This window comes from Bacillus sp. T-10(2022) (assembly GCF_056502895.1).
The window spans coordinates 32,501-90,171 of record NZ_CP113518.1; the positions used below are offsets into that span (position 1 = coordinate 32,501).

The 57,671-nt window shown below is 41.6% G+C and carries 58 protein-coding genes, 2 tRNA genes and 2 rRNA genes (2 of these 62 running past the window's edge); 59 read left to right on the plus strand and 3 right to left on the minus strand.

The window, feature by feature from the left end; all coding sequences use genetic code 11:
* The 13 genes from OSJ91_RS00160 to rsmI form a co-directional block, all read left to right on the plus strand.
* Nucleotides 1-1,496 (plus strand): 23S ribosomal RNA (locus OSJ91_RS00160); it begins 1,437 nt to the left of the window's first position.
* A 64-nt stretch (nt 1,497-1,560) separates the two neighbouring features.
* A 5S ribosomal RNA gene (gene rrf / locus OSJ91_RS00165) occupies nt 1,561-1,676 on the plus strand.
* Between the two features lie 209 nt (nt 1,677-1,885).
* Nucleotides 1,886-2,104, plus strand: coding sequence for a sigma factor G inhibitor Gin (locus tag OSJ91_RS00170; protein ID WP_101225890.1), 219 nt, complete (start codon nt 1,886-1,888; stop codon nt 2,102-2,104).
* Nucleotides 2,105-2,329: 225 nt separating this feature from the next.
* Entirely contained in the window at nt 2,330-3,784 is a 1,455-nt protein-coding gene (locus tag OSJ91_RS00175) for an aminotransferase class I/II-fold pyridoxal phosphate-dependent enzyme (protein WP_485890812.1), read from the plus strand.
* 39 nt (nt 3,785-3,823) lie between these two features.
* Nucleotides 3,824-4,465, plus strand: a complete 642-nt coding sequence (gene tmk / locus OSJ91_RS00180; RefSeq protein WP_350300831.1) for a dTMP kinase — start codon at nt 3,824-3,826, stop codon at nt 4,463-4,465.
* A gap of 101 nt (nt 4,466-4,566) precedes the next feature.
* Nucleotides 4,567-4,896, plus strand: coding sequence for a cyclic-di-AMP receptor (locus tag OSJ91_RS00185; RefSeq protein ID WP_034316369.1), 330 nt, complete (start codon nt 4,567-4,569; stop codon nt 4,894-4,896).
* A gap of 24 nt (nt 4,897-4,920) precedes the next feature.
* Nucleotides 4,921-5,361: a YaaR family protein gene (locus tag OSJ91_RS00190; protein ID WP_485890813.1), complete on the plus strand. Its 441-nt coding sequence runs from the start codon at nt 4,921-4,923 to the stop codon at nt 5,359-5,361.
* A gap of 14 nt (nt 5,362-5,375) precedes the next feature.
* Nucleotides 5,376-6,374, plus strand: coding sequence for a DNA polymerase III subunit delta' (holB, locus tag OSJ91_RS00195; protein ID WP_350300833.1), 999 nt, complete (start codon nt 5,376-5,378; stop codon nt 6,372-6,374).
* Between the two features lies 1 nt (nt 6,375).
* On the plus strand, nt 6,376-7,206 hold the full coding sequence (locus tag OSJ91_RS00200) for a PSP1 domain-containing protein (protein WP_241594416.1): 831 nt from the start codon (nt 6,376-6,378) through the stop codon (nt 7,204-7,206).
* A gap of 50 nt (nt 7,207-7,256) precedes the next feature.
* Nucleotides 7,257-7,595 (plus strand): DNA replication initiation control protein YabA, encoded by a 339-nt coding sequence (gene yabA / locus OSJ91_RS00205; RefSeq protein ID WP_269467095.1) that lies wholly within the window; start codon nt 7,257-7,259, stop codon nt 7,593-7,595.
* A 179-nt stretch (nt 7,596-7,774) separates the two neighbouring features.
* Nucleotides 7,775-8,518: a tRNA1(Val) (adenine(37)-N6)-methyltransferase gene (locus OSJ91_RS00210; protein WP_350300834.1), complete on the plus strand. Its 744-nt coding sequence runs from the start codon at nt 7,775-7,777 to the stop codon at nt 8,516-8,518.
* Nucleotides 8,505-8,765, plus strand: a complete 261-nt coding sequence (locus tag OSJ91_RS00215; RefSeq protein WP_101225897.1) for a GIY-YIG nuclease family protein — start codon at nt 8,505-8,507, stop codon at nt 8,763-8,765. Before OSJ91_RS00210 ends, OSJ91_RS00215 begins: the two co-directional genes overlap by 14 nt.
* Nucleotide 8,766: 1 nt before the next feature.
* Nucleotides 8,767-9,651, plus strand: a complete 885-nt coding sequence (gene rsmI / locus OSJ91_RS00220; RefSeq protein ID WP_350300835.1) for a 16S rRNA (cytidine(1402)-2'-O)-methyltransferase — start codon at nt 8,767-8,769, stop codon at nt 9,649-9,651.
* A gap of 45 nt (nt 9,652-9,696) precedes the next feature.
* On the opposite strand, the gene abrB is transcribed toward rsmI, so the two are convergent.
* Nucleotides 9,697-9,987 (minus strand): transition state genes transcriptional regulator AbrB, encoded by a 291-nt coding sequence (gene abrB, locus OSJ91_RS00225; RefSeq protein WP_170971504.1) that lies wholly within the window; start codon nt 9,985-9,987, stop codon nt 9,697-9,699.
* 601 nt (nt 9,988-10,588) lie between these two features.
* Between abrB and metG the strand changes: the two genes are divergently transcribed.
* From metG to OSJ91_RS00375, 30 genes are all read left to right on the plus strand, one after another.
* Complete coding sequence (metG, locus tag OSJ91_RS00230; RefSeq protein WP_485890814.1) at nt 10,589-12,550, plus strand: methionine--tRNA ligase; 1,962 nt, start codon at nt 10,589-10,591, stop codon at nt 12,548-12,550.
* 209 nt (nt 12,551-12,759) lie between these two features.
* On the plus strand, nt 12,760-13,527 hold the full coding sequence (locus OSJ91_RS00235) for a TatD family hydrolase (protein ID WP_350300837.1): 768 nt from the start codon (nt 12,760-12,762) through the stop codon (nt 13,525-13,527).
* A 279-nt stretch (nt 13,528-13,806) separates the two neighbouring features.
* Nucleotides 13,807-14,961 carry a ubiquitin-like domain-containing protein gene (locus OSJ91_RS00240; protein WP_485890815.1) on the plus strand — a complete coding sequence of 385 codons (1,155 nt, stop codon included), beginning with the start codon at nt 13,807-13,809 and terminating at the stop codon, nt 14,959-14,961.
* Nucleotides 14,962-15,213: 252 nt separating this feature from the next.
* Nucleotides 15,214-15,777: a ribonuclease M5 gene (gene rnmV / locus OSJ91_RS00245; protein WP_137019647.1), complete on the plus strand. Its 564-nt coding sequence runs from the start codon at nt 15,214-15,216 to the stop codon at nt 15,775-15,777.
* On the plus strand, nt 15,770-16,648 hold the full coding sequence (rsmA, locus tag OSJ91_RS00250) for a 16S rRNA (adenine(1518)-N(6)/adenine(1519)-N(6))-dimethyltransferase RsmA (RefSeq protein WP_485890816.1): 879 nt from the start codon (nt 15,770-15,772) through the stop codon (nt 16,646-16,648). The genes rnmV and rsmA overlap by 8 nt, the downstream gene beginning before the upstream one ends.
* A gap of 200 nt (nt 16,649-16,848) precedes the next feature.
* Nucleotides 16,849-17,727, plus strand: coding sequence for a sporulation peptidase YabG (gene yabG, locus OSJ91_RS00255; protein WP_350300840.1), 879 nt, complete (start codon nt 16,849-16,851; stop codon nt 17,725-17,727).
* A 313-nt stretch (nt 17,728-18,040) separates the two neighbouring features.
* Nucleotides 18,041-18,292, plus strand: coding sequence for a biofilm formation stimulator Veg (gene veg / locus OSJ91_RS00260; protein WP_061440325.1), 252 nt, complete (start codon nt 18,041-18,043; stop codon nt 18,290-18,292).
* A gap of 151 nt (nt 18,293-18,443) precedes the next feature.
* Nucleotides 18,444-18,620, plus strand: a complete 177-nt coding sequence (locus tag OSJ91_RS00265; RefSeq protein WP_485890817.1) for a small, acid-soluble spore protein, alpha/beta type — start codon at nt 18,444-18,446, stop codon at nt 18,618-18,620.
* Between the two features lie 321 nt (nt 18,621-18,941).
* Nucleotides 18,942-19,811, plus strand: a complete 870-nt coding sequence (gene ispE / locus OSJ91_RS00270; protein WP_350300841.1) for a 4-(cytidine 5'-diphospho)-2-C-methyl-D-erythritol kinase — start codon at nt 18,942-18,944, stop codon at nt 19,809-19,811.
* A gap of 61 nt (nt 19,812-19,872) precedes the next feature.
* Nucleotides 19,873-20,697, plus strand: coding sequence for a pur operon repressor (purR, locus tag OSJ91_RS00275; RefSeq protein WP_350300842.1), 825 nt, complete (start codon nt 19,873-19,875; stop codon nt 20,695-20,697).
* Between the two features lie 13 nt (nt 20,698-20,710).
* Entirely contained in the window at nt 20,711-21,085 is a 375-nt protein-coding gene (locus OSJ91_RS00280; protein WP_350300843.1) for a RidA family protein, read from the plus strand.
* A 193-nt stretch (nt 21,086-21,278) separates the two neighbouring features.
* Nucleotides 21,279-21,575, plus strand: coding sequence for a septation regulator SpoVG (spoVG, locus tag OSJ91_RS00285; protein ID WP_034316332.1), 297 nt, complete (start codon nt 21,279-21,281; stop codon nt 21,573-21,575).
* 636 nt (nt 21,576-22,211) lie between these two features.
* On the plus strand, nt 22,212-23,585 hold the full coding sequence (glmU, locus tag OSJ91_RS00290) for a bifunctional UDP-N-acetylglucosamine diphosphorylase/glucosamine-1-phosphate N-acetyltransferase GlmU (protein WP_413020122.1): 1,374 nt from the start codon (nt 22,212-22,214) through the stop codon (nt 23,583-23,585).
* A 15-nt stretch (nt 23,586-23,600) separates the two neighbouring features.
* Nucleotides 23,601-24,554: a ribose-phosphate diphosphokinase gene (locus OSJ91_RS00295; protein ID WP_061440331.1), complete on the plus strand. Its 954-nt coding sequence runs from the start codon at nt 23,601-23,603 to the stop codon at nt 24,552-24,554.
* A 307-nt stretch (nt 24,555-24,861) separates the two neighbouring features.
* Nucleotides 24,862-25,842, plus strand: a complete 981-nt coding sequence (locus OSJ91_RS00300; protein WP_485890818.1) for a sulfonate ABC transporter substrate-binding protein — start codon at nt 24,862-24,864, stop codon at nt 25,840-25,842.
* A 12-nt stretch (nt 25,843-25,854) separates the two neighbouring features.
* Nucleotides 25,855-27,021 carry an FMNH2-dependent alkanesulfonate monooxygenase gene (gene ssuD / locus OSJ91_RS00305; protein ID WP_350300846.1) on the plus strand — a complete coding sequence of 389 codons (1,167 nt, stop codon included), beginning with the start codon at nt 25,855-25,857 and terminating at the stop codon, nt 27,019-27,021.
* The gene (gene ssuC, locus OSJ91_RS00310) at nt 26,996-27,769 is read left to right on the plus strand and encodes an aliphatic sulfonate ABC transporter permease SsuC (protein ID WP_350300847.1); all 774 of its coding nucleotides are present in this window, start codon (nt 26,996-26,998) and stop codon (nt 27,767-27,769) included. Before ssuD ends, ssuC begins: the two co-directional genes overlap by 26 nt.
* Nucleotides 27,770-27,782: 13 nt before the next feature.
* Nucleotides 27,783-28,535, plus strand: a complete 753-nt coding sequence (locus OSJ91_RS00315; protein WP_485890819.1) for an ATP-binding cassette domain-containing protein — start codon at nt 27,783-27,785, stop codon at nt 28,533-28,535.
* Nucleotides 28,536-28,705: 170 nt separating this feature from the next.
* Nucleotides 28,706-29,344, plus strand: coding sequence for a 50S ribosomal protein L25/general stress protein Ctc (locus OSJ91_RS00320; RefSeq protein WP_350300849.1), 639 nt, complete (start codon nt 28,706-28,708; stop codon nt 29,342-29,344).
* 252 nt (nt 29,345-29,596) lie between these two features.
* Nucleotides 29,597-30,157, plus strand: coding sequence for an aminoacyl-tRNA hydrolase (pth, locus tag OSJ91_RS00325; protein WP_350300850.1), 561 nt, complete (start codon nt 29,597-29,599; stop codon nt 30,155-30,157).
* A 105-nt stretch (nt 30,158-30,262) separates the two neighbouring features.
* Nucleotides 30,263-30,493, plus strand: coding sequence for an anti-sigma-F factor Fin (fin, locus tag OSJ91_RS00330; protein WP_034316319.1), 231 nt, complete (start codon nt 30,263-30,265; stop codon nt 30,491-30,493).
* Between the two features lie 160 nt (nt 30,494-30,653).
* On the plus strand, nt 30,654-34,190 hold the full coding sequence (mfd, locus tag OSJ91_RS00335) for a transcription-repair coupling factor (RefSeq protein ID WP_350300851.1): 3,537 nt from the start codon (nt 30,654-30,656) through the stop codon (nt 34,188-34,190).
* A gap of 188 nt (nt 34,191-34,378) precedes the next feature.
* The gene (gene spoVT, locus OSJ91_RS00340; RefSeq protein ID WP_063574550.1) at nt 34,379-34,915 is read left to right on the plus strand and encodes a stage V sporulation protein T; all 537 of its coding nucleotides are present in this window, start codon (nt 34,379-34,381) and stop codon (nt 34,913-34,915) included.
* 179 nt (nt 34,916-35,094) lie between these two features.
* Nucleotides 35,095-36,717: a putative polysaccharide biosynthesis protein gene (locus OSJ91_RS00345; RefSeq protein WP_485890820.1), complete on the plus strand. Its 1,623-nt coding sequence runs from the start codon at nt 35,095-35,097 to the stop codon at nt 36,715-36,717.
* Nucleotides 36,710-38,182, plus strand: coding sequence for a bifunctional methyltransferase/pyrophosphohydrolase YabN (yabN, locus tag OSJ91_RS00350; protein WP_350300853.1), 1,473 nt, complete (start codon nt 36,710-36,712; stop codon nt 38,180-38,182). Before OSJ91_RS00345 ends, yabN begins: the two co-directional genes overlap by 8 nt.
* A gap of 23 nt (nt 38,183-38,205) precedes the next feature.
* Nucleotides 38,206-38,469: an RNA-binding S4 domain-containing protein gene (locus OSJ91_RS00355; RefSeq protein ID WP_034316386.1), complete on the plus strand. Its 264-nt coding sequence runs from the start codon at nt 38,206-38,208 to the stop codon at nt 38,467-38,469.
* 76 nt (nt 38,470-38,545) lie between these two features.
* Nucleotides 38,546-38,854, plus strand: coding sequence for a sporulation protein YabP (gene yabP, locus OSJ91_RS00360; protein ID WP_101225917.1), 309 nt, complete (start codon nt 38,546-38,548; stop codon nt 38,852-38,854).
* Nucleotides 38,851-39,483 carry a spore cortex biosynthesis protein YabQ gene (gene yabQ / locus OSJ91_RS00365; protein ID WP_350300854.1) on the plus strand — a complete coding sequence of 211 codons (633 nt, stop codon included), beginning with the start codon at nt 38,851-38,853 and terminating at the stop codon, nt 39,481-39,483. The genes yabP and yabQ overlap by 4 nt, the downstream gene beginning before the upstream one ends.
* 13 nt (nt 39,484-39,496) lie before the next feature.
* Nucleotides 39,497-39,883 carry an FtsB family cell division protein gene (locus tag OSJ91_RS00370; RefSeq protein WP_101225919.1) on the plus strand — a complete coding sequence of 129 codons (387 nt, stop codon included), beginning with the start codon at nt 39,497-39,499 and terminating at the stop codon, nt 39,881-39,883.
* Between the two features lie 80 nt (nt 39,884-39,963).
* The gene (locus OSJ91_RS00375) at nt 39,964-40,419 is read left to right on the plus strand and encodes a S1 domain-containing RNA-binding protein (protein ID WP_101225920.1); all 456 of its coding nucleotides are present in this window, start codon (nt 39,964-39,966) and stop codon (nt 40,417-40,419) included.
* Nucleotides 40,420-40,583: 164 nt separating this feature from the next.
* Here the strand turns inward: OSJ91_RS00375 and OSJ91_RS00380 are convergent.
* Together OSJ91_RS00380 and OSJ91_RS00385 are read right to left on the minus strand one after the other, a co-directional pair.
* A tRNA-Glu gene (locus OSJ91_RS00380) sits at nt 40,584-40,655 on the minus strand.
* A 20-nt stretch (nt 40,656-40,675) separates the two neighbouring features.
* Nucleotides 40,676-40,749 (minus strand) — tRNA-Met (locus OSJ91_RS00385).
* A gap of 328 nt (nt 40,750-41,077) precedes the next feature.
* Between OSJ91_RS00385 and spoIIE the strand changes: the two genes are divergently transcribed.
* The 16 genes from spoIIE to lysS all read left to right on the plus strand — a co-directional run.
* Nucleotides 41,078-43,552: a stage II sporulation protein E gene (spoIIE, locus tag OSJ91_RS00390; protein ID WP_485890821.1), complete on the plus strand. Its 2,475-nt coding sequence runs from the start codon at nt 41,078-41,080 to the stop codon at nt 43,550-43,552.
* A gap of 183 nt (nt 43,553-43,735) precedes the next feature.
* The gene (locus OSJ91_RS00395; RefSeq protein WP_485890822.1) at nt 43,736-44,473 is read left to right on the plus strand and encodes a VWA domain-containing protein; all 738 of its coding nucleotides are present in this window, start codon (nt 43,736-43,738) and stop codon (nt 44,471-44,473) included.
* Complete coding sequence (locus OSJ91_RS00400) at nt 44,439-45,437, plus strand: protein kinase domain-containing protein (RefSeq protein WP_350300856.1); 999 nt, start codon at nt 44,439-44,441, stop codon at nt 45,435-45,437. The genes OSJ91_RS00395 and OSJ91_RS00400 overlap by 35 nt, the downstream gene beginning before the upstream one ends.
* A gap of 93 nt (nt 45,438-45,530) precedes the next feature.
* Nucleotides 45,531-46,925 carry a tRNA lysidine(34) synthetase TilS gene (gene tilS / locus OSJ91_RS00405; protein ID WP_350300857.1) on the plus strand — a complete coding sequence of 465 codons (1,395 nt, stop codon included), beginning with the start codon at nt 45,531-45,533 and terminating at the stop codon, nt 46,923-46,925.
* Nucleotides 46,926-46,957: 32 nt separating this feature from the next.
* Entirely contained in the window at nt 46,958-47,497 is a 540-nt protein-coding gene (gene hpt, locus OSJ91_RS00410; protein WP_137018539.1) for a hypoxanthine phosphoribosyltransferase, read from the plus strand.
* Nucleotides 47,498-47,614: 117 nt separating this feature from the next.
* Nucleotides 47,615-49,675 (plus strand): ATP-dependent zinc metalloprotease FtsH, encoded by a 2,061-nt coding sequence (ftsH, locus tag OSJ91_RS00415; protein ID WP_350300858.1) that lies wholly within the window; start codon nt 47,615-47,617, stop codon nt 49,673-49,675.
* 157 nt (nt 49,676-49,832) lie between these two features.
* On the plus strand, nt 49,833-50,612 hold the full coding sequence (locus OSJ91_RS00420; protein ID WP_063235928.1) for a type III pantothenate kinase: 780 nt from the start codon (nt 49,833-49,835) through the stop codon (nt 50,610-50,612).
* Between the two features lie 26 nt (nt 50,613-50,638).
* Nucleotides 50,639-51,520: an Hsp33 family molecular chaperone HslO gene (gene hslO, locus OSJ91_RS00425; protein ID WP_214774341.1), complete on the plus strand. Its 882-nt coding sequence runs from the start codon at nt 50,639-50,641 to the stop codon at nt 51,518-51,520.
* A gap of 18 nt (nt 51,521-51,538) precedes the next feature.
* A complete protein-coding gene (locus tag OSJ91_RS00430; RefSeq protein WP_350300860.1) occupies nt 51,539-52,435 on the plus strand; it encodes a peptidyl-prolyl cis-trans isomerase in 897 nt (298 codons plus the stop codon).
* Nucleotides 52,436-52,565: 130 nt separating this feature from the next.
* Nucleotides 52,566-53,492 (plus strand): cysteine synthase A, encoded by a 927-nt coding sequence (cysK, locus tag OSJ91_RS00435; protein ID WP_133353006.1) that lies wholly within the window; start codon nt 52,566-52,568, stop codon nt 53,490-53,492.
* A gap of 162 nt (nt 53,493-53,654) precedes the next feature.
* Complete coding sequence (folP, locus tag OSJ91_RS00440) at nt 53,655-54,491, plus strand: dihydropteroate synthase (RefSeq protein WP_350300861.1); 837 nt, start codon at nt 53,655-53,657, stop codon at nt 54,489-54,491.
* 1 nt (nt 54,492) lies between these two features.
* Entirely contained in the window at nt 54,493-54,852 is a 360-nt protein-coding gene (gene folB, locus OSJ91_RS00445; RefSeq protein ID WP_133353008.1) for a dihydroneopterin aldolase, read from the plus strand.
* A 2-nt stretch (nt 54,853-54,854) separates the two neighbouring features.
* Nucleotides 54,855-55,382 carry a 2-amino-4-hydroxy-6-hydroxymethyldihydropteridine diphosphokinase gene (folK, locus tag OSJ91_RS00450; RefSeq protein WP_485890823.1) on the plus strand — a complete coding sequence of 176 codons (528 nt, stop codon included), beginning with the start codon at nt 54,855-54,857 and terminating at the stop codon, nt 55,380-55,382.
* Nucleotides 55,334-55,546 carry a helix-turn-helix domain-containing protein gene (locus OSJ91_RS00455; protein ID WP_101225931.1) on the plus strand — a complete coding sequence of 71 codons (213 nt, stop codon included), beginning with the start codon at nt 55,334-55,336 and terminating at the stop codon, nt 55,544-55,546. Before folK ends, OSJ91_RS00455 begins: the two co-directional genes overlap by 49 nt.
* 22 nt (nt 55,547-55,568) lie before the next feature.
* Nucleotides 55,569-56,567, plus strand: a complete 999-nt coding sequence (dusB, locus tag OSJ91_RS00460; RefSeq protein WP_350300863.1) for a tRNA dihydrouridine synthase DusB — start codon at nt 55,569-55,571, stop codon at nt 56,565-56,567.
* Nucleotides 56,568-56,754: 187 nt separating this feature from the next.
* Nucleotides 56,755-57,671: the 5' portion of a lysine--tRNA ligase gene (gene lysS / locus OSJ91_RS00465; RefSeq protein WP_485891827.1), read on the plus strand. The gene runs 583 nt beyond the window's last position; the window shows 917 of its 1,500 coding nt (coding positions 1-917); its start codon is at nt 56,755-56,757; its stop codon lies off the right edge, out of view.

Sequence of the window (57,671 nt, forward strand, 5' to 3'; positions counted from 1 at the left end):
ATTCCTGTACCACCTATACATCGTTTGAACGATGGGGGGACGCAGAAGGATAGGGTAAGCGCGCTGTTGGATATGCGCGTCCAAGCAGTTAGGCCGGAAACGAGGCAAATCCCGTTTCCATTAAGGCGGAGCTGTGATGGCGAGGGAAATATAGTACCGAAGTTCCTGATTCCACGCTGCCAAGAAAAGCCTCTAGTGAGATGTAAGGTGCCCGTACCGCAAACCGACACAGGTAGGCGAGGAGAGAATCCTAAGGTGTGCGAGAGAACTCTCGTTAAGGAACTCGGCAAAATGACCCCGTAACTTCGGGAGAAGGGGTGCTTTTTAGGGTGAATAGCCCAGAAAAGCCGCAGTGAATAGGCCCAGGCGACTGTTTAGCAAAAACACAGGTCTCTGCGAAGCCGCAAGGCGAAGTATAGGGGCTGACACCTGCCCGGTGCTGGAAGGTTAAGGGGAGAGGTTAGCGCAAGCGAAGCTTTGAACCGAAGCCCCAGTAAACGGCGGCCGTAACTATAACGGTCCTAAGGTAGCGAAATTCCTTGTCGGGTAAGTTCCGACCCGCACGAAAGGTGTAACGATCTGGGCACTGTCTCAACGAGAGACTCGGTGAAATTATAGTACCTGTGAAGATGCAGGTTACCCGCGACAGGACGGAAAGACCCCGTGGAGCTTTACTGCAGCCTGATATTGAATTTTGGTACAGCTTGTACAGGATAGGTAGGAGCCTGAGAAGCCGGAGCGCCAGCTTCGGTGGAGGCGTTGGTGGGATACTACCCTGGCTGTATTGAAATTCTAACCCGCGCCCCTTATCGGGGTGGGAGACAGTGTCAGGTGGGCAGTTTGACTGGGGCGGTCGCCTCCTAAAGAGTAACGGAGGCGCCCAAAGGTTCCCTCAGAATGGTTGGAAATCATTCGTAGAGTGTAAAGGCACAAGGGAGCTTGACTGCGAGACCTACAAGTCGAGCAGGGACGAAAGTCGGGCTTAGTGATCCGGTGGTTCCGCATGGAAGGGCCATCGCTCAACGGATAAAAGCTACCCCGGGGATAACAGGCTTATCTCCCCCAAGAGTCCACATCGACGGGGAGGTTTGGCACCTCGATGTCGGCTCATCGCATCCTGGGGCTGTAGTCGGTCCCAAGGGTTGGGCTGTTCGCCCATTAAAGCGGTACGCGAGCTGGGTTCAGAACGTCGTGAGACAGTTCGGTCCCTATCCGTCGCGGGCGCAGGAAATTTGAGAGGAGCTGTCCTTAGTACGAGAGGACCGGGATGGACGCACCGCTGGTGTACCAGTTGTCTTGCCAAAGGCATAGCTGGGTAGCTACGTGCGGACGGGATAAGTGCTGAAAGCATCTAAGCATGAAGCCCCCCTCAAGATGAGATTTCCCATGGCGCAAGCTAGTAAGATCCCTGAAAGATGATCAGGTTGATAGGTCAGAGGTGGAAGCGTGGCGACATGTGGAGCTGACTGATACTAATAGATCGAGGACTTAACCAACGCTTTTTAAAAAATGAAATACCTTCTTATTATCTAGTTTTGAAGGAACAATGTTCCTCATATGTTTGGTGGCGATAGCGAAGAGGTCACACCCGTTCCCATTCCGAACACGGCAGTTAAGCTCTTCAGCGCCGATGGTAGTTGGGGGTTTCCCCCTGTGAGAGTAGGACGCCGCCAAGCCATTTATTAAGATCAGCCATCCGGCTGGTCTTTTTTTGCATAATGCTAAGAAAAATTATTGGATATGAAGGGATTATCGATTATGGAAACTTTTATAAAGACATACACGTAATGAAATTCTTCATCATACATTGTTAAAAGCATCCCCGGTTCTCTTAAACTATTTAAATTAATGTATGCGAACAATGGTTTTTGGGGAGAATGCAGGTATGGAGGTGGAGATGTTGGGGACAACAACAACCAAAACAACGGCAGGGGAAACATGCGCGGTTTGTGAAGAAATAAAAGGGATGGGTATACATCTATATACGACTTTTATTTGCGAGGAATGCGAAAGGGATATGATCGGGACGGATACGAACGACCCCAAATACCAATATTACTTAAAGAAATTAAGAAAAATCACTAATCCTGAAATATTATCATGAAAAAATAGTTTGTGGAAAGTTAAAGAATCAGAGAAAAAAGAAATGGTGTGTTTCTTTAGTCTCTGATTCTTTTTTTGGTACTTTAGAAGAATGCTTGCCAACACGCTTCAAGCTGCAACCAGACTGTTTGGGGATACATAATCGCCTTCCTATTGTCGCAATATGAGATAAAATTGAACTTATTTGATAAAATGAAAAAATACTAAGACGTGAGGGAAGAGAAAAATGAATCAATCTCAGACACCGTTGTTCGATGCAATGAGTGCATTTCATAAAAAAAGCCCAATATCCCTGCATGTCCCAGGACATAAAAATGGATGGGTGTTTAGTAAAAAGGGCCAAGCTTTATATAACCCCCTGCTTGGTATTGATGCCACGGAGTTAAGCGGTTTAGATGACCTGCATGCTCCAGAGGGCGCCATTTTAAAGTCCGAGCAACTACTCGCTGATCTATATGGGGTAAAGCGGAGTTATTTTCTCGTTAATGGGTCAACCGTAGGCAACATTGCCATGATTCTTGCTACCTGCCAGGAAGGCGATAAGGTCCTTGTCCAAAGAAACTGCCATAAATCAATTTTACATGGATTGATGTTAGCGAATGTACAACCGATTTTTTTACATCCGGTTTATTATGAGAAATGGGGCATTGCTGGCGGTGTCAGTTCAAAATTAATTGAAGAAGCCTTGAGTGTACATCCAGATGTAAAAGCCATCATTGTTACCTATCCTAATTATTATGGTCTTGGTGAAGACTTGACGGAAATGGTAAGACTCGCACATCAAAAGGGGATTCCGGTGCTGGTGGACGAGGCACATGGCGCTCATTTTCAGTTAGGAAGTCCGTTTCCAAAGCCGGCCATTTTGGCAGGGGCAGATGCCGTTGTCCATTCCGCGCATAAAACACTGCCGGCCATGACGATGGGGTCATTTCTTCATGTGAATTCATCCTTAGTTGATGTCGATCAAGTATCATTCTATTTACAAATGCTTCAGTCGAGCAGTCCATCTTACCCGATTATGGGATCGCTCGACTTGGCCAGGGCCTACTTAGCCGCTTTTACATCAGAAGATAAAAGTTCCCTTATTGAAAAGATATTAGATTTCAGAGGCGAATTAGGTGCCCTGGAAACAGTAAGGGTGCTGGAGGCGCCACTAGGCATCGCGGCAGACCCGTTGAAAGTAGTCATTCAATCAACAAATGGTTTAAGCGGGTTTGAGTTACAGCAGCTATGTGAAGCCGAAGGCATTTTTACGGAATTGGCTGATCGTCATAATTTATTACTGATTTTACCCTTATTAGGAATGGGTGCCGAATTTCCTTTTCATGAAATCGTTCAAACTATAAAAAGTGCCACTGAAGGCAGAATTGGATTAAAGGAAGCGAATCTCGGGGAAAGCTTGCCTGAACGAAGGTCAATGACAGGACTTGAAATGCCATACTCCGTCATGAAGCATAGTAAATCAAAACCTGTCGCATTACACAAAGCAGTGGGTGAGGTATCTGCCGAGATGGTCATTCCTTATCCACCGGGCATCCCTTTGATTATGTCCGGGGAAATGATTACTCCTGAACATATATCCATTTTGAGAAGCCTGCTAGAACTGGGATCAAGGTTTCATGGCGGTTCCTCCCTTTCAAACGGAGAATTGATCGTTTATGAAAGCGGGCAGACTGGTTAAAATGTTATACTACAAACAAAGAACCTTGGAGGTACATCGATGAAACGTGGTATTTTTATAACAATGGAAGGGCCTGAGGGTGCCGGGAAAACAACAATTGCCCAAATGCTTGGCAAGGCTCTGCAACAAGAAGGCTACCAAGTACTATTAACGCGTGAGCCAGGTGGAGTTCCCATTTCGGAGCAAATTAGGGAAGTGATCCTTAATAAAGATAATACAGCCATGGACCCGAGAACAGAGGCTTTATTATACGCAGCAGCAAGGCGTCAGCATTTAGTGGAAGTGGTCATGCCGGAGTTGGAACGAGGGGGAATTGTCCTCTGTGACCGGTTTATAGACAGCTCGTTAGCCTATCAGGGCCATGCAAGGGGTTTGGATATAGAAGAAGTTTACAATATCAATAAATTCGCAATAGGAGATATGATGCCAGATGCCACGCTCTTTTTTGATATCGATCCAGAAGAGGGATTAAGACGTATCCAGTCCAATGGGGAAAGGGAAGTGAACCGGCTGGATCTTGAAGCCCTCGACTTCCATAAAAAAGTTTGTGAGGGGTATCAGTTCATTATAAATAGATGGAAAGACCGTTTCATCATCGTGGATGCAGGCCGGACAATAGATGAAGTACTTGAAGAAACGAAAGCCAGCTTGTTGGATTTTTTAGCGAAAGCGGGAAACTGAATATATAGGTTTCCATATTATTCAACCAATACTATTCCAGGCAAGGACTAGTTGATATAATGGAGTTAGTAAAAATTCAGAGTAATCGGAGGATGATGAAAATGAAAATGATCATTGCTGTCGTACAAGACAAGGATAGTCATCGCCTGCTGAATCAATTAGTGGAAAATAATTTCGGAACGACCAAGCTAGCCAGCACTGGCGGGTTTTTAAAATCAGGTAATACGACTTTCATGATTGGCACAGAGGATGAACGTGTTGACCAAGCCATTCAAATAATCAAACAGAATTGTCAGTCACGATCCCAATTAGTATCACCGGTTTCACCGATGGGCGGGAATGCCGAGTCCTATGTACCTTACCCAGTGGAGATTCAAGTAGGCGGAGCGACCATTTTTGTTCTGCCGGTTGAAAACTTTTTACAATTTTAACGGTTAGTTTCAGGGAGGTTCATTATGAAAATCAACCATGATATCCCTATTAAGCTGGATAAATCGCGTCAGGATGCCAAACAGTTTCAAACTGGAAATGGAAGATTTCAACAAATGGTCCAGACACAGGATCAAAAGATGCAAATCCAAACATTAAACCGTTTGATAGGCGATATTGAAGGGGCGGGTCAGCGTTTAGTAAGGTCACGTACTTTTAGGGAAATGGCAAAATATAAAGCATTGGTGAAACGGTTTGTTAAAGAAGCGGTTGAATATGGACTGGAACTGAAACAATCTACGAGCTGGAACGAATATGGACAAAGCCGGCCGTTGAAAACCGTGGAAACGATAGATGCAAGATTAGTTGAGTTAAGCGAGGAAATTCTTAATAAAGAGAAAAGTTCGCTTGAAATATTGGAAATGATAGGCGAGATTAAAGGTCTGCTGATTAATTTATATACTTAAGTGAGTTGATGGTTTTGGATAAAACATGGCAGGACATGAGTGAAATTCAGCCGCAGGTAATGACGATGCTGCAAAATAGCATAACGAAGAACAGGGTGGCACATGCGTATTTATTTGAAGGGGAAAAAGGGACAGGTAAGCAAGAGATAAGCAATGCCTTTGCCAAAAGCTTACTATGTGAAGCCCCGACAGCAGGTTATGAGCCATGCGAACTTTGTCGGAATTGCAAACGGATTTCAAGTGGGAATCATCCTGATGTCCATTTGATAGAAAGAGACGGTCTCTCAATAAAGAAAGAACAAATCAAGGGGCTGCAGGAAGAATTTTCGAAAAAAAGTGTAGAGGCAGATCGAAAGGTTTATATGATTGCCGATGCGGACAAAATGTCGGTGGGGGCAGCCAACAGTCTATTGAAATTTTTAGAAGAACCTTCGGCTGATACTGTAGCAATATTGATGACCGAACAGCTTCAGAGGATTCTACCGACTATATTATCTAGGTGCCAAGTAATTTCATTCAAACCATTATCTCCGGAGAATGTGAGACGGAAGCTGATAGAACAGGAGTTAGAACCACAGCTGGCTTCGGTCATCGCACACATAACACAGAATGTGGAAGCTGGAATCGAGCTTAGCCATGATGAATGGTTTGTACAAGCTCAAAAAATAGTGGTAAAATTATATGAAGTGTTAAAACTCAATTCCTTGAAGGCATTGCTGTACCTTCAGACGGATTGGTCCACACACTTTAAAGAAAGAGAACAGGTTGACAGAGGTCTTGATTTGTTACTTCTTATATATAAGGATTTATTATACATTCAGTTGGACAAAAAGGACTTCGTTGTATTCCAAAATAAACTGAAGGAATTTGAAACTCACGCTCTTCATCTTTCCCCAAGACGCCTTGCTGAACATATGGGTTGCATTTTGGAAGCAAAAAGGAAGCTGATGTCCAACACGAATCCACAGCTGTTGATGGAACAGCTTGTGCTGAATTTGCAGGAGGGATCATGATTTGTATGATGTTGTAGGTGTCCGTTTTAAAAAGGCGGGCAAAATATACTACTTCGATCCGGGTGAATTCACTATTCCTAAGGACGATTTTGTAATAGTGGAGACTGTCCGCGGTGTTGAATTCGGTAAAGTCGTTACAGCCCGTAAACAAGTAGATGAAAACGATGTTGTCCTGCCATTGAAAAAAGTACTTCGGGTCGCTGATGCAAAAGATAAGCTGATTGTAGACGAGAACAAGGCGGCTGCAGAAGAGGCTTACTCTATATGTTGTCAAAAGGTTGTGGAGCATAAGCTGGATATGAAGCTGGTTGATGTGTCATATACTTTCGACAGAAATAAAGTCGTGTTTTATTTTACAGCGGATGGTCGCGTGGATTTCCGTGATTTAGTCAAAGATTTAGCTGCCATATTCAGAACTCGCATAGAACTGCGCCAAATTGGGGTTAGGGATGAGGCAAAGATGCTTGGTGGCATCGGACCTTGTGGCAGAATGCTTTGTTGCTCCACATTTCTTGGGGATTTTGAACCGGTTTCCATCAAAATGGCGAAGGATCAGAATTTATCATTAAACCCTACAAAAATCTCAGGTTTATGCGGTCGATTGATGTGCTGTCTGAAATATGAAAATGATGAGTATGAAAGTGCGAAGGAAATGCTTCCTGATTTAGGTGAAATGATTAATACGCCTGGTGGCAAAGGCAAGGTAGTGGGGCTTAATATTCTAGAACGCGTACTTCAGATTGAACTAATCGAGCAAGAAAGAGTATTAGAGTATACTCTAGATGAGATTCTAAAAGAGGGAGCCGTTTCTATTCAAGCCACAGATTATTAAGGTGGTGGGAGAGCGTGGATAAGAAAGATATTTTTGAGTCGGTGACCAATATGGAAACCCAGATAGGCCAATTATATAAGCAGCTTGGAGAATTGAAGCAGAACTTAGCTGAAATCCTTGAGGAAAATCAGTCCCTCAAGCTGGAGAACGAGCATTTGCGCCATCGGTTGGGCCTTGTGGAAGTCGAAACTGCTCCTGCTGCAGTAAAGGTCAAACAAAAAGTGAAAAACCGTACTGCAAGTGCGGACAAGGTTATGGATATCGGGGAAGGCTATGATAATTTAGCCCGTATCTATCAAGAAGGCTTTCACATTTGCAATCTGCATTTTGGCAGTTTAAGAAAAGAAGGAGATTGCCTGTTCTGTTTATCTTTTTTAAACAAGAAGTGATAATGGAATAATATAAAAGATGTTCCATCTCTTTTACGTGATAGATAGACCGTTTACAATATATAGTGATTCGGGGTCTGACGCATACTATGAGTCAGGCCCCTTTTTGTACGATAGTAATGTCGAAGCATGGACCCTGAACATGCTTTTTTCCATACATGATTAGGAGGGTAACAGCAATGGTAGAACTTAAAGGAGATGAGCGCCTGGATTATCTATTGGCTGAGAAATTAAGGATCATCCAGAGCCCGTCGGTGTTCTCTTTTTCATTAGATGCCGTTTTATTATCAAGGTTCGTAAATGTCCCGATCCAAAAAGGAAAAATCGTAGATCTTTGCTCAGGGAATGGGGTCATACCTTTGCTGCTGAGTACAAGAACGAAAGGGAAAATTACCGGTGTTGAAATTCAAGAGCGTTTATATGATATGGCCCAGAGGAGCATGGACTATAATGGCGTATCCTCCCAGATCGAGATGATTCATGGGGATATAAAGGAAATTCCTAAACAGATAGGGTATAGCAAATATGATGTCGTTACTTGCAATCCACCCTATTTCCCAACGCCATCCATCGAGGAAATTAACAAAAATGAACATTTTGCAATTGCCCGACATGAACTAATGTGTAATCTTGAGGACGTCATGCGTGTCTCAAGTCAGTTGCTGCGTCAAGGTGGGAAAGCGGCATTCGTTCATAGACCGGGCCGCCTGATGGATATCCTCCATTTCATGAGGATGTACAGAATAGAACCGAAGCGACTGCAATTCGTTTATCCAAAGAGTTCAAAAGAAGCGAATACGATTCTTATTGAAGGGATAAAGGACGGCAACCCTGATTTGAAGATTCTTCCTCCGCTTGTTGTCTATAATGATCAGAATGAGTATAATCCGGAAATCAGAAGGATTTTATATGGAGAGGAATAAGCATTATTTTTATGTTTTAAAATGCAGGGACGGAAGCTATTATGCCGGGTATACAAATAATTTGGACCGTAGGATTGATGCTCATAATCAAGGCAGGGGTGCAAAGTATACACGAGGCCGGACCCCGGTTGAACTGATTTATCATGAAATATTCGAAACACAGACATTGGCCATGCAGGCTGAATATAAATTCAAGCAATTAACAAGAAAACAAAAGCAAAAGTGGATGGCAAAGGAGGATACATGATATGTGGCAGCAAAAGAGTTTTGAAAAAGAAGGATTGGAGCCAGCTCTGTATCTGGTTCCTACACCGATAGGAAATCTTGAGGATATGAGTTTCCGGGCTTTAAGAATCTTGAAGGAAGCGGATGTCATTGCTGCTGAGGACACGCGAAATACGAAGAAATTATGCAACTACTTTGAAATTTCGACACCTATCGTCAGTTACCATGAACATAATAAGGAATATAGCGGGAAGCAGATGCTTGAGAGGCTTCGATCTGGAGAGGTCATTGCATTGGTAAGTGATGCGGGCTTGCCGACGATATCCGATCCGGGGTATGAACTGGTCAAAGAAGCCATTGCCGAACAGTTTAAAGTCATCCCGTTGCCTGGGGCAAATGCTGCATTAACTGCATTGATCGCATCTGGACTGACTCCGCAGCCTTTTTACTTTTATGGCTTTTTACAACGGGGAGCAAAAGAAAAAAAGAAGGAGCTGGAAAAATTAAAAAAAATGGAGTCGACTTGGATCGTTTATGAGTCGCCACATCGCTTGAAAGAAACATTGAAACATATGCATGAAATTTTAGGTGACCGTCGTATAGTATTATGCCGCGAATTGACCAAGAAGTTTGAAGAGTTCATCCGAGGGACTGTGAGTGAAGCATTGACGTGGGCGATGGAATCCGAAATTCGCGGAGAGTTCTGTTTAATAATAGAAGGAGGGCAATGGTCGGAGGAGGAACCTGAAGAAGCTTGGTGGATGGCCCTTGACATCGTCGGTCATGTTAATCATTATATGGAAACCAAGCAGTTCACTTCAAAGGACGCAATCAAGCAGGTCGCAAAAGATCGCAATATGCAAAAACGGGATGTATATCAAGCATATCATATTGATATACAAGAATAATAAACATAAAAAAACTTCCGAAGACCGGAAGTTTTTTTATATCATTTATTTAGAAGCAGTGAAGTTTTGTTGAATTTCTTGAATAAGTAATTCTGCACCTTCACGACTAAGGATCAATTTACCATTAGCAAGTGTAAGGTTGTTATCGGAAACTTCACCTGTAACTTGGCAAGTCATGTTTGGTTTGTATTTTTTCAAGATGATGCGCTCATCATCAACATAGATTTCAAGAGCGTCTTTCTCAGCGATACCCAATGTACGACGAAGTTCGATTGGAATAACCACCCGGCCTAACTCATCAACTTTACGAACAATACCTGTAGATTTCATTTTTATAATTTCTCCTCTCAGTTACAATCTAGTACCCTATTTCTATTTTTTTCGCCATTATTCGACAAATTTTTTTATAAATTTATAATACCAGCCATTCCCAAATTCGTCAATGATTTATTTTCATTTTTTTGTAAGAAATAGCATGGCCCATTTGTGTAACAAAAAGGCTTTTAAAGAGAAAAAATCGGTTATGCCTTTAAAAGTAAAGAAATAGCAAGGCTACAAAGAACCCCTCACTTCACCAGATTTCGACAAAGTGTGCATATAAAACATACTTCATTATTATATGATTAAATATAATTTAGTTTCAAAACAAAAGTTCTGAATTAAGGATAATTTTCTGAAAAAGTATGAATATGTGAGTTGTTGCACAAAAAAAGAAATTTAGGTATATTTTGTTGAGGTAAGAGGTAATGCTGTCATAAGGGAAGTTCACGTCCAGATCACTTATTTTTAAATATAATTTTTTTAATTCTATTAACACATGATTAGATTAGTGATTATTGTCGCATATAGCGTTAAAATAGAGATAATAACTTAAATATATACTTATGGCTTGGGTCAATCCTTTAGCCGGTTTTTCAAAAGATGAGGAGGGAACGTAGTGCAAGATAAATTAAAAACATTCTATATCACGACACCCATATATTATCCGAGTGGTAATTTACATATAGGGCACGCGTATACGACAGTTGCAGGGGATGCCATGGCTCGTTATAAAAGGATGCGTGGTTTCGATGTCATGTACTTAACAGGCACTGATGAACATGGTCAAAAAATCCAGCGTAAAGCGGCTGAGGAAGGAATCACTCCACAGCAATATGTAGATAATATCGTATCAGGGATTAAAGAGCTCTGGGAAAAGCTTGATATTTCATATGATGATTTCATAAGGACCACGGAAGATCGCCATAAAGAGGTTGTTGCCAAGATATTCAAAAGGCTATTGGACCAGGGTGATATATACTTGGACCAATATGAAGGGCTATATTGTACACCTTGCGAATCTTTCTTCACGGAACGTCAGGTGGAAGAAAGCAATGGAAACTGTCCTGATTGCGGCAGGCCTGTTGAGAAGGTGAAAGAGGAATCTTATTTCTTTAAGATGAGTAAATATGCGGATCGGTTACTGAAGTTTTATGAGGAAAACCCGGATTTCATTCAACCGGAATCCCGCAAAAATGAAATGATCAATAACTTCATCAAGCCTGGATTGGAAGATCTGGCCGTTTCACGTACTACTTTCGATTGGGGCATCAAGGTGCCGGGAGATCCAAAGCATGTTATTTATGTCTGGATAGATGCTTTGACCAATTATATAACGGCATTAGGGTACGGAACGGATAATGATTCTAAATACTTGAATTATTGGCCGGCCGATGTACATCTGGTCGGAAAGGAAATCGTGCGTTTCCATACGATCTATTGGCCGATCATGTTAATGGCTCTTGATGTGCCGCTTCCAAAGAAAGTCTTTGCCCACGGATGGCTTCTCATGAAAGATGGTAAAATGTCCAAATCAAAAGGGAATGTAGTGGATCCCGTTACATTGATTGATCGTTATGGTTTGGATTCTTTACGCTATTATTTATTGCGTGAAGTTCCATTTGGTTCTGATGGAGTATTTACACCGGAAGGGTTTGTTGAACGGATTAATTTTGACCTGGCAAATGATTTAGGGAATTTATTAAATCGAACAGTAGCAATGGTCAATAAGTATTTTGATGGTGTAATTCCAAATTATGATGGATCCAATGGTGAATTCGAAAAGGCTTTGCTTGAAATGAATCAAGATACGGTAGGCAAGTATGAGGAAGCAATGGAAAACATGGAATTTTCAGTTGCACTAACATCCATTTGGCAACTCGTGAGCAGAACTAACAAATTCATTGATGAAACCCAGCCATGGACTCTTGCTAAAGATGAATCAAGGAAAGCAGACCTTGCTAGTGTCATGGTTCATTTGGCGGAATCATTACGCAGGACAGCAATCCTTTTGAAACCGTTCTTGACGCAAACACCAGAAAAAATCTTTGCTCAGCTTAGCATCAAAGATGATGTGTTGAAATCCTGGGACAGTTTAGCGGAGTTCGGTCAAATTCCTCCTGAAACAAAAGTTTTGAAGGGAGACCCGATCTTCCCTCGTTTGGATATGGAAGAGGAAGTTTTATATATTAAAGAACAAATGCAGGGTGATGCACCTAAGGCCGAGGAAAAAGTGGAAGTGGCGATTCCCGAGGTTGATGAGATCACTATTGATGACTTTACAAAAGTGGAGCTACGTGTTGCTCAGGTCATGGAAGTTGAACCAGTAAAGAAGGCGGATAAGCTTCTTAAACTTCAGCTTGATTTGGGCTATGAGAAACGGCAAGTCGTTTCAGGCATTGCACAGCATTATAAACCCGAAGATTTAGTGGGCAAAAAAGTGATATGCGTAACGAATTTGAAACCTGTTAAACTTCGTGGCGAGCTCTCGCAAGGAATGATTTTGGCGGGAAGCCAAGATGGTGTACTCTCAGTCGCTACAATAGATTCATCGATCCCAAATGGTTCAAAGGTGAAATAAACCGATGAAAACATAAAGGTGTTTCATATGAAACATTTTTATGTTTTTTTCTTTATGCTTTTGGAAAAAGTACTTTTATACAGGTTTTGTTTTTGATATTGAATTTATTTGTTGAGCATATAAGGTCCTTTGTAATCTGTTTGTTACCTAAATGTGAAACATAAAACTTTCATTTTTTTATAAAATAGTGCTAGAAAGGAAGAAAAATAATGTTATTTGATACACATGTACATGTTAATGCGGAACAATTCAACGAGGATCTCGAAGACGTAATAGAAAGAGCTAAGGAAGCAGGAGTCAATAATATGGTAGTCGTTGGTTTTGACCGGCCTACTATTATAAGGGCAATGGAATTGATAGAAGCTTATGATTTCATGTATGCCGCAGTCGGCTGGCATCCTGTCGATGCTATAGATATGACAGAAGAGGACTTACAATGGATCGAGGAATTATCCAACCATCCAAAGGTTGTGGCCATTGGTGAGATGGGCCTGGATTATCATTGGGATAAATCACCGAAAGATGTTCAAATGGAGGTGTTCAGGAAGCAAATCCGATTGGCAAAAAAGGTGGGGCTGCCCATTATCATCCATAATCGGGAAGCGACCGCGGATATCGTGAACATACTCAAGGAAGAAGAGGCATCAATGGTTGGAGGCATCATGCATTGCTTTAGCGGAAGTGCGGAAACGGCTTTGGAATGCATCAATATGAATTTTTATATTTCATTGGGTGGCCCTGTGACCTTCAAGAATGCAAAAAAACCAAAGGAAGTGGCAGCGGTCGTACCTTTAGACCGTTTACTGATAGAGACTGATTGTCCATATTTGGCTCCCCATCCTTATAGAGGGAAGCGTAATGAACCTTCGTATGTGAAGCTTGTTGCTGAACAAATTGCAGAAATCAAACAACTTACAATAGAGGAAGTTTCCCAGGCGACAACAGAAAATGCCAAGAAATTATTCGGCATTAACTGACATTTTATTTTACAATATCTCCCGGGGTTCGCTAGCTAAAATCGCATTTTTTTAAAGTTTCTACAAATCTCGCTCCAACTATAGGCTTATTATGTCGAGAAGTCACCCTTTCCTTTTCAATATGGAATATGCATAATAGGTAGTAATTTCCTGAATGAGAAGTGAATGGGTTGACAGCTTGATAACTAAGTCTATATAATCACCGGGAGGAAGGAGGAGTTTTTCATTCTATTAAAAACTATGAAAAACCTTATTCCCAAACCTTTTGGGAAGAAGAGAATGGCAATTGCCATTTGCAGTGCTATTCTTGTTTCTACAGCATTGGGAATACTAATATATCAAGGTACAAAGGATACAGTAACAATCATGTTAGACGGAAAAAAAGAGGTAGTGCGTACACACGCGGCTACTGTAAATGATATGTTGGAAGATTTAGAGATTACCGTTCAAGCCGCAGACTATGTCCATCCATCAAGAGCCACGAAGGTTGATAATGATTTGGAGGTGGTTTGGAAGCCTGCACAAAAAATCGTCATGGTACAGGATGGTAAGACGGAGGAAGTCTGGTCCACTGCCGAAACGGTAGATGAACTTTTAAAAGATCAAGATCTTAGTGTGAAGGAACAGGATAAGATCACCCCTTCAAAAAATACGAAGCTGAAAGCGAATATGGAAGTTGCCATAGACAAAGCCTTTTCACTGAAATTAGTGGTAGGTGGAGACGAAAAGCAGGTATGGTCAACTTCGACTACTGTCGCTGACTTTTTAAAGCAACAAGGAGTAAAACTCAATGATTTGGATAGAGTTGAGCCAGAATTAACCGAAAAAGTTGAAGCTGAGAATACGGTAAACGTAGTTCGAATTGAAAAAGTCACCGATGTAGTGGAAGAACCAGTTGACTTTGCTGTCATAACAAAAAAAGATGACTCTTTATCAAAAGGGAAAGAGAAAATTGTCAAAGAAGGAAAAGACGGACTCATTTCCAAGAAATATGAAGTTGTTAAGGAAAATGGCAAAGAGGTCAAAAGAGAATTACTTTCAGAAAAAGTAGTTAATAAAAAGCAGGATAAAGTTGTAACGGTCGGAACTCGAACGACAGTTGCCCAGGCATCACGCGGAGTAACTAACGTTAGTTCTTCAAGTGGAAAAGAAATATACGTTTCATCAACAGCTTATACTGCCAGTTGTAAGGGCTGTTCCGGTGTCACTTCTACAGGTGTAGATCTTAAGAGTAATCCGGGTGCGAAGATCATTGCTGTCGATCCAAGCGTAATTCCTTTGGGGTCTAAAGTATATGTAGAGGGATACGGCTATGCTGTAGCTGCTGACAAAGGCGGAGCAATAAAGGGAAATAAGATTGATGTCTTCTTTTCCTCAAAAAATGATGCCTATCGTTGGGGTGTAAAGAGAGTGAAGGTTCGCGTATTGGACTAATAAGGTTTCTCTCGCAGGAGATGAATTCGTCTCCTGTTTTTTGCGTTTTATTTTCCACTTGTTGAAAAACCCTATGTAAAACTGTTTTAATAAGATAGACGTCTCACTATTCCATAAGATTTCAATTTATGTGTGTAAACTTTCATAAATGATCTTGACTGGATTCTCTATCCAGAAAAATTTTACGGGGGACCGGTTACGTTTATCCAAGAGCTAATCAAAGCGTTTGCGCTTTTCTGTATGGAGGAAACCATGAAGAAGATTAAAGAGATTATTGTTGTAGAAGGAAAAGATGATACGGTAGCGATAAAAAGGGCTGTTAATGCTGATACAATAGAAACCAACGGTTCTGCGGTGAATGAGTCCTGTATCGAGCAGGTGAGGCTTGCACAAAAGACGCGTGGAGCCATCATTTTCACAGACCCTGATTTTCCTGGTCAAAAAATCAGGAACATCATTTCAGAACAAGTAAAAGGCTGTAAACACGCCTTTTTAACGAAGGAGGAAGCCCTTCCTAAGTCAGGTAGAGGAATTGGTGTGGAACATGCTTCTCCTGAGGCGATTCGTAATGCTTTAAAGGATGCCCAGTTAATGGATGAAGAGGCTTCAGAAGAGATTTCACAGCAGGATTTAATAGATGCAGGTTTAATCGGGGGATCCGGTGCCAAGGAACGAAGGGAAAAACTTGGATCTATTTTAAAAATCGGGTTTACCAATGGTAAACAGTTATATAAGAGACTAAAAATGTTCCAAATATCAACTGATGCTTTTGAGAAAGCGATGGTACAGATAATTCAGGAGGAAAATAATGAATAAGGATATTGCAACCCCTGTCAGAACGAAAGAAATATTAAAGAAATACGGATTCTCCTTTAAAAAGAGCTTAGGACAAAACTTTTTAATCGATACGAATATCTTGAAACGTATTGTCGAACATGCCAATTTGACAGAGGAAAGCGGCGCCATCGAAATTGGGCCGGGAATCGGGGCATTGACGGAACAACTAGCGAAAAGCAGCAAAAAGGTTGCGGCCTTTGAGATTGATCAGCGTCTACTGCCCATCTTATCGGATACACTGTCTCCCTATAACAATGTAAACATCATTCACGGGGATGTTCTCAAGGCTGATGTCAAGAAGGTAATCGAGGAGGAATTCGCTAGCTTCTCGGACCTGATGGTTGTTGCAAATCTGCCATACTATGTCACGACGCCGATCATTTTAAAGCTATTGTCCGAGGACCTGCCCATTAGAGGCATCGTGTGCATGCTGCAAAAGGAAGTGGCTGATCGAATTGCCGCAAAACCTGGGACAAAGGAATATGGTTCTTTATCCATTGCGATTCAATACTATACCGAAGCCGAAACAGTGATGATCGTACCCAAAACGGTATTCATGCCTCAGCCTAATGTTGATTCAGCTGTAATTCGCCTTACCTTGCGCGATAAGCCAATCGTTGAGGTCCTGGATGAGGATTTCTTATTCACTGTGACCCGGGCGAGCTTTGCACAGCGCCGGAAAACGATTTTAAATAACTTAACCAGTCAGCTGCCGGATGGCAAGTCGAAAAAAGAACTCATACTTGCCGCTCTCGAAGCCGCAGAAGTTGATCCTTCCAGACGGGGAGAAACACTGAGCATCAAAGAATTTGGCCGCTTAAGTGATGCCTTATTGCCGAATTTCAAATAAAGATAATGTGAAAGATTAAAGTCGGAATGGGGTCACTCCCAGCTTCCGGCTTTTTTTATTTTGATATCGGCATACCATGATGGGCGTACCCAAAAATGTAATCAATCCCAACCTTTCACCATTCAAGAATGGTTCGCATAACTTAAGAATGAAAATAAACTAGGGCGGGCTGAAAATAAGTCTTCTCATGGGGTGGGGCCATGAATATTCAAATAAACGATATTGTCGGTCGGGTTTCTTATAAATGCGACGTGTTGTTCCGGGTAATCGATATCCGTGATATTGACGGAAGGCGTGAAGCTATTCTTTATGGGGAAGATATCCGACTGATTGCAGATGCACCTTTTCAAGATTTAATGATCATTAATGATAATGAAAGAAATGATCGACAAAGAACGAATGAGATACTTCAAGAACAATCTTACCGCTTATTAACACAAGATCTAGAGTTGCAACAACAAAAAAATGGCTATCAATCGAGTAATGGCTATCGGTATAGCGGTGAATATTTTCAGATACCAGGGAGGGTCCTCCATGTTGATGGGGATGCATCTTACTTAAGGAAATGCATGGAGCTATATCAGAAATTCGGTATTCCGGTCAATGGCATCTATTGCAATGAAAAGGAAATGCCCCAAAGAATAGGGGGTTTGTTGGACCATTATCGGCCGGACATTCTTGTTGTCACCGGTCATGATGCCTATTCAAAATCAAAAGGACCGATGTCCGATATCAATGCCTACCGTCACTCAAAGGATTTTGTACAGACAGTTAGAGAAGCACGAAGGAAGGTTTCCCATTTAGACCAACTGATTATATTTGCCGGGGCTTGTCAATCGCATTTTGAATCATTAATCCAAGCGGGTGCAAATTTTGCAAGTTCACCCTCCCGTGTTAATATACATGCTCTTGATCCGGTATATATCGTCGGAAAGATAAGCTTTACACCTTTTTCCGATCATATTCATGTATGGGATGTCCTTCGGAATACATTAACGGGAGAGAAGGGTTTGGGGGGAATTGAGACTAAAGGGGTGTTACGGACCGGGTTGCCGTTCAAGCCATTTCAAGAAGAATGAACGAGCTGCATTTTGAAAGAATGCAGCTTGCTTTTGGTGGGGAAGAATTCGGATATCCTCACAAAAAAACGGGTTTTTTGTTTGGTAATGTCACTAAGTAATGATTTAACTACGAAAATTCGGTTTCATAATTAATGAAATAGTTCGTTTACATAATTTTTCATTTCCCAGGATATAATAAAATTGTTCGCGATTTTGCCGAATTTCAGATAAAAATATATTGACTACATTTTTAAGTGCTGATATAATTTATTATTTTGTTTGCGTATATTTGTAAATTGTGATATACTTAACTTAGTGAGGTGGACCGAAAATGCCAAAAACTCTAGCTGATATTAAAACTGCACTTGATTCAAACCTAGGTAAAAGATTGCTCTTAAAAGCAAACGGTGGAAGAAGAAAGACTGTAGAACGATTTGGAACTTTGGCGGAAACTTATCCGGCTGTTTTTGTAATTGAGCTCGACCAAGATGAAAATGCGTTTGAAAGAGTATCTTACAGCTATGCGGATGTTTTAACGGAAACCGTAGAACTAACATTTTTAAACAAACAACAAGAGATTTAACTTAGACGAGGCAGCGAACAACTATGTTTGCTGCTTTTTGTTTTGTATAAAATATCCTGTGAGTCCCAATAAAGGCTTATAAAGGATGTAATGAAATAGCGTATGATGCAAACACTAGGCATGTGACGGCATGTGAAAGGGGTTGCTTCGCTTGAGCAGGAAAAAAGGGATTATGTCAAATGGTCTTAAAGAGGAATTTGCTAAAGAACTTGGATTTTACGATGTTGTCCAGAAAGAAGGCTGGGGAGGAATCCGGGCGAGGGACGCAGGGAACATGGTAAAACTTGCTATCGAAAAAGCACAACGTCAATTGGTGAACAAGGAGTAAGATAAACACTTAATTGTATCATGCCGTCATGTTGAAAGTAGCCGGACTCTTTATGCAATGTATAGCTCTATTCATTTTTGCTTACATTGTAGTTAAGGAGTCTGGTTTTTTTATGTATCGGTAATTGCTATTTGGATATGTAGCAAGTCTTTTGGGATTCAGGAAGTGGCTGCTCTCCATGTGCCTACATGTGTCTATTCCCCTCTAAAGGCCAATCTTAGCTTCATTACATTGAAATTACGATGAAAAAACCTTTAGAATATAAACAAATATGATAGAATAGGACAAGAACTTTTAAGAACGTTAAAGTAGGTGGACATATTGAAGCTTATGGAAAAAGCCCCGGCTAAAATTAATTTGGCTTTGGATGTGCTTTTCAAACGGCCTGATGGGTATCATGAGGTGGAAATGATCATGACGACAGTCGACCTTGCCGATAGAATTGAACTAAAGGAAATAACGGGAAATCATATCCAAATTCTATCCCATAATCGATTTGTTCCGGATGATCATCGGAATTTAGCTTATCAAGCCGCATTTATTCTAAAGGAACGTTTTGGAATCAATAAAGGTGTTTCTATAACTATAGAGAAAAATATCCCTGTAGCCGCAGGGCTTGCTGGTGGAAGCAGTGATGCCGCAGCTACATTAAGAGGCTTAAATAGACTGTGGAAGCTAGGTCTTTCCATGGATGAACTTGCGGAAATAGGAGCTGAAATTGGCTCTGATGTTTCATTTTGTGTATACGGAGGTACGGCATTGGCCAGAGGGCGCGGGGAAAAAATCACGCATCTTCCTGCACCGCCAAAATGCTGGGTCATCTTGGCCAAACCGACGATCGGCGTTTCGACAGCTGATATATACAAAAGGCTCCAAACTTCAAAAATGGAGCATCCGGATGTACCTGGTATGATTACGGCTATTATGGAAAACAATTATCACGATGTATGCGAGGGGTTGGGCAATGTTCTGGAACAGGTGACATTGCAGTTATACCCAGAGGTTGCGAACATTAAAGATCAAATGAAGACATTTGGAGCAGATTCGGTCTTGATGAGCGGAAGTGGTCCGACCGTTTTTGGTTTGGTGGAACATGATTCGCGCATGCAAAGAATTTATAATGGACTTCGCGGATTTTGTGATCAAGTCTATGCAGTCCGTTTACTGGGTGATCGAAACAATCTTGAATAGAAACGTACATTAGTGGTATAGTTGCTATATAATATTCGGAATTCACAAAGGGGGTGTCTCAATGAAATTTCGTCGCAGCGAGAGGCTAGTCGATATGACCAATTATTTATTAGAACATCCGGGGGAACTTGTTTCGCTGACTTATTTTGCTGAAAGGTATAGTTCGGCAAAATCCTCGATCAGTGAAGATTTGACGATCATCAAAGATACCTTTGAACAACGCGGGATAGGATCTTTGACAACCGTTCCAGGTGCGGCCGGTGGAGTGAAATATATTGTTTCCATCAAGGAAGAGGAAGCCAATGCCTTCATTGACGGATTATGCGATACGATCGCTAGTCCCGAAAGGCTGCTTCCTGGCGGTTATCTATATATGACAGACATATTAGGACATCCGCAAACCGTGAATAAGGTTGGAAGGATAATCGCTTCAATGTATGCCAAGAAAAATGTCTCAGTCATCATGACAATGGCAACCAAAGGGATATCATTAGCATACGCCGTGGCAAATTATTTGAATGTTCCAGTTGTCATTGTAAGAAGGAATAATAAAGTAACGGAAGGTTCTACAGTGAGCATCAATTATGTTTCTGGCTCTTCAAAGAGGATTCAGACTATGGTACTCTCTAAGAGAAGCTTGGTTGAGGGTTCGAATGTATTAATTGTAGACGATTTCATGAAGGCTGGGGGTACCATCAACGGTATGGTCAGTCTATTGGATGAATTCAAGGCAACAGTTGCCGGTATTGCGGTGCTGGTCGAATCCGAACATACGGAGGAGTGCCTTGTCGAGGACTATGTTTCATTAATCAAGTTGACACAGGTGGTCGAAAGAGACAAGAAAATCAATGTCAGCCGAGGCAATTATTTTACGAAAAAGGATTAGGGGGAATCATTTCATGAAAACGATACATACGGATGAAGCACCGGCAGCGATCGGACCATATTCACAAGGCGTGATCGTGGATAAGTTATTTTTCAGTTCAGGACAGATTCCACTTACTGCTTCTGGTGAGATGGTTACAGGGGATGTCAAGGAACAAACACACCAGGTCTTTAAGAATCTCCAAGCTGTATTGAAAGAAGCTGGGGCTTCATTGGAAACTGTCATTAAGGCTACAGTATTCATTAAAAGTATGGAAGATTTCGGTTCGATTAATGAAATATACGGAGAATATTTTTCTGCTCACAAACCTGCTCGCTCTTGTGTAGAGGTTGCTCGGCTTCCGAAAGATGCACTAGTGGAAATAGAAGTGGTAGCGCTCGTTAAATAAACGGGCGTTTTTTTATTTTTTTGAAGGCCATTCGTAATGGGTAATTTTCCTGTAATATATGGGTGATTTTTAAAGTTTTTAAAAACTAGGCTGAATTTTCTAAAAAAATTACAGATAATAGAAGGAGTTCACGTTTTTTTGTTGAATATGTACTTTAAGTTTTAACAACAACAAAAAGGGATGGTGAGCTTAAATGGAAGTAACTGACGTAAGATTACGCCGTGTGAATACGGATGGTCGTATGAGAGCTATCGCATCAATTACACTGGATAATGAATTTGTGGTTCATGATATTCGTGTGATCGACGGAAACAATGGTTTATTTGTAGCAATGCCAAGTAAACGAACTCCAGATGGAGAATTCCGGGATATCGCTCATCCAATCAATTCCTCGACACGCGGGAAAATTCAAGAAGCTGTCTTGACAGAATATCATCGATTGGGAGAACTTGAAACTGAATTAGAGGAAGCTGGAGCAGGTGCTTCTTAAAATAACTTTACTTTTAAACTTTAAATTTATAATTCGTGCATCTAGAGCCTACTTCATAAGTAGTGCTCTTTTTTATTATTCAAAAACGGATAAGTTTAGAACTTGTCCGCTTATCATGCAGACATTTACTTTAATGAATTGTTAAACCTACGTTGTTATCTTCAAAAGTTTAAGTACCCGTCCTTTTTAATTTTTAAACCTTTTTGTCCACCCAGATATTGAAATTCCTGTAAGTGAGATTTAAGGGATACCACTTACTCTAGCCATCTGGCTGAAGATGAAATGAATTGGTAACCTGATTTCGGAATGGGAGTTAACAAAGGGTGAAGTATGCCCAAATGGCTTGTACATAGTGTATGGCGCACCATGGCAGTGTTTTGGGATAATGGGGGTCAACTGGTGTTCTAAAAGGCAGGAGACATTGTTTCTGTATTATGCCGTTAATGAAAATGACATCGAACATGATGTAAAATAATTCCCCAAGGTCCTATAATAACATTTTTAAGGCAGTTTAATATCGAACTTTTTTCACCTAATCGGTTGACAATTATATGTACTTTTAATTGTTACCTTGAAAAGAATCACTATTTGAGATAATATTTTTAGTGGATAAAAAGGTGAAAATGGAGGCCTGTTATGAGTAATCGTTATGCAATAATATTGGCCGCTGGGCAAGGTACTAGGATGAAATCTAAGCTTTATAAGGTTTTGCACCCTGTTTGCGGGAAACCAATGGTACAACATGTTATCGATCAAGTCAATCAACTTCAAATAGAAGATATTGTAACAGTCATCGGCCATGGAGCTGAAAAAGTTCAAGAACAACTTGGTGATTCATGCAAGTATGCCTTACAAGAACAGCAACTAGGTACGGCACATGCTGTAATGCAAGCGGAAAGCGTTTTATCCGTAAAAAATGGTACGACCCTTGTTATTTGCGGTGATACGCCTCTGATTAAAGCGGAAACGATGAAAGAGCTTATAGCATTGCATGAGCAAAGTCAGGCGAAAGCAACAATCTTAACAGCATATGCAGATAACCCTGCTGGCTATGGAAGGGTCCTTCGCGGTGAAGGCGGACTTGTAGAAAAAATCGTCGAGCATAAGGATGCCTCTGATGAAGAAAGATATGTTAAGGAAATAAATACCGGTACATATTGCTTCGACAATCAAGCATTGTTTAACGCGCTGAAAAAAGTTTCAAATGAAAATGTCCAGGGAGAATATTACTTACCGGATGTCATTGAAATCTTAAAACAGGAAGGCGAAGTGGTGACGGCCTTCCAATCCAGTGATTTCGAGGAAACATTGGGTGTGAATGACCGTGTGGCTTTATCGCAGGCTGAACAAGTTTTACGGAAACGCATCAATGAAAAGCATATGAGGAATGGTGTAACGATCATCGATCCGCTTACTACGTTCATTGAAGCGGATGTACAAATCGGGCAGGATACAGTCATTAACCCTGGGTCATTCATTAAAGGAAAAAGTATTATCGGGCAGGATTGCTTAATTGGCCCGAATACGGAAATCAGTAATTGTGAAATTGGTGATGGAACGGAAGTCCTCCAATCGGTTGTACATGAAAGCAGTATTGGAAGTTTTGTAAAAATCGGTCCATTCGCACATGTTAGACCTCAATCAGATATTAAGGATTCCGTTAAGATCGGTAATTTTGTCGAAATTAAAAAGACCGTTTTTGGCAAAGGAAGCAAAGTATCGCATTTGAGTTATATTGGTGATGCAGAGGTTGGGGAGAATGTTAATATAGGCTGCGGATCTATTACCGTGAATTACGACGGGAAAAATAAATATTTGACGAAGATTGAAGACAATGTTTTCATAGGCTGCAATTCTAATCTAGTTGCACCTGTAACGGTAGGAGAAGGAGCATATGTAGCTGCTGGGTCAACCATCACCCAAGATGTACCGCAGGATGCCCTATCCGTTGCTCGGGCTCGTCAAGTTAACAAAGAAGATTATGTCAAGAATTTGAAATTTAATAAATAACCGACGGAGGTCATCATGTCAAATCAGTATTTAGATCCTAATTTAAAAGTATTCTCTTTAAATTCAAACTTCGATTTAGCTCAGGAAATTGCTGCTGCAATCGGTGTTGAACTTGGAAAATGTAGCGTAACAAGTTTCAGTGACGGTGAAGTTCAGATTAATATTGAAGAAAGTATTCGTGGCTGTGACGTATACGTAATCCAATCAACAAGCCAACCAGTCAATGAAAATTTAATGGAACTTTTAATTATGATCGATGCTCTTAAACGTGCTTCAGCTAAAACGATCAATATTGTAATGCCATATTACGGTTATGCCCGACAAGATCGTAAAGCGCGTGCGCGTGAACCAATTACAGCTAAACTTGTCGCAAATCTTTTAGAAACGGCTGGTGCCCACCGAGTAATCACATTAGATCTTCACGCACCACAAATTCAAGGTTTCTTCGATATTCTGATCGATCACCTTGTTGCTGTTCCGATTTTAGCTGATTTCTTCAAGGAAAAAGATTTAAGTGATATCGTCATCGTTTCCCCAGATCATGGCGGTGTAACACGTGCCCGTAAAATGGCCGATCGCCTAAAAGCGCCGATCGCCATTATCGATAAGCGCCGTCCAAGACCGAACGTGGCTGAAGTCATGAACATCATTGGTAATATTGAAGGGAAGACAGCAATACTGATTGATGACATCATCGATACTGCAGGAACTATTACACTAGCGGCCAATGCCCTTGTGGAGAATGGCGCTAAAGCAGTGTATGCCTGTTGTACACACCCAGTCCTTTCAGGTCCTGCCATCGAAAGGATTCAAAATTCAACGATCAAGGAATTGGTCGTGACTAACTCGATTGCCCTATCTGAAGATAAGAAAATCGATAAAATTGTTGGACTTTCTGTAGCACCATTGATTGCAGAAGCAATTATTCGTGTGCATGAGGAACAATCAGTCAGCACATTATTCGATTGATAACATAATAAACGAAAACACGGCGGGCCATCGGGCTCGCCGTGTTTTTGTTTAAAGTTTCAGAAAACACTTAATTCTTAGTTGACAGATGAGAATAGTAATAATAAAATAGCTATACAAATTCAATTCATATTTAAATGAAAACTGTACTAACGCAGGTGCATACTGGTTAACGCCGATCGGACTACCGAAGGCTCCTTTTCACTTACCAATAGAACATTAGGCATCATTTTGCCCTATTGTCTTATCGGTGAAGGAAAGGAGTCTTTTATTTTTATATAAATAGTTTAAGAAGGGTGTGCAGAATATGAAGAAAAAACGAAAGATATGGCTGCTGTCCATCTTCAGCATCTTCATGCTGATAGTAAGTGCATGTGGGCAGGAAAAGAACAGTTCCACAAGTGCTGACGCAAAAGAATCAGATAAAACCATCCGAATCGGTTATCAAAAATTCGGGACATTAAATATTTTAAAATCAAAAGGGAATCTGGAAACACGTTTAAAAGAAGTGGGATATACCGTCGATTGGACTGAATTCCCTGCAGGACCTCAGCTGCTTGAAGCCTTGAATGTCGGCAGCCTTGATTTTGGGCACACAGGGGAGGCGCCGCCGATATTTGCACAGGCAGCCAAGGCTCCGCTTGTCTATATTGCCAATCAACCGGCAAACCCATCAGGAGAGGCCATAGTCGTACAAAATGATTCACCCATTAAAAATGTGAAAGATTTAAAGGGAAAGAAGGTTGGTTTGAATAAAGGTTCCAATGTGCATTATTTATTGGTCAAAGCTTTAGAGGAAGCAGGACTTACTCTTGATGATATTACCCCGGTCTACTTGCCACCGGCAGATGCGAGGGCCGCTTTTGAAGGAAACCAAATTGATGCCTGGGTAATATGGGATCCATTTTTATCAGCGGCGGAATTGGAGCTTGAAACGAAAACGATCCGGGATGGAGAAGGACTGGTTGCGAATCGTGAATTCTTCTTGGCAACTGATTCATTTGCCGGGAACGAAGAGGCTTTGAAGATCATCAAAGAAGAACTGATAAAAGTTGATAAATGGATTGAAGAAAACCCAAGGGAGGTCGCTGAGTTTTTATCTCCGGAAATTGGAATGAGTGTGAAGGCATTGGAAAAAACATTAAATAGAAAAGAATACGGACTTGAGGAGATTTCCAGTACGGTTTTGGATGATCAACAAAAGATTGCCGATACATTTTTTAATCTTAAATTAATTCCAAGCAAGATTAATGTTCTAGATGCATCTGCAGATGTTAAAAAAAATTAAGGGGGAAATAAAATGAAAGTATTTTGGTTTTTGCCATCACATGGGGAAAGTCGCTATTTAGGATCGACAAAGGGAGGGAGAGCGATTACACTTCCTTATTTAAGACAAATTGCACAGGCAGTCGATCATTTAGGTTTTGAAGGGGCTTTGCTTCCAACAGGCCGGTCTTGTGAGGATGCTTGGGTAGTTGGTTCTTCATTGATTTCTGCAACGGAAAGAATGAAATTTTTAGTTGCGATCCGTCCAGGTTTAATGTCGCCAACCTTGGCTGCGCGTATGGCTTCAAGCTTCGACCGGTTGTCGAATGGCCGTCTTTTGATCAATGTTGTAACTGGGGGGGACCCAGTCGAATTGGCAGGTGATGGCGTGTTTCTAAATCATGAGGAACGCTATGAGCAAACAAATGAATTTCTCGATATCTGGAGAAGGGAAATGTCTGGTGAGAGTGTGGACTATGAAGGGGAGCACCTAAAGGTTGAAGGCGGGAATATTCTGTTGTCACCTGTACAAAAACCGTACCCACCGCTCTATTTCGGAGGTTCATCCGAGCCAGCCATCGATATATCGGGAAAGCATATTGATGTCTACTTGACTTGGGGTGAGCCGCCGGTGCAAGTGGCTGAAAAAATTGAAAAGGTACGTAAAAAAGCAGCCGAGTACGGACGTGAAGTCAGATTCGGCATTCGCATGCATGTCATTGTAAGAGAAACGGAAGAAAAAGCTTGGCAGGCAGCGGACGAACTCATTAAATATGTGGATGATGAAATGATTGAAAATTCACAAAAGATTTTTGAGCGATTTGATTCAGTGGGACAGAAGCGGATGTCGCAACTTCATAATGGAAGCAGGGATTCACTCGAAATCAGTCCAAATTTATGGGCGGGTGTAGGTCTAGTGCGCGGTGGTGCCGGTACAGCACTAGTCGGAAGTGCGGAAAATGTTGCCGCCAGAATGAAGGAATATGAAGAAATCGGAATAGAATCCTTTGTTTTATCCGGGTACCCTCACCTGGAAGAAGCGTACCGTGTGGCGGAATTATTATTCCCTTTACTCCCTGTCGAACAGCAGCAAGTTCCTGTTTCGAAAGCGACGAGTCCATTCGGGGAAATACTGGCAAATGACCACTACCCTACAAAAGGAAGTGAAATTGAAGATGAAGTTAAACAAAAAGTTCAATAGGTTCCACCTCATATCATGGCTTGTGCCCATTCTCCTTTTGGTAACTTGGCAGCTGCTGTCTTTGTGGGGGATTCTGTCGGAACGGATATTGCCTGCCCCGACTGAAGTCTTTCAAGCTGGCGTCGCTTTATTGAAAACAGGGGAACTTATAGATTATATCGGCATCAGTGCTCAGCGGGCATTCATCGGCTTTTTAATCGGCGGGGTCATTGGTTTTGTACTAGGGTTGTTAAATGGATTATCATCCATTGCTGAAAGCTTATTCGATACATCGCTTCAGATGTTGCGTAACATTCCGCATTTAGCTTTAATACCACTGGTGATTCTATGGTTTGGTATAGAAGAAGAAGCGAAAATTTTCCTTGTCGCTTTAGGGGTTCTATTTCCTATCTACTTAAATACATTTCATGGAGTGAAATCGGTGGATAAGGATTTAATTGAAGCGGCAAGGGTTTATGGGTTAAGTGGTTTTTCTTTATTCTGGAATGTGATCCTCCCTGCAGCCTTTCCATCCATTTTGGTGGGTATCCGCTTCTCCCTTGGAATCATGTGGGTCACATTAATTGTCGCAGAAACAATATCCGCCAATTCCGGAATAGGATATATGGCTATGAATGCCCGGGAATTCATGAGGATGGATATTGTTGTTCTCAGTATTCTCTTATATGCCTTATTGGGAAAAATATCGGACGTTGCGGCCAAATTAATTGAAAAAAGATGCTTAAAGTGGCATCCATCATACCAATGAGGAGGTCATTAATATGATAAATGGTAATTCGTTGGAGTTGCAGGGTGTAAGAAAGGATTTTGGGGAGTTTGAAGTATTAAAGGGAATGGACCTCACATTTAAAACAGGGGAATTTGTAGCCATTGTCGGTAAGAGTGGGTGTGGAAAGAGCACCTTGCTTCGTCTTGTGGCAGGACTGGAAAAGCCGACGGGCGGGCAGATACTGGTGAATGGAAAGCCATTGAATGGATTAAATAAATCGTCACGTACGATGTTCCAGGATGGAAGGCTGTTTCCTTGGAAAAAAATCCTTGAAAATATTGGTGTAGGCTTAAAAGGGGATTGGAGGCCAAATGCTATGGAATTACTGGAGCAAGTGGGCCTTGCAGATCGAGCAAATGAGTGGCCGTCCGTTTTATCTGGGGGGCAGAAACAAAGGGTGGCATTAGCGAGGGCATTGGTGAACCAGCCTGACATACTCCTCTTGGATGAGCCGTTGGGGGCATTGGATGCTTTGACGAGAATTGGCATGCAAAGGCTGATTGAGGAGCTATGGAGGAAAAGGGACTTTACTGCCTTGCTTGTTACACATGATGTTGAAGAAGCCGTAATGCTTGCCGACCGTGTCATATTAATCGAAGAAGGCAAAGTCGTCATGAATAAGGAAATCAATCTGCCGAGACCGCGGAAAAAGGATAGCATTCAATATTCATCACTAGCAGTCCAAATCCTTAACCGGGTGATGCAAGTTGAGGGGGAAATGGAAAAAAAGGCGATTCACGCTTGAATCAGAGAAAAAAATGAAAAAAGATTTTGCAGAAAATTCCTATGTTTACCATATGTTTATCACCTTCTTGCTCCCTTCGGATTTTACCTTTCATGTTTAATGATTCGCCATTTAGGGAAATGTTAAATATAGAGAAACTTGCAATTCATATTCAGGAAGGCGGAGGATGTATGAGTAATATATTAGCTGCGAAAGAACGTACGGATTCAAAACACTCTAATTTAAGGAATTTGAGAGAAAACGGCGAAATCCCTGCGATAGTATATGGCAATAAAAATGACAGTACGGCCATTTCAGTCAATAATATTGAGCTTCAAAAGACAATCAAGGAAATAGGCCGTAATGGAATCATTTCATTGGACTTGGAAGGTAAGAATTATAAAGTCATGCTCTCTGACTATCAAAAGGATCCAATAAAGAACTCCATTTATCATGCAGACTTTTTAATTGTAGATATGTCCGCCCAATTACAGGCACAAGTTCGCATTAACCTTGTCGGTGTTTGTAAAGGCGTGAAAGACGGCGGGGTCCTTCAGCAGTCTCTTCATGAAGTGACGGTTACGGCTAAACCTAATGACATTCCTGACTCCATCGATGTTGACGTTACCGAACTTCAGGTAGGGGATACAATCTACATATCCGATATCCAAACGAATAAACAAGTTACAATCGGCAATGATGGTGAAGAAGTCGTTGCATCTGTTTTGGCTCCTCGCCAGGAAGAGGAAATAAGTACAGGTGAACAGCAAGATGGCGGTATTCCTGAAAATGAAGAAGGCAGGGAAACCAAGGCATCACCAGAGTCATGATGCCGGGATTAAACAAGTGAATCGTGATATAATAGGCGTAGCTCTTAACGAGTTACGTCTTTTCAATCTCTGGATGCATCCATTTAAGCCGGACCATGATTGACTTCTTTAATTAGGGTTTTTCCTAATTAGTTCTCCGGTCGCTTGCAGGCAAGCTTGAAATTAGGGTACTATTTTTCTAAGGTCAATGATCTTGGAAAAACTTCGTCCCAGCGTAACTCCCTAAATAACGGTAATGACGGAGTGTGAATCATGAAAATTATTGTAGGGTTAGGGAACCCAGGTAAACAATATGAAAAAACTCGGCATAACGTCGGATTTGAAGTAATAGATGAGTTATCCAAAAGATGGTCGATCCCACTTGATCAAGCAAAGCATAAGGGGATCTATGGTGTGGGAATGGTGAAGGGAGAAAAAGTTTTATTGCTTAAACCCTTAACCTACATGAATTTGTCAGGGGAATCCATTTCGGCTGTCATGCATTTCTTTAAGGTGGATATCGCGGATGTTGTCATTATATATGATGACCTTGATTTGCCTCCAGGGAAGCTTCGCCTTCGTCAAAAAGGAAGTGCAGGCGGTCATAATGGGATAAAATCTTCAATTGCCCATTTGGGTACGCAGGAATTCAATCGAATCAGAATAGGCATTGGCCGCCCGCTTGGCCGTATTCCGGTATCTGACTATGTTTTAGGGCGTTTTTCGCCTGAAGAATGGGATCATGTCGGGGCAACGATCGAAAAAAGCGCAGCTTCTTGTGAAGCCTGGTTGGAAAAACCATTTCTACAGGTCATGAACGAATATAACCAATAAGCAGAGAGTAGATATAAGTAAAGAATAATATCTTCCTGTTTCGCTGAATAAAACCCCTCTACTTTTGTACATACTAACACTATTACTAAAATAGGGGGTTACCAAATGGCTCTCCATTATCGATGCCGACATTGCGGAACTAAGCTGGGCTCAATCGAGGCACACTCACTGAGTACGGAGCAGTTAGGTTTTAATCAACTTACCGATGAAGAGCGACAAGAGATGATCGTTTATGATTCTGAAGGGGATATGCATGTAAGGGCGATATGTGAAGACTGTCATGAATCGCTGCAAAGAAACCCTGATTTATATGAAAACGATTATATTATTCATTAGCGGGAGAGGGCTTTGGACAAAATCCAAAGCATTTTTCCGTTTGTCTGGAATACCAGGGCACAAAAAAATGCCGTTAATAAAAAGGACGCTTGGTTAATTGGCCAAGTTCTAATACAAAGATTTCAAATGGTTTTCGCACGTTAAGAGAGGGGGGAAGAAAATGAATGGATTACAGAACTTGTTCTCCAAACAAGATGATGTTCATTCGTTAATAGCCGGCATTGATGAAGGACTTAAGGAGCAAATCGTCTCTGGTCTGACAGGTTCCTCGAGATCACTATTGCTGGCTTCCGTATATGAAAAGACGAATAGGCCTATTTTATTGGTTACCCATAATTTATTGCAAGCACAAAAATTCCAAGAGGACTTATCCAGTTTCATTCCCGAGGAAGAATTATATATATATCCAGCCAATGAATTGATCGCGGCTGATTTGAGTGTAGCCAGCCCGGAATTAAGGGCTCAACGTGTAGAGGCATTGAACTTTTGGGCGGAAGGAAAGAAAGGGATTGTCATTGCGCCAATTCCAGGGGTGCGTCGTGTGCTTCCTCCAAAGGATATTTGGAAGAGGCATCAGCTAACGTTTAATTTAGGGGAAGACATCGAGCTTGAACCAACGCTTAATAAATTCATTGCCATGGGTTATAACCGGTCTGAAATGGTTGCTTCTCCAGGTGAATTCAGTATCAGGGGCGGCATCATCGATATTTATCCGATCACCGAACCTAATCCAATACGAATTGAATTATTCGATACCGAAATAGATTCAATAAGGACCTTTTCAAGTGAAGATCAGCGATCCATCGAGAAACTCAAGAAGGTGACGATTGGTCCCGTCAGTGAGGCTTTGCTAGAGACGGAGCATATCGAAAGAATCATAACAAGGCTCGAGAGCGGATTAAGTAAAAGCTTGAAGAAACTTAAAGACGAGAAAACCAAGGAACAGCTGGTCCAAACGGTCAGTTATGAACTTGAACAGCTGAAAATGGGGAATATACCCGACAAAATCTTTAAATACTTAAGTTTAGCGTATGAAGATCCAGCTAGTTTAATAGATTATTTACCGGTAAATGGTTTGGTTTTCTTAGATGAAATCAGTAGAATCCAGGAAATCAATGATTCATTGGAAAAGGAAGAGGCTGGGTGGTACACAGACCTTTTAAGTCAGGGACAAATTATCCATGACATAAAATTGGCTCATCCCATGCAGGAATTAATAGTGAAATCCAGCAGGCCGTTTGTATACCTTTCATTGTTTTTACGGCATGTACCGCATACGAATCCTCAGAATATCCTGAATTTTGCCAGTAAACAAATGCAAAATTTCCATGGACAGATGAATGTGTTCAAAGCTGAACTGGAACGGTGGAAAAAAGGGAAATATACAGTCGTCATACTTGGACAGGATGAAGAACGGGTAAAAAAGCTGCATTCGGTTTTAGCCGATTATGATATAGAGGCAGCAGAACTGTTTAATGCGAACAGCATTCTTCCAGGTAAAGTACAGATTTTACGCGGCAGTCTGAATAGCGGTTTTGAATTACCTATGCAAAAGTTCAGTATCATCACGGAAACGGAATTGTTTAATAAAAAGTCAAAGAAATCAGTACGGAGACAGAAACTATCGAATGCGGAGCGAATCAAGAGTTATTCCGAACTGAAGATCGGTGACTATGTCGTTCATGTTAATCATGGTATCGGTAAATACTTGGGTATTGAAACCCTTACGATAAATGGGGTCCATAAAGATTACCTGAATATTCGTTATCAAGCGGATGACAAATTGTATGTTCCTGTCGACCAAATTGATCTTGTCCAAAAATATGTCGGTTCTGAAGGAAAAGAACCGAAGCTCTATAAGCTAGGCGGAACGGAATGGAAACGTGTCAAAAGCAAGGTTCAATCATCTGTTGAGAACATTGCCGATGATTTAATCAAGTTATACGCAGAGAGGGAAGCGGCAAAGGGCTATGCCTTTTCACCTGATGGTGATATGCAGAGAGAATTCGAAACATCATTCGCTTATAACGAAACGGAAGATCAATTACGTTCCATAGTCGAAATCAAAAAGGATATGGAACGGGAACGGCCGATGGATCGTTTATTATGCGGTGATGTTGGATATGGGAAGACAGAGGTGGCCATCCGAGCCGCTTTTAAAGCCATAATGGATGGCAAGCAGGTTGCATTTCTTGTTCCGACCACAATCCTCGCCCAGCAGCATTATGAAACATTAAGGGAGCGTTTTCAAGATTATCCGATTTCGATTGGTCATATGAGCCGTTTCCGGACTAAAAAACAGCAAACCGAAACGATTAAAGGATTGAAGGCCGGCACGGTGGATATCGTGGTTGGCACGCATAGGATTTTATCCAAAGATATCGTGTACCGCGATTTGGGATTGCTTATCATTGATGAAGAACAGCGCTTTGGCGTTACACATAAGGAAAAGATCAAACGGTTAAAAACTAATGTGGATGTACTGACTTTGACTGCGACGCCGATTCCGAGGACACTTCATATGTCCATGTTGGGCGTGAGGGATCTGTCCGTCATCGAAACACCGCCTGAGAACCGGTTCCCGATCCAAACTTATGTCATGGAGTATAATGGCTCATTGGTAACGGAAGCGATAGAACGGGAATTGGCCAGGGGTGGTCAGGTTTATTTCCTTTACAATCGGGTAGAGGATATAGCAAGAAAAGCAGAAGAAATTTCCATGCTGGTGCCCGATGCCCGTGTCACCTTTGCTCATGGGCAAATGACAGAGCAAGAACTGGAAGCCGTCATGTTCGGCTTTTTAGAAGGTGAATATGATGTTTTGGTAAGTACAACCATTATAGAGACGGGTGTCGATATTCCGAATGTCAATACGCTTATCGTGAATGAAGCGGATAGAATGGGACTTTCACAGCTCTATCAGCTGCGTGGGCGTGTAGGACGATCCAATCGGGTGGCATATGCATTCTTCACTTATAGGAAAGATAAAGTGTTGACGGAAGTGGCAGAAAAACGTCTTCAATCCATTAAGGAATTTACAGAATTGGGTTCAGGGTTCAAAATCGCGATGCGTGATTTATCCATCAGGGGAGCCGGAAACATTCTAGGGGCTCAACAACATGGCTTCATTGATTCAGTCGGTTTTGATCTGTATTCACAAATGTTGAAAGAAGCGGTAGATGCGAAACGTAATGACCAGCCAGCCGAAGAAAAGAACACCCTTGAAATCGACGTTGAAGTGGATGCTTATATCCCTGATGCCTACATAATGGATGGACATCAGAAAATAGAAATGTATAAAAGGTTCAGAGGTATTGCTTCGCTAGAAGAAGTGGAAGAATTACAGGATGAAATGATCGATCGTTTCGGAGAGTATCCAGAAGAAGTTTCCTATTTATTCATGATTGCCGAAATGAAGGTATATGCTGAAAAGGCCGGAATTGAAAGCATTAAACAATTAAAGCAGGAAATCAGCATTATCCTTAGGGAAAAGGTCAGCAGCGATGTGGATGGACAAAAGGTGTTCGAGCTGGGATCGAAGTATGGCCGTATGGTCGGCTTCGGCATGGACGGCAATAGAATGAAGCTGGTCCTGCACATAAAAGGCGTAGAACAAAGCAAATGGCTTAATATCTTATTTGAGATGACCAAGGGTTTACAGTATGTAAAAAAAGAGACGCAAGCAACAAAAAACTAAAATTGAATGATAGTCCTCTTGGAGAAATTTTTTTAGGTACCATGGTAAAAAAATGCAACAAAAAGAAAAATTTTTTCAAAGTGCATAGAACTTACCATTAGAAAAATACTAAGTACAATAGCTGGTGATGATTTTGCTACAAAATGAGGATTTATCAAATCAATTAGATGAAAGTGAGGCAACATTAGATGAAAGCAACTGGTATCGTTCGCCGAATTGATGATTTAGGAAGAGTCGTCATCCCGAAAGAAATTCGCAGGACCCTCCGTATCCGTGAAGGAGATCCACTGGAAATATTTGTGGATAGAGATGGAGAAGTCATCCTAAAGAAATACTCCCCTATTAGTGAATTAGGGGATTTTGCTAGGGAATATGCAGAAGCACTTTATGATAGCCTTGGAAACCCAGTTATGATTTGTGACAGGGATACTTACATTGCAGTGGCAGGCGGCTCCAAAAAAGAATACTTAAATAAAAGTGTTAGTGAACTAGTGGAAAAAATCATGGAAGAAAGAAATCCTGTCCTCGAATCTCCGAACGGACAAGTTTCATTCGTTGATTCCAATGATGAAGAGGTCCAATCTTATACTGCAGCTCCGATCATTGCGAGTGGCGACCCGATTGGTGCAGTCTTGATTTTCTCTAAAGATAGTACCATTGGTGAAGTGGAACAGAAATCGGTTGAAACAGCAGCAAGCTTCCTAGCTAGACAAATGGAACAGTAACCTTGGACATGCCATTATATTTTTAAAGGTGGAAAGGGCAGCAATCACGCTGTCCTTTTTGCAATTTCAAAAAAAGAAGTGGATATGGAAAATAATTAACAGTATGGCTAGAATCGAAAAATAACCATTAGAATTATGCTATAATAACTACCACATATGAGTGAAAAGGGGAAAAAAGAATGGCTGAAAAGCCTAATAAAACATCAAATGAACTTTTTCGAGGTGCACTGATTTTGAGCGCAGCTGCGATTATCGTAAAAGTATTGAGTGCGGCCTATCGCATACCTTATCAGAACATTGCAGGTGACATCGGGTTTTATATCTATCAACAGGTCTACCCCTTTTACGGTGTTGCTTTTACATTATCAACACTCGGCTTTCCGGTAGTCATATCCAAACTTATTGCTGAGCGGGAGTCTTCCAAAAATAACTTTGCTGTCAAGGACATTTTAATGACATCATTCATCGTTTTAAGTTCGATAGGAGTCATGATGTTTGCTGCACTGTTCCTTGGCGCTGATTGGATTGCAGGATGGATGAAGGATCCGCATTTAGCCGGTCTGCTGAGAATCGTTGCCTATTCTTATCTATTAATGCCGATTTCATCTGTTTTAAGAGGCTATTTTCAAGGAATAAACGACATGTTACCGACAGCAAGTTCGCAGGTCGCTGAACAATGCATCCGTGTGTTGACGATACTGGTTCTTTCCACAATATTCGTGTATCAGGACTACTCTGAATATGTTGTCGGCAAGGGGGCGGTCCTCGGTTCGATAACAGGCGGCATAACTGGCCTGGTACTGCTTATTGCTTTCATTATTTTAAGAGAAGAATGGAAGCTCTTTTTACAAATGAGAATCAAACCGGTAAATTTCATCAAAATCTCAAAAGTCCTGATTTTCCAAGGGTTGGCCTTTTGCATAACTGGCTTGATCCTTATCTTGTTTCAGTTTGTCGATTCACTGCACCTATATTCCCTTCTAAGGGAAACGGGGATGGGGGAAAAGGAAGCCAAAGAATGGAAAGGGGTATATGACCGGGGACAGCCTTTGCTTCAGCTAGGCACAGTCGTGGCTAATTCTTTTGCATTGGCGCTTGTACCTGTAATATCCGGATTCGTTCAGAGGAAAAGTGAACATGAATTATTGAATAAAATCAAATTGGCGCTTCGTGTAAGCGCGACGATAGGACTCGCAGCTGCGATCGGGCTGGTGGTGACGATGAAGCCTGTCAATCATATGCTGTTCACGGATGTTAAAGGGACCATTACTTTAGCAATTTTCTCTTTATCGATTTTATTCACATCCATCATAATGGCAGAAGCGGCAGTGATTCAAAGCTTAGGCTATTCGTTCATACCGGTGATCATTACGCTTGTGGGGGTAGTCAGCAAGTGGGCTTTGAACCTTGTCCTGGTGCCCCATTATAAAATCGCGGGAGCAGCCTCGGCAACAGTGCTTGCGTTTATGATCATGACTGTATTATTTTATGTGGTATTGAGAGTACATATTAAAAAGACATTAATTGAAAAGAAGCACGTGTTAATAATCTTGAAGAGTACTGTTTACATGGGTACGGCCGTTGTTTTATTCAATGGCTTATTCGAATTGATGGCCCAAAGCGAGAGCCGGTTGTTAGCTACGATCCAAGCTTTGACCGGTGTAGGGATCGGTGCAGCCGTTTTTGTGATGACTGCCATTCGTGCAGGCTTATTTGGTGAAGAAGAACTTGCACTTATACCTGCAGGTTCAAAGCTTAAACGATTTATAATAACGAATAGGAGTATACGAAATCATGAATGAGATTACGATAATAGGCCTCGGTGCAGGGGATTTAGATCAGCTTCCACTAGGAATTTATAAAAAATTGCTACAAACAGAACAATGCTTTGTCAGAACGATTGATCATCCGGTAATCGGGGATTTGAAAAGGGAAGGAATCAATTTCACGGCGTTTGACGGGATATATGAAAAGCACGACCAATTTGAAGCGGTATATGAAGAAATTGCCGGAACATTATTACAAGAGGCTTCAAACCGTTCCGTTCTATATGCAGTTCCGGGGCATCCTATGGTAGCGGAAAAAACGGTTCAGCTTTTGCTCGAAAAGGGTCCGGCTCTTGGAATAGCCATTAAGCTGGAAGGCGGGCAAAGTTTCCTTGATCCCTTGTTTCAGGCTGTTAAAATCGATCCGATTGAAGGGTTCCAACTATTGGATGGAACAGATCTTTCACCAGATGATTTGCACATTACCCAGCATATGATAATCGGACAGGTGTATGACGCATTCAGTGCGTCCAATGTGAAGCTGACTTTAATGGAAAAGCTACCGGATGACTACGAGGTATATATCGTTACAGCGGCAGGAAGCAGTCAGGAAAAAGTGACAAAATGCGCTCTGTTCGAACTCGACCGTCAGATGGAGTTAAGTAACTTGACGAGTGTTTATGTCCCGCCTGTTAGTGAAGAAGCTTTACGATACAGGGAGTTTTCTAAGCTGCGTCAGGTCATCGCAGAACTTAGAGGTCCTGACGGATGTCCTTGGGATAAGAAACAAACTCATGAAAGCTTGAAGAAATATCTAATAGAAGAGGCATATGAGCTGATTGATTCCATCGATGAAGAGGACGATGAGGGCATGGTTGGTGAACTTGGGGATGTACTGCTTCAAGTGATGCTTCATTCACAAATCGGTGAAGATGAGGGCATGTTCACGATAGACGATGTGATTGAAGGCATTACGGCGAAAATGATTCGACGTCACCCTCATGTATTCGGAGATGTTGAAGTGAACGGCGAGGAAGATGTATTAGTGAACTGGCAGAAAATCAAAGAGAATGAAAAAGGGAGCGAAACAAAAGCTCTGCAATCCATACTGGATGGGATTGAGAAATCGCTGCCAAACTTACTTCGGGCCGAAGAGTACCAAAAAAGGGCTGCAAAGGTTGGATTTGATTGGGATGAGGTTTCCGAAGCCTGGAAAAAGGTCAGGGAAGAAGTACAGGAATTGGAAGCGGAAATATTAAGCCCGAACAGGGATGTCGAAAGAATAAAATCAGAGCTGGGCGACCTCTTTTTTGCGCTTGTCAACATTTCACGTTATTATGACATACAAGCGGAAGAAGCCGTCTACAAAGCAAACCAGAAATTCCACCGGCGTTTTACATATATAGAAGAGTGCATTCAAAGGGCAGACAAAAAGTTTGAGGATTATACATTGGAAGAACTGGATTCATATTGGGATGAAGCAAAAGCTAAAGGACTTTAATTAAGGGAGAGATTTTAATGTCGATGAGATTGGATAAATTCCTAAAAGTTTCGAGGTTGATCAAGCGCCGCACACTTGCGAAAGAGGTTGCGGATAAAGGGAGAATCACGATTAACGGACAACAGGCCAAAGCAAGTTCGAATGTGAAAGATGGCGATGAATTGACTGTACGATTCGGTCAAAAGCTCGTTACGGTACGTGTCGATAAAATTCAAGAAACGACGAAAAAAGAAGCGGCTGCAGATATGTATACCATCGTTAAGGAAGAAAAGCTAGCGGAGGAGTAAGGACAGGCTTGGTTCTAATTCCGCTCTCACGGACATACACTTGTACAAAATCAGTGGTACTGTGAGGGATGAAAAAATGAGCCAATATAATGATCCGAATGCTGGTTACACAAAGGGAACAACCCAAGAGCATGATGTAACGATGAAAGGCCGCCGTTTACTTGATATTACCGGTGTCAAACAAGTTGAAAGTTTTGATAATGAGGAGTTTCTGCTCGAAACTGTAATGGGATTCTTATCTATCCGGGGCCAAAACTTGCAAATGAAGAATTTAGACGTTGATAAAGGCATCGTCTCCATTAAGGGAAAGATTTTCGACCTTGTTTATTTAGATGAGCAATCAGGGGAGAAAGCTAAAGGCTTCTTTGGCAAATTGTTCAAATGACCTTAACGATTCAATTTTATACGTTGCTTGCGATGATAGGCATGGGCAGTGGCTTTGGAGCTGCCCTGGATACGTATAGCCGGTTCCTGAAACGTTCAGAAAGGAAAAGGTGGATTGTATTCATCCATGACTTCCTTTTCTGGATCATTCAGGGTCTCCTTATTTTTTATGTTTTGTTTTTAGTGAATGAGGGAGAGTTTCGCCTTTATTTATTTTTGGCCTTATTATGCGGTTTTTCAGCTTATCAAGCACTTTTCAAAGGTTTCTATCAACGTTTTTTAGAGTTTTTGATAATACTTGTGATAAAGTTGGCGAGATTTATAACGAATTCGGTTCACATGCTGATATTTGTTCCGATAAAATGGGTAATAGTATCTGTAATAGCCATCATATTCGGGATAGGTAAGTTCGTTTTAGCATTATTAAAATGGGCGGGGAAAATACTTCTCTTTATTTTGAATATTTTCTGGAGGCCATTAAAATGGATTCTGATCTATTTATGGAATTTATTGCCGGTTTTTGTTACGAAAAACGTCGGGAAGTTTTATAATAAAGGAAAAGGGATTTTATTGAAAATAAAGAATTCTATATTTAGAACGCTAAATAGATGGAGAAATAAAAAGAAATGAGGAGCGATAAAAAATGAGTAGCCTGCGTAAAAGGAAAGTGGCAAAAATAGAAAATCCCTACGTCGCTCAACAAGAGAAAAAAGTACAAACCGTAGAAAAAAAGAAGCGTGGTCTAATGCGTAGATTAACTCTTTACTCAGTTTTCGCCGCTGTCTTTTTGATTTTTGCCGTTTCCACCCTCATAACGCAAAATGTTGCACTGGATGAGAAAGTACAACAGAAGGAAGAATTGAAGGGAAAGTTAGCTGAATTGAAAAAAGACGAGACCCTTCTTAAAGAAGAAATCGTAAAGCTTAATGACGACGACTATATAGCGAAAATAGCCAGACGGGATTATTTCTTATCTGAAAAAGGCGAAATCATATTTACCCTTCCAAAAGGGAAGGAAGATAGTGACTAATATTGACACTGTTTTTTTACTTTCGTTATAATATAGAGTGAAGAGATTTTTTAACATTTCTAAGGAGGAACATTTTTTTTATGTCAATCGAAGTAGGCAGCAAGTTACAAGGTAAAGTAACAGGCATAACTAATTTTGGTGCATTTGTAGAGCTACCTCAAGGTTCAACCGGTCTTGTCCATATCAGTGAAGTGGCTGATAACTACGTCAAGGATATCAATGATCATTTAAAAGTGGGCGATACAGTTGAGGTGAAAGTCATCAATGTTAAAGATGGCAAGATTGGCTTGTCCATAAAAAAAGCGATAGACCGTCCTGAAGCTGAGCAAAAACCTGCATACACACCACGTCCGCGCCAAGGAAGAGGGAATGACAGCCGTTCCAAAGACTTCCGCTCGAAAGGTAATGGTTTCCAACCGAAGGAAAACTTTGAGCAAAAAATGGCTAAATTCTTAAAAGATAGCGAAGACCGCTTAACGACCCTTAAACGTAGCACCGAAACGAAACGGGGAGGTCGAGGAGGAAGACGCGGATAAAACTGCTGCTGAAAATAATAGTTTAGCAACTTTTCCTGTGAAATTATTCATAGTGTAGATAAAGGCAAGCTTGCCGGCTTGTCTTCTTTTAATTATCAACAACATAAAAAAAGCGCCTCTGTACACTTAATGAGATAAGTGTGCAGAGGCGCTTTTGTATTTGATGACCCGTACGGGATTCGAACCCGTGTTACCGCCGTGAAAGGGCGGTGTCTTAACCGCTTGACCAACGGGCCATTATTTTCAAGAAAAAAGATAGCGGCAGAGGGGATCGAACCCCCGACCTCACGGGTATGAACCGTACGCTCTAGCCAGCTGAGCTACGCCGCCATAATGGAAAGTGCTACTGAAGCACAAGTTATATCTTACATTCGTGAAGAATAAATGTCAACAAAAAAAATAAAGTTTGTCGGTTTCCATTTCTCGATTATTTATTCGTGTTATTTTCCGCAAAAATAACCTAAAAACTTTGCTTTTCTTCAAAAAAAAAAAGAACACCCGTTTCTGTATTGGAAAAAAAGGCACAAAAACCTGTATACAAATGATTGTTCTAGAAGAATTTCGTCGAACGTTTTTCTTATCTGCTTATAAAATTCTGACAAAAAAATAAACAAGCCCTCTATATAATAAAAATCACTAATACGAATGGGGTGTTGAAATGGAAAAAGTAGAAAGACCTATGATGGAACCTCTTGGTGATGTTCAGTTAAAAGAAGCGAAGGCAGGGGCCATCAATTGGATCCAACAACTGCATATGAAGTCGGAAGACATATTCATAAAAAAAGGTATCTCTTTAGCAATTATTGGTTTTTTATTAGGACGGGCATTAATTCTTTCGCAGCTGGCACCATTTGGACTTCCGTTTTTCGCAGCCGTGTTTCTCATGAGACGTGACAGGGCACCACTTGCTTTATTCGGATTGATTGCAGGTGGGCTGACCGTTCACTACTCTAATAGTTTAGTCATCTTTGCATCGGCGTTCCTGCTCCTGTTATTTCATAAGATCAAGAAGCCCGCCGTGGAAGGACAATTCAAGACGATGTCGATGTACGTCTTCGCTTCACTATTCCTGGTCAACCTGGCAGAGCAATATCTGGTATTCCGAACGATTCAGCTGTACGACTTAATGATGATAGGAGTAGAGGCGGGACTCGCAATGATATTAACTTTAATCTTCATACAGTCCATCCCGCTGCTGACCATTCGGACAAAGTCCCAATCATTAAAGACGGAGGAAATCGTCAGCATCATCATCCTGCTGGCCTCGGTGATGACCGGAACCATCGGCTGGATGATATACGATCTATCACTCGACCATATATTCTCGCGATACTTGGTCCTCCTCTTCGGGCTGGCGGGAGGGGCCGCCATAGGCTCCACTGTAGGTGTAGTTACTGGATTGATATTCAGCCTGGCAAGTATTGCTAGTCTCTATCAAATGAGTCTTCTCGCTTTTTCCGGGCTTCTGGGCGGTTTGTTGAAGGAGGGAAGGAAGATAGGGGTTGCTAGCGGCCTCATGATTGCTACATTACTGATAGGTTTATATGGTGAGGGCACCAGCAATATTATGGTGACACTCTATGAATCAATTATAGCTGTGGCCCTATTTATATTGACACCGTCATCCATAATCAACAAAATAGCGAAACATATACCGGGAACAGTCGAGAATTCTGATGAACAGCAGCAGTATGCCCGAAAAGTGAGAGATGTCACCGCTCAAAGGGTGGAGCAATTCTCACATGTATTTGAGGCGCTCTCCAATAGCTTTTCCCAAGTGGATGAAAGAGGGAGATTGGAGGAAGATGAGAAAGAATTCGACTACTTCTTAAGTAATGTAACGGAAAAGACGTGCCAGCTTTGTTTTAAAAAGGAACAGTGCTGGTCCAAGAACTTTAATACAACCTATGACGGCATGCAGGAAATTATGCTTCAATTAAGTGAAAATAATGGTCAGCTCCCCCAAAAGACTTCGAAGGAATGGGGGAAATATTGTAGCCGCGGGCCTCAGGTCATTGGGGCGATATCACAGGAGCTTACTTATTTTGAAGCAAACCAAAAATTAAAAAGGCAGGTGAAGGAAAGCCGGAAGCTAGTTGCGGATCAACTGCGGGGCGTTTCGGCAGTAATGGATGATTTTGCGAAAGAAATTCAAAGGGAAAGGAAGAATCATCATGTACATGAAGAATCCATTTTGGAAGCCATCCAGGATTTTGGCCTGCACATAGGGTATGTAGAAATATACAGTCTAGAACAAGGGAATGTTGATATAGAGATGAGTGTCCCATACTGCCAGGGCAGAGGGGAATGTGAAAAATTGATTGCACCTATGCTTTCTGACATTTTAGGGGAAACGATAGTCGTTCATTCAGAAGAGTGTGCAACGTATCCAAACGGGCAATGTGAGGTGATATTTAGGTCAGCAAAAAAATTCACGGTCGAAACGGGTGTGGCTCATGCTGCCAAGGGGGGAGGGCTTGTATCAGGAGATAGTCATACGACCATGGAAATTGGCTGCGGCAAATTCGCAATAGCCATTAGTGATGGGATGGGAAATGGGGAAAGGGCCCATTTTGAAAGTACAGAGACATTGAAGCTGCTTCAAAAATTTTTACAATCGGGAATTGAAGAAAAAATAGCCATTAAATCCGTAAACTCCGTATTATCTCTACGCACTACCGATGAAATATTTTCGACTCTTGATTTGGCAATGATTGATCTTCAGGACGCAAAGGCTAAGTTTTTAAAAATCTGTTCGATACCGAGTTTCATTAAAAGGGGGGATAGGATAATAAAAATTGAATCAAGTAATCTCCCTATGGGAATCATCCAGGATTTCGATGTTGATGTTGTATCAGAAGAGCTCAAGGCAGGGGACATACTAATCATGATGAGCGATGGAGTGTTCGATGGACCCTCACATGTTGAAAATATCGAGTTCTGGCTTAAACGGAAAATCAAGGAAATGGAAACAGACGATCCGCAGGAAATCTCTGATTTAATATTGGAAGAGGTCATCCGAACAAAAGGGATCATAGATGATGACATGACAGTGGTAACATCGAAAATCAAGCATAACACACCGAAATGGGCATCCATTCCCGTTTCTCCAAAACGCAAAAAGGCCCAGTAGGCCGTTTATATATATAAAATAAATAAAACCAAAAATGAGGTGGTGAAATGGAAGAAGGTTAAAAGGTAAAGAGACTTTTCAATCACTCCGCTCCATGATGTGACTTGATGCGATGTCTTAGCGTATAAATTCCCCCTTTTTAGTCAATTATGGTAACAAATTGATAGGAAGGGAGAGCAAAACATGAAAGCAGGAACATTAAAACAGATTTTGCTTATAACCGACGGATGCTCAAATCATGGTGAGGAGCCGTCTGCCATGGCTGAATTAGCAAGGAAGCAAGGCATAACCATCAATGTCATAGGTGTCATGGAAAATGATGTGATAGAGGAAAAGGGTCTTAAGGAGATCGAGAAGATTGCTGGTTCAGGAGGTGGCGTAAGTCAAATAGTCTATGCCCAGCAGTTGTCCCAAACCGTCCAAATGGTGACACAAAAGGCAATGACTCAAACTATACAGGGAGTTATCAATCGCGAACTTCAACAAATACTTGGAGATTCAAAAACGATGGAGGATCTTCCGCCGGATAAACGAGGAGAAGTGATGGAGGTGGTCGATGAGCTTGGGGAAACGAGCAAGCTCGAAGTACTGATTCTTGTTGATACCAGTGCAAGCATGAAACACAAACTGCCTACAGTAAAAGATTCCTTATTAGATCTTTCCCTTAGCATGAATGCAAGAATGGGTGACAGCCGTTTTTCCGTATTCGTATTTCCTGGGAAAAGAAATGATGTTGAAAAGTTGCTGGATTGGACCCCGAACCTTGAAGCCCTGACGGCAACTTTTCCTAAGCTTAGTACAGGGGGACTCACTCCGACAGGTCCAGCCATTCGTGAAGCTTTAACATATTTCAATAAAAAACGTTCATTGAGGGGATTGTTATCACATGATGATGAACAATACTTTGAGGAATCAATGTAAACTCCTGCCTGGCAGTTTGGTCACTGGAAAATGGAATAAAAACCAGTACAAAATAATTAAGGAATTGGGGTGTGGAGCGAACGGGATCGTCTATTTGGTTGAAAGCAAAAATCGTCATTATGCTTTAAAGCTCAGTGATAATGGGACGTCCATTATTTCGGAGATGAATATCCTAAAATCCTTTTCAAAGGTCCAGGGGTCTACCCTTGGACCTTCCTTTTTGGAAGCGGATGATTTCATGAAAACAGGAAAGCAGCTCCCTTTTTATGTCATGGAATATATCCACGGACACGATTTTTTGCGTTTCATCGATAAGAAAGGGTCATCATGGATTGGAGTCTTAATGCTTCAGCTTTTAACCAGCTTGTCTGCCTTGCATACCAATGGCTGGGTGTTCGGCGATTTAAAACCTGAGAATTTGATCGTGACTTCACCAGCCTATAAGGTGAGGTGCGTGGATGTAGGCGGAACTACCTTAATTGGGCGATCTGTTAAAGAATTCACCGAGTTCTTTGACAGGGGTTACTGGGGACTCGGATCAAGAAGGGCAGATCCGCAATATGACTTGTTCGCTGTGGCAATGATTATAATCAACTCGGCCTATCCTGGACGTTTCCACAAGCAAGGGGAGGGGTATAGACAGCTTAACGACTTGATTAAGCAGAAAAAGGAATTGCACCCATATAGAAAGATGTTGGATAAAGCACTTCACGGGCAGTATGATTCTGCCCTCCAAATGCGGGAGGATTTGGTCACGGTGCTAAGTAAGCAAAATCACTCGAAGAAAAAGGGTACGACCCAGGCAGCTACCGGCCAGTCACAAACAATTCAACCTGCAACGAGACAAGCAAGAAGGTCCCAAAACCATTCAAAAAAGAAAAGTGGCGGTTTTTTTGAAACTTTTTTGCTGGTTGCCATCATATCGATGCTCTATGTTCTTTACATATATGAACAGTTGTTATGATATAGTTATTAGGTGAATGCCATGGAATAAATGAAACAATTTCATGATTGAATCGTATAAAACTAATGCCTGTTCATAAAGAAGGAAGATTGTATGTTAAAGGAAAAAGTTCTGAGCACCATTTATAGAAACGAATTGATTAAGGAAAACTCGAAGTTGCTAATAGGCGTTTCCGGAGGACCGGATTCATTGGTGCTTCTCCATATCCTTAAGGAAATTCAATCTCTTTTTCATTACGAGATGATCGTTGCAAGTGTTGACCATATGTTTCGTGGTGAAGAATCCTATGAGGATTATAAATATGTCGAGCATATATGTGAACGGTGGGGCATTACATTTGAGGGAAAAAGGATCGATGTTCCTGCCCGGATGAAACAGACGGGGGAAAGTTCACAAATAACGTCAAGAAAGCTGCGTTTTGCTTTTTATGAAGAAATGATGGATAAGCATCAAGCCTCCACTCTTGTCCTGGGGCATCATGGAGATGATCAAATCGAAACGATGCTCATGCGTTTAACAAGAGGGGCGACAGGGAAGGCAAGGGCAGGTATTCCTATAAAGAGACGTTTCCATTCCGGAAATCTGATCAGGCCCTTTCTTGAAATCACGAAAAGCCAAATAATCGAATATGCGGGCCTTCATGATATCGAACCAAGGTTTGATCCGAGCAATGAAACGGGTGTCTATGCAAGAAATCGTTTTAGACATGAAGTCCTTCCGTTTTTAAAGAAAGAAAACGGCAAGGTTCATGAGCATTTTCAACGATTCAGTGAAGAGCTTTATGAAGATGAAGAGTTTTTTTTGAACTTGGTTTCAAGCAAAATGTCCGATGTTTGGATCACACAGGATAAAGATCAAGCGGTTATTCAGATTGATCAGGTTCTCGCGATGCCTAAACCTTTACAAAGAAGGGCGATTCAACTAATATTAAACTATCTTTATTTGGAGAGACCTTCATCGCTTTCGGCATTACATATTGACCAACTTTTAGTTTTGTTTTTGAATCCTCAACCATCTGCAGAATTGCATCTTCCGGAGGGCCTTATTGCGGAAAAATCATATCAAACTTGCACGTTTAGGTTTTTCCGGCAAAAAAGCCATAAATATTCCTTTAAATTACAAATTCCCGGTGAGACTATTCTTCCGAATGGATATAAGATTAAAGCGCACTATATAAAAGAAGAAATTCCGGTGCTTAGAGGAAATCATTCTTTTATACTTCCCGAATCAGCTGTTCAGCTTCCTCTTACAGTCCGAACCAGGAATGAAGGCGAACGGATGGCCGTCAAGGGATTAGGTGGAACTAAAAAGTTAAAGGATATTTTTATTAATGAAAAGATCCCGATGCTAGAAAGAAATGTGTGGCCGGTCATCATCGATCAAACTGGAACGGTCATTTGGCTGCCTGGTTTAAAGAAATCGAACGTTGAGCCGGATATAATTTCTGATGAAAAATCTTTAATCTACTTAGAATATAAAAAAGCTTAATTCTTCATGGGGGGCAATTAATTACAATGACCATGCAAAACGACATTGAAAAGGTTTTAATAACAGAGGAAGAACTTCAAAAGAAAATCAGGGAATTGGGTGCGCAGCTTGAAGCTGATTACCAAGGTAAGTTCCCGTTGGCCATCGGAGTGCTGAAAGGCGCCATGCCATTTATGTCAGATTTACTGAAACGCGTTGATACACATCTTGAAATGGACTTTATGGATGTTTCAAGCTATGGTAACTCCACTGTATCTTCCGGTGAAGTGAAAATCATCAAGGATCTTGATACATCAGTTGAGGGCCGGGATATTTTAATCATCGAAGATATTATCGACAGCGGTTTGACTCTTAGCTATCTTGCGGAACTTTTCCGTTACCGAAAAGCAAAATCAATTAAAATCGTTACCTTATTGGATAAACCAACAGGCAGGAAAGCGGATATCACTCCGGACTATGCCGGGTTCATCGTACCGGATGCATTTGTTGTCGGATATGGTCTTGATTTTGCGGAAAAGTATCGTAATCTCCCGTATATTGGCATATTGAAGCCTGAAATTTACTCGAATTAATCGTACCTGTTTGAAAGAGAAGACCAGATAAAAACAGCGGTGTTAAATTATTGTAATTCATTAATTTTGTATGATAGTATTTACTATAGTTTGTTTACCCGTGGGAGGAGGTAAGGGATGAATCGGATCTTCCGTAATACCATATTTTATTTACTGATCTTTTTGGTCATCATTGGGATTGTAAGTATTTTTAATAATAACAATGAACCAAACGTAAAATTGACCCAAGATGAATTCTATAAGCATTTGGAGAGTGGGGACGTTACATCACTTACGATGCAGCCCGAAAGCAGTGTATTTGAAATCACAGGAAAGCTCAAAGGTTATGAGGAAAACAAATTCTTTGTGACGTACGTGCCTTTCAGTGAGTATTCGCAAAGCCGGATCAATGACGCTGTAACCAAGCTGGGAAAAGACATCATCAATGTCGAACCTCCAGAAAAGACAAGTGGCTGGGTGACATTTTTCACTTCCATCATTCCATTTGTAATCATTTTTATCCTCTTCTTCTTTTTACTTAACCAAGCTCAAGGCGGCGGTGGTGGCCGCGTCATGAACTTCGGGAAAAGTAAGGCGAAATTGTATAATGATGATAAGAAAAAAGTACGCTTCAATGATGTTGCCGGAGCGGACGAAGAAAAGCAGGAACTTGTCGAGGTCGTTGAATTCTTGAAAGACCCTCGCAAATATGCCGAGCTTGGTGCCCGGATTCCTAAAGGGGTACTTTTAGTTGGGCCTCCTGGTACAGGTAAAACTTTACTTGCACGAGCAGTAGCTGGTGAAGCCGGAACTCCTTTCTTCTCAATCAGTGGTTCTGATTTTGTTGAGATGTTTGTGGGTGTCGGTGCATCCCGTGTTCGTGATTTGTTTGAAAATGCTAAGAAGAATGCACCATGTATCATCTTTATCGATGAAATTGATGCAGTCGGACGTCAACGTGGAGCAGGTCTTGGTGGCGGTCACGATGAACGTGAACAGACATTGAACCAACTCCTCGTGGAGATGGATGGTTTCGGTGGTAATGAAGGAATCATAATCATTGCTGCGACTAACCGTGCTGATGTATTGGATCCGGCATTATTGCGTCCAGGACGTTTTGACCGTCAAATAACGGTAGGCCGCCCTGATGTCAAGGGCCGTGAAGAAGTGCTGAAAGTGCATGCGCGCAATAAACCTTTAGCAGAAACAGTCGATTTGAAAGCGATCGCTCAGCGTACTCCAGGATTTTCTGGTGCCGATCTTGAAAACTTACTGAATGAAGCGGCTCTTGTAGCTGCCCGTCAAGATAAGAAGAAGATCGACATGTCCGATTTGGATGAAGCTTCGGATCGTGTTATCGCTGGACCTGCCAAGAAAAACCGTGTCATTTCCAAAAAGGAAAGAAATATCGTAGCGTGGCATGAAGCAGGCCATACCATTATTGGATTGGTTCTGGATGATGCCGAAGTCGTTCATAAAGTTACGATTGTCCCTCGTGGTCAAGCTGGCGGTTATGCAGTTATGCTGCCGAAAGAAGATCGTTTCTTCATGACGGAACCTGAGCTTAAAGATAAAATCGTAGGACTATTGGGTGGCCGTGTAGCCGAAGAAGTTACATTCGGAGAAGTGAGTACCGGTGCGCATAACGACTTCCAGCGTGCAACGGGCATAGCTCGGAGCATGGTTATGGAATATGGCATGAGTAAGCTTGGGCCGCTTCAATTCGGTAACTCTCAAGGTCAGGTCTTCCTAGGCCGCGATTTCAACAATGATCAAAACTATTCAGATGCAATAGCATATGAAATCGATCTTGAAATTCAACGTATCATCAAGGAAGCATACGAAAGATGTAAGAAGATCCTTACTGAAAATCGTGAAAAACTTGATTTGGTTGCAAAAACCCTGCTTGAAGTGGAAACACTTGATGCTGAACAAATCAAAAGTTTATTCCATAAAGGTAAATTGCCAGAACGTGATTATACGGCACTGAATGGGAACTTAACCACTGATGAGAATGTCAAGGTGAACATCAATAAGAAGAAGGAAGAAAAAGAGGCCCTATTAGATCCGTTGGATAAAAGAGGACCTGAGGACCTTGAAATAACGGAGGAAGGATTGAATACTCCTCCAATCAAAGAAGGTGCACCTCAAGATCAGCCGCTTTCCTTCCCGAACGAAGATGACAATAAAAAGTCTTAAGTGACTAAATTCAAAAGGGTATTTCCGCCTCGGAAATACCCTTTTCTTAACTCTTATGATAAAGTTTTTTGGTTACCATTCGAAAAGTGCGACTAATAGCGTGGGAAATAACAGTGTGTTATGATGTTGGAGAATAATTTACCGGAGTGATGAAACGATGATTTTTGTATTGGATGTTGGGAATACGAATACTGTATTAGGCGTATACGATGAAGATATTTTAAAATATCATTGGCGAATAGAGACTAACCGTCACAAGACAGAAGATGAGTATGGAATGGTCATAAAGTCTTTGCTTCAACATGAAGGTCTTTCGTTTGATCAATTTGATGGAATCATTATTTCTTCGGTAGTTCCGCCGATTATGTTTGCGCTTGAACGTATGTGCAAAAAATACTTTGGAATTAAACCGCTAATAGTTGGACCTGGAATAAAAACTGGATTGAATATTAAATACGAAAATCCCCGTGAGGTGGGAGCCGACCGAATCGTTAATGCGGTTGCAGGCATTCAGGAATATGGAAGCCCTCTCATTATCGTGGATTTTGGTACGGCAACGACATATTGCTACATAAATGAGGATAAACAATACATGGGCGGAGCCATTGCTCCGGGTATAAATATTTCTACTGAAGCACTTTATTCAAAAGCAGCCAAACTTCCAAGAATAGAAATCAGCCGACCGGAAGGGATTATTGGGAAAAATACGGTGTCCGCCATGCAGGCTGGCATTTTGTATGGATATGTTGGACAGGTAGAAGGAATCGTTAATCGAATTAAGGCGCAAAGTAATCTAGAACCAACGGTAATAGCGACAGGCGGACTGGCTACCTTAATTGCTAATGAGTCCACTGTGATTGACGTTGTGGAGCCATTTTTGACCTTGAAGGGGCTGCAGCTGATTTATAAACGTAATCGGGAGCAAGTGAAGAAGTAATACAAAGCTTGAAAGGAGCAAAATAAATGAAGGATTATCTAATAAAGGCGTTAGGCTATGAAGGACAGGTACGGGCATATGCTGTTTCAACAACAGACACCGTAGGAGAAGCGCAGCGACGCCATTATACATGGCCTACTGCTTCTGCTGCCCTAGGACGGGCTATGACGGCAGGCGTTATGATGGGCGGAATGTTAAAAGGTGAAGAAAAGCTGACGATTAAAATCGAGGGCGGTGGACCGATTGGTTCCATCCTGGTCGACAGCAATGCAAAAGGAGAAGTCCGCGGATATGTCACTCACCCGCAAACCCACTTTGATTTGAATGAGCAGGGAAAGCTGGATGTAAGGAGAGCGGTGGGTACCGATGGATTGCTGACTGTTGTCAAAGACATTGGTCTTCGTGATTATTTTTCGGGGCAAGTACCGCTTGTATCGGGAGAGTTAGGTGAAGATTTCACTTATTACTTTGTTACTTCCGAACAGGTGCCATCATCTGTGGGGGTTGGGGTTCTCGTGAATCCGGATAATTCAATCCTTGCAGCGGGTGGATTTATCATTCAGTTGATGCCGGGTACATCCGAAGATACGATTTCCAAAATCGAAAATCGACTAAGCACGATAACTCCTGTTTCCAAGATGATTCAAAGTGGCATGACTCCTGAAGAAATCCTAACCGAAATATTAGGTGAGGGCAATGTGAATATACTAGAAAAAATGGATGTCCAATTCTCCTGTCAATGTTCCAGGGAGAGAATTGCCACCGCATTGATTAGCCTAGGGCAAGCTGAGATCCGGGATATCATTGAGACAGACGGACAAGCGGAGGCGCATTGTCATTTTTGTAATCAGACCTACCAATTCTCGAAGGAAGAACTCGAGGAATTAGAGGCAGAAACAAAAAAATAATTTACGGGGGATAAGGGTTTGCCAAAACAAAAGCTTCGGGCGATTATTGCCGGCCTTGCCTTGTTGAACCTTTTGACTATCATTATCTTTGTCATAAAACCACTAATCATTTCAAAATCCGTCATTGGGGAAGAAACGGCCGCAAAGGTTGGGTCCAAGGATATTTCCCGGGAAGCATGGATTAATGAGCTCGAAAAAAGATATGGGGAAGATGTACTTGAGGATATGGTCGATAAAGAGGTAGTGAAACAGGCAGCTGAAAAATACAAAGTGAAGACTTCGGATGAAGAGCTTGATCGGGAACTTAAAATGATGAAAACGATGTATGGGACTGCCGGTCAGAACCTTAATAAAAGTAACGATCAACTGAGGCAGGAAATTCAGTCGAGTCTCCTTCTCGAGAAGCTCCTCACCAAGGACGTTTCGGTTTCCGAAACAGCAATGCGGAGTCATTATGATAATAATAAGGATATCTACAGAATCCCTACTGCTTTCCATGTTTCCCATATCACCACTTCTACAAAAAAGCAGGCAGACCAAGTCATACGTGAACTGGAGAAGGGTGTCTCCTTTGATGTATTGGCAATGGAGAAGTCCCTTGATGAATTCACTGCCAATCAAGGAGGCGACATGGGTTATATATCCCAGGATAACGAGCAAGTCTCCAAGGAATACATAACCGCTGCCGAGAAATTGAAGGTGAAGAAGTGGAGTGATGCAATCCAAACGGAGGATGGCTGGGCCGTTCTCTACCTGCATGAAAGAATAAAGGGCAAGCAGTATGAATATGAAGAAGTTAAAGACAAGATTCACCGCCAAATAGCTCTTGAACAGATTCAGACACCGGTCTCAGGGAAAATTTTCTGGGATGAATTTGATGTAGAATGGTTTTATGGATTGAAGGAAGAAAAGTAGGTCAATGGTTGTGTGAGAAAATTTAGAATATAGTATATAATCATTGACAATGAACTATTAAAACTGGTAACTTTAAAATTATAAAACCAATAAACATACTCGGTATTGAAATGATAAGGGAGTGGAGAAAATGGCACGTATAGCTAATTCTGTAATCGATTTAATTGGACAAACACCTATTGTTAAGTTAAACAAGCTTCAAAATGAAAACAGTGCAGATATTTATTTGAAACTTGAGTATTTTAACCCAGGCAGCAGTGTAAAAGACCGTATCGCCCTTGCGATGATCGAAGCGGCAGAAAAAAATGGTACTCTTAAGCCAGGTGATACGATCATTGAACCTACAAGCGGAAATACGGGAATAGGTTTGGCAATGGTAGCTGCGGCAAAGGGCTATAAATCAATTCTGGTTATGCCGGAGACGATGAGCTTGGAACGCCGTAACTTGCTTCGCGCATATGGGGCAGAATTAGTTCTTACTCCTGGACCTGAAGGAATGAAGGGTGCAATCGCAAAGGCGACTGAGCTTTCTAAAGAAAAAGGTTACTTCATTCCACAGCAATTCGAAAACGAAGCCAACCCTGAAGTACATCGGAACACTACAGGCCCTGAAATCGTTGAAGCCTTTGGAGATGAAGGCTTGGATGCATTCGTTGCCGGAATCGGTACTGGGGGAACCATAACAGGTGCCGGTGAAGTCCTGCGTGAAAAATTCCCTGACATTAAAATTTACGCTGTTGAACCTGCGGATTCTCCAGTATTATCGGGTGGGACTCCAGGACCTCATAAAATCCAAGGAATCGGAGCAGGCTTCATTCCAAGTATATTGAATACAGATCTCTATGACGAAATCATTCAAGTCAATACAGAGGAATCTTTTGATTATGCACGCCGCGCAGCAAAAGAGGAAGGAATCCTTGGCGGAATTTCTTCTGGAGGTGCAATCGCAGCTGCCATTAAAGTGGCTGACAAACTGGGAAAAGGCAAAAAGGTACTTGCCATCATACCGAGTAATGGTGAACGCTACTTAAGTACACCATTATATAACTTTGAGTAAGACAAGACACTAAAAATGAGAAGCGAAGTTCCTTTGGGGCTTTGCTTTTCTTTTTGAGCAAAGTATGCAGAAGTATCCCTGATTTTCATGGAGCTTGCACTATACCTATGTAAATGGGTAAACTCGTATATATAGATTTCTTTAGGTGAAGGAGAACGTTGGATGTCATTAGCAGGAGCATCAAAAATAAAATGCGGTTCATTTGATTTGGATTACAGCAAGAAAACCTTAATCATGGGGATTTTGAATGTTACGCCGGATTCCTTTTCGGATGGCGGAAAATATAATCGGATAGATGCTGCTTTGAAGCATGCTGAACGAATGGTCAACGATGGCGCGGATATATTGGATGTAGGTGGTGAGTCGACCCGTCCTAACTATGAGAGGATATCGGATGAAGAGGAAATAGAGAGAGTCGCCCCAATTATTGAAGCCATATCGCGTAATATTGAGATTCCGATATCGGTCGATACGTATAAATCAAGAGTTGCAGAAGAGGCGGTAAAGGCAGGAGCCCATATATTAAATGATATTTGGGGAGGTAAAGCCGATACCTTGATGTCAAGGGTTGCTGCGGAATATAAGGTGCCGATTATCTTGATGCATAACAGGGGTAATATGGAATATGGACATTTTGTCCGGGATGTACTTCAAGATTTATTCGAAAGCATCATGTTGGTGAAGGATGCAGGTGTCAAGGATGAAAACATCATTCTCGATCCAGGAATTGGCTTTGCGAAAGATTTAAAGTTAAATTTAGAAATGATGAGGAATCTTGATAAGCTGGTATCGTTAGGTTATCCAGTTCTGTTAGCCACATCAAGAAAGTCCATGATTGGCCATGTTCTGGACCTACCGCCTAGTGAGCGGATGGAAGGCACTGCCGCTACAATTTGCCATGGAATTCAACAAGGCTGTCAGATGGTTCGCGTACATGATGTGAAGGAAATGGCACGGACTGCAAAGATGATGGATGCTCTATTAGGAAAAGGTGAATGAAATGGATAAGATATATGTGAATAAGATGGAGTTTTACGGTTATCATGGAGTTTTTCCGGAGGAAACGAAGCTTGGTCAGCGGTTTAAAGTGGATTTAATCGTCCAGACTGATTTAGCCAAGGCAGGGAAGAGTGACAACCTTGAAGACTCAATCAACTATGGCGAGTTATATGAAGTGTGTAAAAGTGTTGTTGAGGGAGAACCTTTTAAGTTAGTGGAAGCTGTCGCTGAAAAAATCGCTTCTGAACTGCTTAATAAATATTCTTCCATCGAGACATGCACCGTCAAGGTTTATAAACCAGATCCTCCAATAGCAGGTCACTATGAGTCTGTTGCTATAGAGATTGTAAGGGGACGCTGATTGTGATAAATATTGCTTACCTTTCAATAGGGTCGAACTTAGGGGATCGCCTTGAAACATTCCGAAGAGCTTTCCAATTATTGTCTGATAATCCGCATATCAAGATGATGGCCTGCTCTTCTTTATATGAAACAGACCCGATAGGATATGAAGACCAGGACTGTTTTTTAAATGCTGTTCTTAAAGTGGAAACCGATTTAGAACCTGAAAACTTACTTCACGCTTGTATGAAAATCGAACAAGATTTAGGAAGAAAAAGGGAAATCAGGTGGGGTCCCCGTACTATAGACCTTGACATTTTGTTATATAATCAAGAAAATATTGAGACAGAGATTCTTTCAGTCCCGCACCCTCGTATGCACGAGAGGGCTTTTGTTATCGTGCCTTTAATGGAAGTGGACCCTGATATATCACTTCCGCAAATGGATGCACCTTTGAGCGACCTGCTTGAACAGATTTCGGATAAAGAAGGAGTTCGATTATGGAAGGTGAAAAATGGGGAAGGCGTATTCGCGCTTTTCGAAAGTTAAAGGGTTATACCCAGGAAGGGTTTGCGAGGGAAATAGGTGTTTCCGTTTCCTTGCTGGGAGAAGTTGAACGGGGGAACCGCAACCCTTCAGAGGCATTTTTACTGGAAGTGGCGGAAATTCTGCATGTTTCCATTGAGGAGCTTCAGCCACCTGACGATAAATGAAAGAATGTTATAGGAGGTCAACGTGTTAAAAATAGGCGATATAGAAATGAAGAATCCGGTAGTGCTGGCACCGATGGCGGGAGTCTGCAACTCGGCATTCCGCTTGACCGTCAAGGAATTTGGTGCTGGTCTTGTTTGTGCGGAGATGGTCAGTGATAAGGGAATCGTTTTACAAAATGCTAGAACGATGAATATGCTTTATATAGATGAAAGAGAAAAGCCTTTAAGCTTGCAAATCTTTGGCGGTGAAAAGAAATCTTTGGTCGAAGCTGCACAATTTGTAGATAAAAATACAAATGCTGATATCATTGATATCAACATGGGCTGCCCTGTTCCTAAAATCACTAAATGTGATGCGGGTGCGAAGTGGCTTCTCGATCCAAACAAAATTTATGAGATGGTTTCAGCCGTGGTTGATGCCGTTGATAAGCCGGTAACGGTGAAAATGCGCATAGGCTGGGATGATGAGCATGTTTTTGCGATTCAAAATGCTCAGGCTGTTGAACGCGCAGGCGGTAAAGCTGTTTCCATGCATGGCAGGACACGAGTTCAAATGTATGAAGGAAAAGCTAACTGGGACATCATCCGTGAAGTGAAGAGGTCGATCAATATTCCCCTTATCGGTAACGGTGATGTGGAAACTCCACAGGATGCGGAAAGAATGCTGAAGGAAACTGGTGTTGATGGAGTCATGATCGGCCGTGCAGCCCTAGGTAACCCATGGATGATCTACCGGACTGTAAAATATCTAGAAACCGGTCAACTGATGGATGAACCTTCAGTTCGTGAAAAGATGGACGTTTGCGTGCTTCATATGGATCGTCTGATTGCGTTGAAAAATGAAAATGTCGCTGTTCGTGAAATGCGTAAGCACGCTTCTTGGTATTTAAAGGGTGTTAAAGGGAATGCTCAAGCTCGCAAAGGAATTAATTATTGTGAAACAAGGGAAGATGTTGTAAAGCTTCTTTATGGACTTGTTGATGATATTGAAGCGAAGCAACAAAATATCCAAATGGTCTGATGTTTGACATTACCTTCCTATTTTCCTATAATACGCTTATCTTAACTGCCAGTAATCCTGGCAGTTTTTATATGTACATAAGCAATGTTTTAAGATAAAAAGCTGTTGAATTTCTTTACTTTATGTAAGAATAAATATGTATGCAAAAGAATTTCTGATTAATTATATAAGGCATTTATTAATAAAGATGGAGATGATTTTCGTGAGTCATGAAGAATTGAATGACCAACTGCAGGTAAGGCGCGATAAAATGCAGGCCATGATTGATAATGGACAAGACCCTTTCGGGAGCAGGTTCGAGCGCACACATAACACTCAGGAGATAATCAGTGCTTATGGTGAATTAGAAAAGGAAGATCTTGAAGAAAAAGAAATTGAAGTTACGATCGCTGGCCGTGTCATGACGAAGCGCGGAAAAGGGAAAGCGGGATTTGCCCATATCCAGGATATTAGCGGCCAAATCCAAATCTACGTCCGTTTGGATAACATAGGGGAAGATTCTTACCAAATTTTCAACCAAACAGATCTTGGTGATCTCGTAGGGATAACTGGCGTAATCTTCAAAACGAAAGTCGGGGAACTTTCCATTAAAGCTAAAGAGTATGTGTTCCTTGCTAAGGCGCTTCGCCCGTTACCTGATAAATTTCATGGCTTAAAGGACGTTGAAGAGCGTTATCGTAAACGTTATGTCGATTTAATTACAAATGAGGAAAGTAAAAATACGTTGATCATGCGCAGTCGTATTGTACAAGCTATGAGACGTTATTTGGACGATCATGGATACCTTGAAGTGGAGACGCCGCTATTGCACTCTGTTGCTGGTGGAGCTGCTGCACGTCCTTTCCTTACTCACCATAATGCTTTGGATATGCCTTTGAATTTAAGGATCGCCATTGAACTGCATCTAAAACGCTTAATTGTTGGCGGATTGGAGAAAGTTTATGAAATTGGCCGGGTTTTCAGAAATGAAGGAGTGTCCACAAGGCACAATCCTGAATTCACTTTGATCGAATTGTACGAAGCTTATGCGGATTACCAAGATATCATGAGTTTAACGGAAAACCTGATTGCCCATATAGCTCAAGAAGTTCTTGGGACGACTAC

Excerpts from the sequence above, each read along its gene's own strand:
- OSJ91_RS00375 (WP_101225920.1), top strand. The coding sequence starts at position 39,964 with ATGTCAATCGAAGTAGGCAGCAAGTTACAAGGTAAAGTAACAGGCATA.
- OSJ91_RS00420 (WP_063235928.1), top strand. The coding sequence starts at position 49,833 with ATGATTTTTGTATTGGATGTTGGGAATACGAATACTGTATTAGGCGTA.
- OSJ91_RS00240 (WP_485890815.1), top strand. The coding sequence starts at position 13,807 with ATGGCAATTGCCATTTGCAGTGCTATTCTTGTTTCTACAGCATTGGGA.
- fin (WP_034316319.1), top strand. The coding sequence starts at position 30,263 with ATGGCTCTCCATTATCGATGCCGACATTGCGGAACTAAGCTGGGCTCA.
- hslO (WP_214774341.1), top strand. The coding sequence starts at position 50,639 with ATGAAGGATTATCTAATAAAGGCGTTAGGCTATGAAGGACAGGTACGG.
- OSJ91_RS00170 (WP_101225890.1), top strand. The coding sequence starts at position 1,886 with ATGGAGGTGGAGATGTTGGGGACAACAACAACCAAAACAACGGCAGGG.
- folB (WP_133353008.1), top strand. The coding sequence starts at position 54,493 with ATGGATAAGATATATGTGAATAAGATGGAGTTTTACGGTTATCATGGA.
- glmU (WP_413020122.1), top strand. The coding sequence starts at position 22,212 with ATGAGTAATCGTTATGCAATAATATTGGCCGCTGGGCAAGGTACTAGG.
- OSJ91_RS00370 (WP_101225919.1), top strand. The coding sequence starts at position 39,497 with ATGAGTAGCCTGCGTAAAAGGAAAGTGGCAAAAATAGAAAATCCCTAC.
- OSJ91_RS00395 (WP_485890822.1), top strand. The coding sequence starts at position 43,736 with ATGAAAGCAGGAACATTAAAACAGATTTTGCTTATAACCGACGGATGC.
- OSJ91_RS00215 (WP_101225897.1), top strand. The coding sequence starts at position 8,505 with ATGGAGAGGAATAAGCATTATTTTTATGTTTTAAAATGCAGGGACGGA.
- ssuD (WP_350300846.1), top strand. The coding sequence starts at position 25,855 with ATGAAAGTATTTTGGTTTTTGCCATCACATGGGGAAAGTCGCTATTTA.
- tmk (WP_350300831.1), top strand. The coding sequence starts at position 3,824 with ATGAAACGTGGTATTTTTATAACAATGGAAGGGCCTGAGGGTGCCGGG.
- hpt (WP_137018539.1), top strand. The coding sequence starts at position 46,958 with ATGCAAAACGACATTGAAAAGGTTTTAATAACAGAGGAAGAACTTCAA.
- OSJ91_RS00345 (WP_485890820.1), top strand. The coding sequence starts at position 35,095 with ATGGCTGAAAAGCCTAATAAAACATCAAATGAACTTTTTCGAGGTGCA.
- OSJ91_RS00320 (WP_350300849.1), top strand. The coding sequence starts at position 28,706 with ATGAGTAATATATTAGCTGCGAAAGAACGTACGGATTCAAAACACTCT.
- OSJ91_RS00355 (WP_034316386.1), top strand. The coding sequence starts at position 38,206 with ATGAGATTGGATAAATTCCTAAAAGTTTCGAGGTTGATCAAGCGCCGC.
- spoIIE (WP_485890821.1), top strand. The coding sequence starts at position 41,078 with ATGGAAAAAGTAGAAAGACCTATGATGGAACCTCTTGGTGATGTTCAG.
- OSJ91_RS00315 (WP_485890819.1), top strand. The coding sequence starts at position 27,783 with ATGATAAATGGTAATTCGTTGGAGTTGCAGGGTGTAAGAAAGGATTTT.
- yabQ (WP_350300854.1), top strand. The coding sequence starts at position 38,851 with ATGACCTTAACGATTCAATTTTATACGTTGCTTGCGATGATAGGCATG.
- OSJ91_RS00300 (WP_485890818.1), top strand. The coding sequence starts at position 24,862 with ATGAAGAAAAAACGAAAGATATGGCTGCTGTCCATCTTCAGCATCTTC.
- yabN (WP_350300853.1), top strand. The coding sequence starts at position 36,710 with ATGAATGAGATTACGATAATAGGCCTCGGTGCAGGGGATTTAGATCAG.
- tilS (WP_350300857.1), top strand. The coding sequence starts at position 45,531 with ATGTTAAAGGAAAAAGTTCTGAGCACCATTTATAGAAACGAATTGATT.
- OSJ91_RS00235 (WP_350300837.1), top strand. The coding sequence starts at position 12,760 with ATGTTATTTGATACACATGTACATGTTAATGCGGAACAATTCAACGAG.
- folP (WP_350300861.1), top strand. The coding sequence starts at position 53,655 with ATGTCATTAGCAGGAGCATCAAAAATAAAATGCGGTTCATTTGATTTG.
- OSJ91_RS00175 (WP_485890812.1), top strand. The coding sequence starts at position 2,330 with ATGAATCAATCTCAGACACCGTTGTTCGATGCAATGAGTGCATTTCAT.
- OSJ91_RS00280 (WP_350300843.1), top strand. The coding sequence starts at position 20,711 with ATGAAAACGATACATACGGATGAAGCACCGGCAGCGATCGGACCATAT.
- OSJ91_RS00185 (WP_034316369.1), top strand. The coding sequence starts at position 4,567 with ATGAAAATGATCATTGCTGTCGTACAAGACAAGGATAGTCATCGCCTG.
- cysK (WP_133353006.1), top strand. The coding sequence starts at position 52,566 with ATGGCACGTATAGCTAATTCTGTAATCGATTTAATTGGACAAACACCT.
- OSJ91_RS00400 (WP_350300856.1), top strand. The coding sequence starts at position 44,439 with ATGATGATGAACAATACTTTGAGGAATCAATGTAAACTCCTGCCTGGC.
- ssuC (WP_350300847.1), top strand. The coding sequence starts at position 26,996 with ATGAAGTTAAACAAAAAGTTCAATAGGTTCCACCTCATATCATGGCTT.
- OSJ91_RS00210 (WP_350300834.1), top strand. The coding sequence starts at position 7,775 with ATGGTAGAACTTAAAGGAGATGAGCGCCTGGATTATCTATTGGCTGAG.
- OSJ91_RS00455 (WP_101225931.1), top strand. The coding sequence starts at position 55,334 with ATGGAAGGTGAAAAATGGGGAAGGCGTATTCGCGCTTTTCGAAAGTTA.
- OSJ91_RS00190 (WP_485890813.1), top strand. The coding sequence starts at position 4,921 with ATGAAAATCAACCATGATATCCCTATTAAGCTGGATAAATCGCGTCAG.
- rnmV (WP_137019647.1), top strand. The coding sequence starts at position 15,214 with ATGAAGAAGATTAAAGAGATTATTGTTGTAGAAGGAAAAGATGATACG.
- veg (WP_061440325.1), top strand. The coding sequence starts at position 18,041 with ATGCCAAAAACTCTAGCTGATATTAAAACTGCACTTGATTCAAACCTA.
- spoVT (WP_063574550.1), top strand. The coding sequence starts at position 34,379 with ATGAAAGCAACTGGTATCGTTCGCCGAATTGATGATTTAGGAAGAGTC.
- rsmA (WP_485890816.1), top strand. The coding sequence starts at position 15,770 with ATGAATAAGGATATTGCAACCCCTGTCAGAACGAAAGAAATATTAAAG.
- pth (WP_350300850.1), top strand. The coding sequence starts at position 29,597 with ATGAAAATTATTGTAGGGTTAGGGAACCCAGGTAAACAATATGAAAAA.
- spoVG (WP_034316332.1), top strand. The coding sequence starts at position 21,279 with ATGGAAGTAACTGACGTAAGATTACGCCGTGTGAATACGGATGGTCGT.
- yabG (WP_350300840.1), top strand. The coding sequence starts at position 16,849 with ATGAATATTCAAATAAACGATATTGTCGGTCGGGTTTCTTATAAATGC.
- yabA (WP_269467095.1), top strand. The coding sequence starts at position 7,257 with ATGGAAACCCAGATAGGCCAATTATATAAGCAGCTTGGAGAATTGAAG.
- ftsH (WP_350300858.1), top strand. The coding sequence starts at position 47,615 with ATGAATCGGATCTTCCGTAATACCATATTTTATTTACTGATCTTTTTG.
- mfd (WP_350300851.1), top strand. The coding sequence starts at position 30,654 with ATGAATGGATTACAGAACTTGTTCTCCAAACAAGATGATGTTCATTCG.
- yabP (WP_101225917.1), top strand. The coding sequence starts at position 38,546 with ATGAGCCAATATAATGATCCGAATGCTGGTTACACAAAGGGAACAACC.
- rsmI (WP_350300835.1), top strand. The coding sequence starts at position 8,767 with ATGTGGCAGCAAAAGAGTTTTGAAAAAGAAGGATTGGAGCCAGCTCTG.
- OSJ91_RS00295 (WP_061440331.1), top strand. The coding sequence starts at position 23,601 with ATGTCAAATCAGTATTTAGATCCTAATTTAAAAGTATTCTCTTTAAAT.
- purR (WP_350300842.1), top strand. The coding sequence starts at position 19,873 with ATGAAATTTCGTCGCAGCGAGAGGCTAGTCGATATGACCAATTATTTA.